Below are 57,671 nucleotides of genomic sequence, written 5' to 3'. Positions count from 1 at the left end.
CGGATAATCGCCGCGCGGTGCACTTCAACGGTCCGCACCGTGATCCCGGTGCGCTCACTGATCTGGCGGTTTGTGAGCTTCTTCCCGATCAGTTCCGCGATCTCGCGCTCGCGCTCCGTCAGTTCCTGAACTTTCGCCCGGATCGCGCCTTCGGTTTCAACCGCCCCGGTCTCACTCACGCTGCGGGTCACGGCCCTCGCTATCGCGGTGAGAAGCCTCTCCTGCCGCACGGGTTTCTGAACGAAATCCACCGCGCCGTCCCGCATGGCGCCAACCGCCATATCGATGTCGCCGTTCCCGGTGAGGAAAATGATCGGAAGCGCGTACCCACGGACATTCATTTCCTGCTGCAGCTCAAGCCCGCTCATCCCCGGCATCCGGACGTCGAGAATCGCGCAGCCCGGGGTAGAGGGCGTGTCATCCGTGAGAAACGAGCGCCCGTTTTCGTACGTCTTCACGCGCCACCCTTCCGCGGTCAGCATGAATTCGAGCGCTTCCCGCATCGCGGGATCATCGTCCACCGTCCGAATGAGGCACTTCGCCTTGATGTCATCCGAGATTTCCGGGATCTCCGTATTCGTCATTTTTTCTCTCTCCTTATTTCTTTCTGACCTCAGGCGCCGCCCCCTCCCCAAGGGCCGCCGCCCGGCGTATTTTTTCAGTTCAGGTCGCCCGTCCCCTGGGAGCCCGTTTCTTTCTTTGAGTCCGCGGCGGTTTCGGCTTTCACAAAGTCCTCTGCCGGACCCGCCGGATCTTTTTCATTTCCTTGAGCGGATTCATCCGCGGGGGTCTTATCGCCCCCGTCCGCGGTCGGGAGATGCACGTAAATCGTGACACCCCGGACACTCCCGTTCTCAATCGAGAGGCGCCCGCCATTCCGCTCCACGATCGCCTTCACAATGAGGAGCCCAAGGCCAATCCCCTCATGCTTTGAGCTCTTCAGGGTTCCCGACGGATTCTCGATTTCGGCGAGCTGCTCCGGGGTCAGCGCCGGCCCGTTATCCGAGACCGCAAGCAATGCTTTACCGGGGTTCGACGCGATGATAATCTCAACCACCCCGTCCGGCTGATCTTTGACGGCTTCCGCCGCGTTTTTGATGAGGTTATAGGAGACGAGCTCCATTTCGAGCTGATCCGCGAAAAGCGTCACCTGGTTCGCGTCGGTGCGCTTAAACCGCACCCGGCTTCCGGACGCGGAGCGGTAGCCGGCAAGCGACCGGGTGACGACGTCGTTAAGCGAAATCGGTTTCCGATCGATATCCTTCGCCCGGGCGTAGGCTCTCACGCGTTCCACGATGTCGCTCGCGCGCTCGGCCTGGGTTTCGAGCTTCCCGAGCGCCATCTCCATTTGAGATTCAGAGGCTTTGCCGCGTTTGATAAGGGACTTCATCCCCTGGGCATAGAGCGAGATCGCGCCAAGCGGCTGCCGCATCTCGTGCGCGAACACCGAGCAGAGCTGCCCGATGATCCCCATCTTCTCCATAAAGCTGATCTTCGCCGCGTCTTCGCGCGACTTCTCCTCGTACTCCTTCTGGATCCGGAGTGACTCCTGGAGCTGCGCCGTACGGCGCTTCACGAGCACCTCGGTTCGGACACTGTGAAGGATGAGACCGAGGACGAGGAGGATCCCGATCAGGATCGCGCTCCAGTAGGTCATGATGAAGCGACTGAGCGACCACTCTCTTAAGTAGCGATAGGGACCGATTTTGAGTCCCTTGAAAAGGGCGTCCACGGACCGGAAGTCGGTCGCGATGCTCCAGTAGAAGCCGTCCTTCGTCGGCGGCATCTCGAGCACCGCGGATGTCACAATCTTCGAGATCTCAGGAGGCGTATTCGCGCTCGTGCCGATCGTCCACGTGGGATAGAGATCGGTTGACCGCTGGCAGGGCTCGTTCTCGTCCCGCTGATCGATCACGCGGAAGAGCCCCTTATCCTCCGGATGCTTCTTCAGCCACCCCTCAAGCCAGCAGATGCGAAGCGTGATGATGTCGACATCCTTCCGCCTCAGGGCGTCAAGGATCGAGACGGCCCCGGGGCCCCCGCCATAAAAATTCGTTTTCTTGAAAAACGATTCCGGGTCAAACCCCTGCCGCAGCACTTCGCCGAGCGCCAATTGATAACCCGTGAACGCGGTGGGGGACGAGGCCCCAAGGACCGAGCCCTTCGCGTCATAAAGCGTCCGGATTCCGGAGTCATTCCGCACAATCAGCGCGGCGCCGTCACTGTGATTCGGGTCCGGGTAGTTTTTGGAAGCGACCGTCGCGAGCGAACTCGCGCCGTACTGCACCATGCGGCGGTAGAAGCCGCTTGACGCGAGGAACACATCCACGTCCCCGCTCTTAATCGCGTCCCGCAGCTGCTCAAGGGTGTACTCCTTCACCCGCAGGTGACGCTTTCCGATCCGCTTCTCAAGCGCCCGGATCGTGTCCGGAATGATTTCCTCGTTGGGCGACGGACTCGTGTAGTAGACGATCCCGAGCGTCACGTCCGGGATTTTTTCTCCGGCCACAGCGGCGCCCGCCGTTCCGGCCGCGAGGACCTGAAAAGCCGCTGAAATAAGGATCGCAGCGAAGGCTGTCCTGAGTGTGTGGGAACGTTTCATGGCATCAGTGTCAGATTGCTTACCCAGAAAGGACAACCGCCGAATAGTCTTTTGACTGAAAACACACTACGTAGTGGTAGGTCGGCGGAACAATGTTCACCGTACTGAAGAGGTCTCAGAAACTTCTTCGGGCCTAGAAAACCAGAATCAAACCTGAAACCAACGTCCGGAGTCCGAACTGCCATTCGAATTCCGGCCGAGGAGAGAACAACATGGAATCTCAGAATAAATTCCAGGTGTCCCGCCGTACCCTGCTCAAGGATACCGCGATCGGCGCCGCCGGTGTGTCAACGATGGGCATTGCGGATATCGCTTCCGCTGCCTCGAAGAAGCCTGCCAAGAAGGCTCATAAGGCGCCGACCGCCCAGATCCGTAACTTCGACATGATCGAAGCGTTCTATGCGAACTATCCGAAGAAGCTCGCCGCGGTCCGCACGAAGCTGAACCGCCCGCTCACGCTCTCGGAAAAGATCCTCTTCACCCACCTCTATGATCCGGAAGCGGTGAAGGAATATAAGCGCGGCGCCTCTTACGCCGAATTCCGTCCGGACCGCGCAGGCACCCATGATATCGGCGGCCCGATGGCGATCCTGCAGTTCATGGTCTCCGGCAAAAAGCGAATCGCGCTCCCCGCCGCGATGGTCTGCGACCACCTCGTCACCGCGAACGCCGGCGCCCGTAAGGACATCGCTTTCGCGGACCACTACAACAAGGAAACGTACGACTTCCTCCGCACCGTGTCCCGCCGCTACGGCTTTGACTTCTGGCCCGCGGGTTCCGGCATCTGCCATCAGGTGTTCCTTGAGAACTACGACTTCCCGGGCGGCATGATGCTCGTCACCGACTCCCACACCCCGACCGCCTGCGGTCTCGGCATGCTCGCGATCGGTGTCGGCGGCGCTGACCTTGTGGACGCTCTGATGGGTTCCGAGTGGGAACTCAAGATGCCGAAGCTGATCGGCGTGAAGCTCACCGGCAAGCTCCAGGGCTGGGCGTCTCCTAAGGACGTCATCCTCCGCGTCGCTCAGATCCTCACGACGAAGGGCGGCACGAACTGCATTATTGAATACTTCGGCGACGGCGCGAACACCATCTCCGCGACCGGCAAGGCGACGATCGGCAACATGGGCGCTGAAGTCGGCTCCACGACCTCCGTCTTCCCGTATGACTCCCACATGAAGGCTTACCTGAAGGCCACGAACCGCGAAGCGGTGGCGGATCTCGCGGACGGTGTCGCGAAGGACCTCCAGGCAGACCCCGAGGTTTATGCTCACCCGGAGAAGTACTTCGACCGCGTGATTGAGCTGAACCTCTCCGAACTGAAGCCCCTCATCAACGGCCCGCTTTCTCCTGACGCCGCGATGGAACTCGATAAGGTCGGTGACACGCTCGCGAAGAAGAATCTTCCGGAAAATATTGAGGTCGCGCTTGTCGGTTCCTGCACGAACTCTTCCTACGAAGACTTCACCCGCGCAGCCTCAATCGTGAAGCAGTGCCTCGATAAGGGCGTGAAGATCAAGACCCCGCTCATCGTCGTTCCGGGCTCTGTCCGTATTCGTGAAACCCTGAAGCGTGACGGCATTCTGCAGCAGTTTGAGAAGCTGAACGCCACCGTGATGACGACCGCCTGCGGCCCCTGCATCGGCCAGTGGGATCGCCACATCGGTGATAAGACGAAGGTGAACACGATTATCGAGTCCTTCAACCGCAACTTCGCCGGCCGCAACGACGGCAGCAAGAAGACCCAGGCTTTCCTCGCGTCTCCTGAAATCGTGGTCGCGATGGCGATTAACGGCGATATGCGCTTCAACCCGCTTACGAGCACGGTGACGGGCGCGAACGGCGTTTCCTTCAAGCTCGCGACCCCGGTCGGTGAAGAACTCCCGGCTAAGGGCTTCGCCACGAACGTCGGCGGCTGCATCATCCCGGACTTCAAGCAGGTCCCGGTTGTGGTGGCTCCGAACGCCGAGCGTATCCGCCTCCTCACCCCGTTCCCGGCCTGGAACGGGAAGGACTACGTCGATCTCCCGCTGCTGATTAAGGCGAAGGGCAAGTGCACGACGGACCACATCTCCCCCGGGGGCAAGTGGCTTCCGTACCGCGGCAACATCGACCGGATTTCCGATAACCTGCTCGAGCGCGCGACGAACGCCTTCAACGGCAAGAGCCAGAGCGTCTGGAACGTGGTGAACAAGGACTACGAGTCCCCCGCGAAGACCGCCCGTCTCTATAAGAACAAGGGCATCCAGTCGATCATCGTCGGCGACGATAACTACGGTGAAGGTTCTTCCCGTGAACACGCCGCTATGGAACCGCGTTACCTCGGCGTCGTGGTGGTGCTCGCGAAGAGCCTCGCCCGAATCCACGAGTCCAACCTGAAGAAGCAGGGTGTCCTCGCTCTCACGTTCGTGGACCCGAAGGATTACGACAAGATCCGCGAGAAGGACCGCATCTCGGTGCTCGGCCTCTCCCAGATCGCTCCGGGGAAGACCGTGACGATCGTCTGCAAGCATGAGGACGGCACTGAGGACCGCTTCCAGGCCCAGCATTCGTATAACGCGAAGCAGCTCACCTGGTTCCGCGCCGGTTCCGCGATGAACGCTCTCGGCAAGGCCTAAGCCGCCCGCCGAAAGCCGCTTGAGGCCGCCCCTCCTTCTCTCCCTCTGAGAGGCGGTCTCCTAAATCTCCCATAACGGCTTGTTGGATGGATCCGAGGAGTTCTCTCCTCTCCTGGATCCATCCATTTTTTTGCTTTGGGAACTCCGATTGGGTCCCCGTATAAAGCAAAAGGCCCGCGGTATGAATCGCGAGCCTTCTTTTTGCCGGATGGGTGTCTAGCCCCCGTCCCTTGCCTTCACGGATGGGTGAACCCCCGTCCGTTCCTTTAAGTTACTGAACCAATCGCGCGAAGTCAATCCGAGCCAGCCGCCCCTCGGGGTTTCAGACCGCGCGGGCAAAAAAAAGGAGCTTATCGAAACGGCTCTGATAAGACTCCTTCGGACGGTGCCTGGAAGGCTGTAGGAGGAGACCTCCGGGACACCGGTCGTTCCCTAACTTTTGATCCGGGCTGCTGCCGGATCGGAATGCTTTACACGCCGTAGATGCGGGTTTCTTCCGTCACCGTTTCGATGACGGGTTCCGGGGTCCCCGGTTTCACCACACGCTCACTGATCTGCTCTTCCGTAATAATGAGACGGCGACGGTCGCAGATCACGCGGGCTTCTTCTCGAAGGAGGGAAATGAGGTGCTTCATTTCGCCTTCACTCCGGGCGCGGGCCTCAATCTTCACTTCGACGCGGGACGGACCGCAGCTAAGCGGCACCCCGGTGTCACCAAGCGACACCACGTGCGCTTCAGCCCCCCAGATCGCCTGGGCCGCGGTTTCAACCCGGAGGATGAGCTCGGCCGCGCCGCTGATCGCGGCACCCGCCTCGGGCGCTTTCCCCTCAGTCTTGGTATTCGGTTCAATCACAAAAGCCACCCGGCGCGTCACGGGGGCGTCCGACCGGGGGTCGAACATGAGAGCGGACTTCACGCGCGATAGCACTTTCTGTCCAAATGCCATTTCAGTTCTCCTCCAGAATTCAGCTTTTTCGTTGCTGGATAAGGCTCTTAAGTGCTTTATCCAGCGCTATTTTCGATTCTAACTGCCGGAATCTTTTTGCCAATAAGGCATTGTGATTAAAAGGAATTGCTTAGAAAATGAGAGCATTTCCGCGTACCGTGAGCGACAGAAACACTCCCCCTGTGGATCATCTCCGGCGCAATGAAAAATGATTTCTTCCAGCGCTTTGGGAATCTTCCTCCCTATTGCTGTCAAAACCGCGCGGAAGCCCAACCGCTTTTTTTCCTCTTTTCCCCTGTTCTACAATTAAAAACGAACAGCGAATCTGACACAAAAGTAATCAAACGCATATCGACAGGAGAACCACACCGGGATGATCCGACTGGCGAACGCGGTATCCGAATCAAAGGACTGATCCTCAATGAGAGCAATGAAACTGGTTGGAAAGGACTGGGTATTTCCGGAGTTTGTCCTCTGGCAGAGTCAGCTTCTGAAGATCCGGCGTGATTTCCACGCGCGCCCTGAACTCGGTTTCCAGACGCATCGGACAGCGAAGCGGATCGCGGACATCCTTCTCCGGTTCGGTGTCCATCACATTGATCTGAAATCCGTCCCAGGGGGTGTCATCGCGGTTATCAAGCGCCGCCGGCCTGTCATGTTCCCCGACGACAAGTGGGAAAACATGCAGCCCGTAATCGCGCTTCGAGCCCGGATTGACGCGTCTCCGGTGACGGAACGAAGCGACATCTTTTACCGCAGCCGGAATCCTCGTGCCGCTCACACCCAGGGGCACGACGGCGAAATCGCCTGGCTTCTCGGGGTCGCCCGGGATTTCGCTCACGACATAAAGCTCGGCAATTCGACCCTCGTTCTGATTTTCGAACCCGGTTCTGAAACCGGGCGCGGGGCGGATGCGGTAATCAATTCGGGAATTTTTGAGAAATACGGAATTGAGACGATTTTCGGAGTCTGCGCGGATCCGACGCTCCCGATGGGAACCTATGGTTTTACGGCCCCGGAACCGGGTGCCGTGCCCGGGGCAGCTTCCGGCGGGAACGACCCGGAACGGGTCGGATACGCGCGCGATCTGATTAACGATCTATTCACCGATGCCGCAAGAACAGATCTTCCGCCGCTCCCCGTGCCGGACGATTTCTCCCGGTATCAGAGTATCGTGCCCGGCATCATGCTTCGGTTCGGTGTCCGCGGCCCCAAACATCAGGCATCGCTCGGGAGCCCGGAATTCGACTTCAATGATTCCGTGCTTCCGATTGTCTGTTCACTCACCGGCGGCTACGTCATGACCCTCCGGCAGGGCTGGTACGAAAGTCCGGCGTTGTATGAAATTTACTATACGGTGGTGTGGTACGACTGCCGGCAGTTTTACCCATCCGAAGGATAGAAAGCCCGGAGAAAAAGGCACGGTTCATCACGAGCCGTGCCTTTTCCTTCTGATCTATCAGAAAACGAGAATTTCGCCGTCCGCCGGGATCAGCGCGCGGCGCGGGTCCATCCCGAGACGCTGCGTGAGGAGCCGAAGCTCCGGGCGATGGAGTACGCAGTGGTTAAAACCATCCATATGAACCGCGACGATCGCGGCGTCCGGCGCTTCACGGTAGGCACGGATAAAGTCGGGACCGCCCATGATGATCGAGCTGCTCCACTCAGCCATCATCGCGTTTCCGGTGTTGAGCACGATGACACCGGGCTTAAATTTCTTAATGCGCTCAGACACCTCAGGAATCCAGACCGTGTCCCCCACCACGTAAACCGTCTTGCAGCCTTCGCGCTCAAAAATCACGCCCATCGGATGACCGAGGAAATCTCCCATGGCGCTATTCAGGATCTCCTCCGACCCGTGGTTGCCATTCGCGCGGAAAAGCGTGACGCCCTTAAACACCTCACCATCCCGCATAACACGGACATTCGTAAAGCCATCCGCCTCAACCTGGCAGCGCTCCTCTTCGTTATTCACGAAGATCAGGTGGTCCTTCGGCACCACACGGCGGGCTTCATCATCCCAGTGGTCAACGTGCGTGTGCGTGAGGATGATCGCGTCGCACTTCAGCACTTCCTCAACCGGGAACGGGAGCTCAACCATCGAATTCCGCTGAGACATGTTCATCGATTCCGGAAAACCGGAAAAGGCCCCCTTCTCAGCCAGCATCGGGTCGATCAGGAACGTTGTGCCGCCAAGCGACACCTTGATCGTCGCACTGCGGATCAGCTGGACTGTGCTGCATTCATGGATGGCTTTCATTGTCGTTAATCTCCTTTGATGGTTTTTTGAATTCCCGCGGGGCGGTTTTCTCCGCCTCCGCTTTTCATGAAAACCATCCTACGGACGCACGGCTGTGACCGTGATAAGGTAAATTGACAGCTAACGATGGATTTCTGCCATTTTGGATTTCTGACTCATGACGCCTTATGACCTTCCGCTTCCGAATGTGGATCCGCTGCCGCCCGCTCACCCCGCGCGGCGCGCCGCGGTCATCGTGACCCCCGGAACCATCACGTATCTGCTGTCGATCCCGTGGCTCGTCATGCAGACGCTGCCGCCTGAGAAGCACCGGTGGCTTGTCACGCTCTGCGCTGAGGAACCCGGGAACATCCGGGCGCTTGGCGGCTTTGATGTGCCGGTGTCCGCAGGTCTTGAAGCGCTGGACGACGCGGATACCGTCCTGATGCCGCACTGGACAGATCCCGGGAAGGTTCCCTCCCCCGCGCTGATCGGGGCGCTTCAGAAAGCGGCGGATGACGGAAAGGAAGTGGCAGGACTATGCCTCGGCGCGTACCCGCTCGCCTACGCCGGCATTCTCGACGGCCACCGGGCCGTCACCCACTGGCGGTTCGCGCGGGACTTCCGGGCACGGTTCCCCCGCGTGGAGCTTGATCCCAAAGCGCTTTATATCGATGACCGGAACCGGATAACGTCTGGCGGCATCGCGGCCGGCAACGACTGCTGTCTTTACCTCTTCCGAAAGCATGAAGGCGCGGCCGCGGCGAACGACGTTGCCCGCAATATGCTGATCCCTCCGGTGCGGGATGGAGGCCAGGCGCAGTATATCGATGAGCCGCTTGCCCGCACGACACCGTCCGCGCGCCTCAACCTCGCGATGCGCTACGCCGAGGAACATCTGAGAGAGGAAATCACCGTGGAGAGTCTCGCGCGTGTCGCCTCGATGTCCCCGCGGAATTTCGCCCGGAGCTTCAGAAAGTTCGCGGGCGAAACCCCCGCCGCCTGGCTCCGGATCCTGAAACTCCGGAAAGCGGAAGAGCTCCTTGAAACCACCGACCTTCCGATCGCCGTGATCGCGGAGGACACCGGGTTTCAGTCACCGGTCACTTTCCGGCAGGCGTTTCAGGCAGCGAAGACCGTATCGCCTCAAAGCTACCGGAACACCTTCCGGACCGAGGAGACGCGGTCCGGTATCGGAAAGTAATGGCACAGATCGCGGTCTGAGAGCCGTCTGAATCCGGCTCGATCAGCCCCGGGCCGCTCTTGCCGCGGTGAAGAACCTCACCGCCTCCGCCGCGGTACGGCGGAGGTTATCTTTCGCGGCGTCGGGATCCATCGCGGCGGCTTCGGTTGCGGGACCGCCGATAATCGGGAAAAAGGCGTCGATTCCAAGCGCGTGAATCGTCTCAGGGCGCTCTCCAATCGAGCCGCAGAGTTCCACAGCGACACACTTCGGATTCAGCCGCTTCAGGAACCGGGCAGCTCCCGCGGGCGCTTTACCCCGCGCGGTCTGGGAGTCAAGCCGCCCCTCTCCCGTGATAAAGAGATCGGCGTCTGAGAGGTTTTTCGACGCGCCGATCGTCTGCAGGACGAGGTCGGTGCCGGACACGAGTTCCGCCCCGAGCGCCGTCCGGAACGCGAACCCGAGACCGCCCGCCGCGCCGGCACCCGGCGCATCAGCCGCGTTCTCCGTCCCCATCTGGGTCTCAATCAATCGAGAAAACCGGCCGATCGCCTCATCCATTTCGGCGAGCATATCGGGGGTCCCGCCTTTCTGCGGACCGAACACAAAGGAGCATCCATTCTCTCCGCAGAGCGGATTCGTGACATCGCAGGCGACGCGGAAACGGCACCCGCGGGTGAGCTTCAGAAGGTCACCGAGATCCGCTTCCGCGACCCGCTTCACATCGTCCCCTGTGCCGCCGACCAGTTCCCCGTTCGCGTCAAAAAACCGGGCGCCGAGCGACTCCATCATCCCAAGCCCGCAGTCGTTTGTCGCGCTCCCGCCAATCCCAATCACGAAGTCTTTGATACCGCGCGTCACCGCGTGACGGATCAGATCCCCGAGCCCGGCGGTCGTGGTTTTCCGAGGATTGCGGAGAGAAGACGGCACCTTTGTGAGACCCGCGGCATCCGCGGCCTCAATCAGCGCGGTAACGCGGGGCGTACCCGAGGCGTCCTCAACGCAGACCATGCCGTACGAGCTTTCAACGAGGGTGCCTAGCGGTCCCCGGACCACCACAGGCACCATTTCGCCTCCGAGCGCGTTCACGATAGCGGATACCGTACCTTCGCCGCCGTCCGCGAGCGGCATCAGGATAATGTCGGCGTCAGGCAGCGCGTCCGTCACACCTTTCGCCGCAGCCTCTCCCGCCTCAAGAGAAGTGAGAGACCCTTTAAACGAATCCATCGCGATCACGATTTTCATAATCCAGTAACTCCTTCTCTTATTTTTCTGCGGGGATCAGGCTTTGGTGCCGGATGATCCTTTGCGGCTCGGGGACTGAAGCGGCCGGTCAAAGAACCGCACCGCCGTTTTATGCGCGATCTCCCGGAGAATCATCGCGGTCTCGGGGGTGAGATCGCAGTCTTCATTCACGCGCCGCACGTTGATCCCGAAAACGGATTCGAGAATGACGGCCGCGAGGAGATAGCTCCCTTCAGGCGTCGGGTGACGCTTATCCTCGATCCGAAGCGGGATCGTCGGCGCGAACTTCTCCGCCTCCGCGAACGCAAGCCCGGCCGGAACCGCCATCGCGTGATTCGCGTTCGCGACCGCAAGCACCGCGTCCGCGAGCTCTTCAGTCATCTCTGGGCGGTCCGCGTAAGCCCAGGTGATCATGAAGATCGGTTCCGTTCCGTGAGAGCGCGCGATCGCGGCGTCCCGCGCCGCGGTTTCGATAAACCGGTCCCGGAGATCCGGGTGGATCGGTCCCTGGGTGCTGTCACAGAGAATCACGGCGTCCCAGAGTTTCTTCTGCGGCTCACGCCAGACAAGGCGGTTTGTGCCGTCGTTCTTGATCGCGTAGGACGCGATCGCGTCCGGACGGAAATAGCTTTCGAGATCGTGCCAGTAGAGGCTCGCCCCGCCGATCGCGATGAGGTTCGTGCGGCAGGAGGCCTTCGGGTCCGCCCCGGCAAGGAGCTTCCGCACGAAACGGTGAACGCCATTATTGAAGAAGAAAAGGGAGTTCCCGACAAAAAGCAGTGACTCAGGCGCCGGGATCTTCGTGATCTCAGGCTGCACGTGATGCGGCAGACCGGTTTCGGGGTTCCGGTACGGGACGAAAGTGGTTGTCATCTTGGGGTCTCGGCCTCGGGGGCGCGGCGCTGTTCTGTTTTTTCCAATATACCGCCGGGACTCTTTTCAATACCCTGATATCTCTAGGTAAAAAGACAGACTTGAAGCGGGGTCAGCGCAAAAGATGAGCGATTTTTGTCTGGTTTTTGTCTTTGGCTCACGCAAAGACCCGGATAGGCAAGACCTAATGCTTCAGTCAATAAAAAAACCGCGCCGATGGTTTGACCCAGCGGCACGGCCGACTCTTCAGAGAATCCGCGGTGCACTCACGCCGCGGATTCTTCCCTTCTGAATTACATCTCGAACTTCGGAGCGATCAGATTCTGGAAGGAGAACACTTCGTTCCACTTCTCTTCCGTCATCAGCTTGCGTTCTTCAACGACGATCTGATGGAGAGACTTGCCTTCGGTGTAGCCTTCCTTCGCCATTTCAGCGCAGAGCATGTAGCCGAAGTGGGGCTTGAGCAGCGTGACAATGCCGAGGGAGTTCATCACGAGGTCCTTCGTGTGTTCGGCGTTCGCGGTGATGCCGTCAACGCACTTCTCACGGAGGGCGATCATGGCGTTCGTCAGAACCTTCATCTGGGTGAAGACAGCGAACGAAATCACCGGTTCCATCACGTTCAGTTCAAGCTGGCCAGCGGAGGCAGCGAGCATCACGGTGGTGTCGAGACCGATCGCGAGGAAGGAAGCCTGGTTCGTCACTTCCGGGATCACCGGATTCACCTTGCCCGGCATGATGGAAGAGCCCGGCTGGCGCATCGGCAGGTTGATTTCGGAAAGACCCGTACGGGGACCGGAGGCGAGCAGACGCATATCGTTGCAGACCTTCGTGAGCTTCACGGCGAGGCTCTTCGCGGCGGACGAGATCGCGACATAGGCGCCGCAGTCGCTCGTCGCGGCGATCAGGTCGTCGCTGTTATGGAAGTCGATGCCGGTCTGTTCAGCGAGGTACTTCACAGCCTTCGCCGGATAATCCGGGTGGCAGGTCACGGTCGTGCCGATGGCGGTGCCGCCGAGGTTGATCACGCGGAGGTGCTTCTGCGCGTCCTTGATCACTTCGATTTCGTCTTCAATCGTGCGGCCCCAGCCGTGGAATTCCTGGCCCATGGTCATCGGGACAGCGTCCTGGAGGTGGGTGCGGCCCATCTTCAGAACATTCTTGAATTCGTCAGCCTTCTTGTAGTAGGCCTGAACGAGCTGCTGCAGGGCCTTGAGGAGGTCCTCAGAACGGTAGTACATCGCGAGGTGCAGAGCGGTCGGGTACGTATCGTTCGTGGACTGACCGAAGTTCGCGTGATCGTTCGGCGAAACCTGCTTCTGGGAGCCCTTCGGGAGACCCAACTTTTCGCAGGCAATGCTGCAGATCACTTCGTTCGTGTTCATGTTGGTCGAAGTGCCGGCACCGCCCTGGAGCCAGTCGGTAACGAACTGGTCGCGGTACTTGCCTTCGAGCAGCTGATCGCAGGCGTAGATCAGGGCGTCAGCGACGTTCGCCGGAATCGTGCCGAGTTCCTTGTTCGTCCGGGCGGCAGCCTTCTTCACCTGAGCGAAAGCCTTGATGAAGTACTCATCTTCATTCATCGAGTGCTCAGTGATGTGGAAGTTTTCCTTGCCGCGCAGGGACTGAACGCCGTAGTACACGTCATCAGGAATCTCGAGGTCGCCAAGGAAATCATGCTCAATACGGGACATTGATCTAACACTCCTAAAAAGTTCCGCGTCTGTTTATATGGAAGCGCGGATTAAGGAAAGATGTAACAAGATAATTCAGATTGTGTAAGCACTTAGTGCCTGTCCACCTGAAACATCCTAGGCAAAATTATCTATATCAAATTCGATTCCGTAAAGGTTTATTATGGTCATTAATGAATCAAAATTGATCACAACATGAAGAAAACGCAGAATCTTGAAAACCTTCACGTATTCTGTGAGATCGTCCGCACGGGAAGCGTGAAAGCGGCGAGCGACGCACTGAATACAGAGACGAGCAACGCGTTCCGCACCGTGAGGCAGCTTGAGGACGAGCTCGGGGTCGCGCTCTTTGACCGCGAGAAGCGCCCGATGCAGCTGACATCCTACGGGACGCAGTTCTACCGCTACTCCTCAAAAATCCTGAAGCTCCATCACCAGATGCTTGAAGAGCTGAAGGATGACACGGACGCGATGGCGGGCCGCATCACGGTCTGCTCCACCGCCGGTTTCAGGCAGCAGTTCCTCACGCCCTCTCTTGTTGAATTTCAGATGGATCACCCGAATATCGTGATTGATCTTCGGGAAATGAATTCCGGTGTGTCAGATGTCCTGAACAGCGCGACAGAGAGCGGGAATGACGTCGTCCTCATGTATAAACCGCAGGAAGCGCTCCCGCCCGGAATGGAAGTGCGGGAATGCGGCGTTATGCCCTTTATTGCCTGCGCGTCGCCGCTTTATATCAAGCGTTTCGGGGAGCCCGCGCGCCCCGCGGAATGCAAAAACCACCGCGGCATTCTTCTTAACCTCCCGAACCGGAAGACCGTCACCTACCTCACGAAAGATGGCGTGCAGGAACGGATCTCGTGGCGCCGCACGATGACCTTTAACAGCCAGATCAACGGGCGCGACGCGATGCTGATGGGTGCGGGGATCATCCCGGATCTCGCGTTCTACTTCGCGATCCAGGGGATCAAAGAGGGGCAGATCGTCCCGGTGATGCCGGGCTGGACCCGGCCGCCCCGGATCAGCTGCCTCTTCGCGACCGAAGACGCTTACCGGAAGAAGCGGGTCCGGTATTTCCTTGACTGGCTTGAGGTGCGGTTTCGGAAGATGCTTGAGCACACGAACCGCGAGTATCAGTGGGTCGCGTGAATCCAGGAGAAAAAAAGAGCCCGGAAGGGTATCGGTCTTCCGGGCGGAGCAGAGTAGAAGAGATTCTGCGCACTAAAAAACAGAGAGAAGCAGAGACCTGAACGCCTTACATAGAGAGAGTTCAAGCGGTCCCGCACGATCCAGTCTACGGATCGAGCGGCTTTCCGCCCCCTGCTATCAGTAAAACTAATATCTGAGACATGGCAGGGCTTAAAAAACAGGGACCGGATTCTTCGAATATTCCTGTTTTTCACGTCTTTTAAAGGTCGATGCCTCAAACTTCGCGCTTTTCCGCGCGGCAGAGCAGAAGCGCGAGGAGGAGCGCGGCGATCGCCGCCGCGATTTTCCCCGCCATCATGGGAACGGTTCCTTCCGGATAAGCTGCCGTGATAAACCCGAGATAGTCACCGAAGAGGCAGAGGATCGGCGCGGAAAACGCGGAGCAGATCACTTTTCCGCGCTCAGTCATCCGATCGAGCATCAGGTACATCGGGATCGGGTTCGCGAGTGACACCGCCATCCCGAGCGCCGCGTGACCGTCAATCGAGAAGAGACGCGCGAGCCGCGTGAGCGCCCCGCCGAAATGCCTCTCCGCGAACTTCACCATCGGGAAGGCGCCGGAAAGCATCACCGCCATTTCGCCCACGATCTCCAGCTGCTTCCCGATCGGATCCATCCCGGGGATGAGTGTTAGGGCGAACCAATGCTCAATCGCCGCGGCGGCGAGAAGGAGGACAAAGGCCGCCATCATGAGTTTTCCGAAGAGCACGCAGCCCCGGACCGCAGCGTCCTGGCGCGTGATCAGAAGAAAAGCCATGAGGCCGCCGATTAGAAACGCGGGGATCCCGGTGATAAAAGCGCCTGAAAGGCTGTAACCCGACACCGCGGCGACGCCAAAGAGACTCACGGGAGCCGCGGCGATCCCGGCCGCAAGGCCCTTCGCCACCGCCGGACGGCTTCGAGGCGCGCACATCGAGAGCGACACGGGAAGAGCGTACGTGATGACGCAGCCCATCGAGGCGGCGAGCCCAAGCCCCGACAGCATCGCGGCCTCATGAGTCGCGGCGAGCGCGATGGAAAGCGTGAGACCGCCCGAGTCAATGCCGAAAATCATGCCGGCCGCGACCGATGGGTCTGACCCGATCGCCGTGAATAAAGGACCTAACGCCGGGGCTGCCGCCCGGCCGATCGCAGGCGCCGCGCACATGACGCCGACAAGGCACATCGCGAGAGGACCCATCGCGGAGAGTCCCCGTTCAAACTCCTCTCCGTACCCGAAGCGATTATTGAAGAGCGCTTTGTCGGCCGCCCCGATCACCATGAAGACCGCCATGCAGGCGACCACGATTTCGCTGATCATTTCTGACCTCTGAGACTTTTCGTAGCGTCCCGGCGGACAGAAATGGGGATCAGGGGAAAGCACCCCTCCATCACCCGTGCCTACCGATCCGCGGCCGGAGTCTCATCCGGAACCGGGGATCTGAGCGTCATTTTATAAAAATCAGAGCTTCCGATCGGAAGGCGCCGGAGGCTCTGATGGATTTCCCTGCAGCGCGTTTCTGATAGAACCTGATAGTTTCTATGCGTATCTATCAGTTCCTATCAGAAACTATGAGTTTTTATTGAACCTGGAAAGCGAGGTGTTATTCGGTAAGACGCTTAAGCCATCTTTGCCGCGGCCTGTTTGCCGCGCCCGGCGCGGACAAGGAGGAGCGCGATCATGAGCGCGAGAACCGCAGAAAGGATTTTCCCTGCCAGCATCGGAATCGTGCCTGCGGGGTACGCCGCGGTGATGAACCCAAGGTGATCGCCAAGGAGGCAGAGCACGGGTCCTGAAAACGCCGAACACACCACGCGGCCTTCCGGCGTCATACGGTTCAGCGTCACATACATCGGAAGCGGATTGGCGATCGAAACGATCATGCCGAGCGACGCCGTACTGTCGATCCGGAGAAGCCGCGCGAGCCCTCGGATCGCGCCCCCGAAGTGCCTCTCCGCGAACTTCACCATCGGGAAGGCTCCTGAAAGCATCACGCCGATTTCCCCCACAATCTCAAGCTGCCGCCCGATCGGCGCCATCCCCGGGATCAGCGTGACGCTGAACCAGTGCTCGATCGCGGCCGAGGCGAGAAGCACCACAAAGGCCGCCATCATGAGCCGCCCGACAAGCAGACATCCCCGGACCGCCGCGTCGCGGCAGAACGTGAGAAGAAGCGCGAGGATCGCGGCGACCGCAAACGCCGGGAGCCCGAGCCTCAGCACGTCCCCGAACCCGTACCCCATCACGGCCGCGACCGTAAAGAGACTGAAGGGAGCGGCAATGATGCCGGCGACAAGGCCCCGCGCCACATCCGGGCGGCTTTCCTCAGAGCAGATGGAGAGTGAGATCGGAAGCGCGAATGTCATGATGCAGCCAAACGACCCCCCGAGCCCGAGCCCCGAAAGCATCGCGGCTTCGTGAGTTTTCGCGAACGCGAGAGCGAGCGGCAGACCGCCCGAATCCACTCCGAGCACCATGCAGGCGGCGACGGATGGATCGGACCCGATTGCGGTGAAAAAGGGTGTCAGCGCTGGGCCGAGAAAAGCGCCGATTGAAGGTGCGGCGCACATAATCCCCACCATGCTCATCGAGAGCGGCCCCATCGCCCCAAGCCCCTTCTCAAACTCCTCGCCGTAACCTAAGCGCCCCGAGAAGAGCGCCTTATCAGCGGCTCCAAGCACCATGAAGCACGCCATGACGGCAACCACGATTTCACTCATCCCGCACTGCCCCGCCGGTCACCACGCGATTCCGTCCGTGCCGGCTCTCATCCGAAAAAAAGTCCCAAGGGAAAAATTTCCCCCTTGGGACGGTCAGAGAAAATCCGTGAAGGCGGACTCTCCATATCAGCTTCTGCAGCAGAACTGCCGCGTCTTTTAATTTACGGACACGCCGTCCGCGGTTCACGCTCTATTAGCGGATTTAATAACCTGACCGCGGCTCCGCTAATATTCCTGGCGCGTGAACCCGGCGTTCCCGCCCGAAGCGCCTACCCAATCACCTCATGGACTTCGCGCTCAAGCTTTGCCTTCGCGTCCGCGACCCGCCCGATCCGGTGCGCGAGTTCCGCATCATCAGACTCGATGGCGCGGAGCCGGCTTTCAAGCTGCCGCGCGACTTCGTCAGGCGCCGTACCCCCCGTGACGCGCTTCGCCATCGCGATCCGCTTCGGATCAAGACCTGATCGGACATCATCCTCTGTCATTGTTGTTTCCCGCCCCACCACGTCGCGGAACACCGGCGCGATGACAGAGAGCCCCGTTTCATCCGCCTTCAGATTCCCCGCGATCATCCGGTTCACGACTTCAGCGACAATCTCATGCGCCGTGCGGAAGGAAATATGGTCGTGACGCACGATCGTGTTCGCGAGTTCAGCCGCCGTGCAGAAATTTCCGCGCGCGGTCTCAAGCGCCCGCTCCTTATTGAATTTCAGCCCCGAGACCGTGTCTGTCATCATCTCAAGACACGCCTCCATCTCCCGCATCGCGGGCCAGAGCCAGTGAAGCGCCTCCCCATTCACGTCCTGGCAGTGTGTGTAAGGCGTGTTCTTCATCGCGCTGAAGACAGAAATCCAGGCGGCCTCGAGGTGCGCCGCCTTCCCCTTGATGTGCTCGAGAGTCCAGGGGTTTTTCTTCTGCGGCATGATGGAAGAGCAGACCGCGTCCGAGTCATCTACCTCAACGTAGCCGTAGTCCGGCGTCGCCCAGATATAGAGGTCAAAGCAGAAGCGGGAAAGGGTGTTTCCGGCCGCCGCCATGCCTGACGCGATATCAAGCCCGTAGTCGCGGCTCGCGACACAGTCGATCGAGTTATCGATCACCTCGGAGAACCCAAGGAGGTCCGCCGTCATCCCGCGGTCGATATTCCACGTGGTGGAACCCATGGAGCCGCCTCCGAGCGGCGACCGGTCAAGCGTCCGGTAGGCGTCAGAAAACCTCCGGTAATCGCGCTCAAAGGACGCGAGAATCGCGGATAGGTAATGCGCGAACGTGATCGGTTCCGAAGGCTGCAGGTGCGTGTAGCCCGAGAACACCGCGTCCTTATTTTTCTCAGCGAGCGCGTGAATCGCCTTCCGCATCGCGATAAAGCGGCCGGCGATCGCGAAATAGTACCGGCGGTACGCCATGCGGGCGGAGGTCGCGAAGAGATCGTTCCGGGAGCGCGCCGTATGCTGCTGCCCCCCGATCTCGAGACTCGTCATCTCGATCAGATGGCGCTCCAGATTGAAATACATGTCTTCAAGCTTAGGGTCGAGCGGAAAATCCGGTTCCGGTCCCATCGCGGCCATTCGGTCAGTCGCCGTGAGGATCGCTTTTTCGACCTCTTCCGAGATGATCCCCTGGCGCGCGAGCATCAGGACATGCGCCTTATTGATGTCAAGGTAATCCTGGAACGATCCGTGAGCGCGGTCTTCCTCAATCGCCGGACTGATGATGTTCCGGATCACGCTCTCGCGCGGGGGTTTGCGGATCTTCCCGCGATGGTCCTCTGAAAAGCCCGCTTCCAATGGATTTGCCATGTTTTATCTCCTCAGGCGGTGCCCCCGCCCCGAAAAAACGCGAAAAGAGGACTCTGAAGAAAACTTCTCCAGAATCCCCCTGTTTTTAATCTGACTCCCGCATTCCGGCGTCAAGCGGCAGCCGCTTTTCAGCCGGAAGGCTTTACTTCATCAGAGCCCGAGCTGGGTGAGCAGCATCGCGACCACAACCGACACCACCACCATCACGATTCCCGGAATCTGGAAGGAATGGTTCAGGATGTACTTCCCGATCTTCGTGGTACCCGAACGGTCAAAGCTCACGGCAGAAAGCGCCGGGCCCGTGATCGGGAGGAAGAAGAGACCGTTCACAGCCGAGAACATCGCGATCATCAGCGGAACCGGGATGCCGAGCGTGAGGCCGAGCGGCATGATGGCGCGGGTCGTCGCGCCCTGGCTCGTGAGCAGCGCGCTCATGAAGAAAAGCACGAAGGCGAAGAGCCACGGAGCCTGAGCGGCGAGATCACCGGCGAGTTCCATGAAGAAGCCCTTATTCGCGCCGATAAAGGAGTCAGCGAGCCAGGCAATACCGAAAATGGCGCCGACCGACACGACACCCGCACGGAGCGTGGGGCTCTTAGACGCGACATCGAGATTCACGTGGCAGAAGGCAACCATCAGGGCGGCACCCGCGAGCATCACCATCTCGATCACGAGCGACATGCTGACAGGCTTTCCGTGGATCGTGCGGAGTTCCGGGAAGAAGCCCGTAAGGACGATGAGGAACACGCCGAGGAGGAAGATCCCGACGGAGAGCTTGGCACCCTTCGGGAGCGGCTGATCAGAAATCGCTTCCGGCGGCTCAACGAGGCCAGCCTTCAGGCGGCGCTGATACTCAGGATCGTCCTTCAGTTCCTTGCCCCAGAACATGTAGATGAAGCTGGCGGCGAGAACGCCGATCAGGCAGGCGGGGAACGTCACCATCAGGATCGAGGAAAGCGTCACCTCAGCGTGGCCGTAGGCCGCGAAAAGGCCGAGCAGAGCCGCGGTAGCCGCTGAAATCGGGCACGCCGTGATGCCGATCTGGGCCGCCACGGTGGCGGACGCCATCGGACGCTCCGGACGGACGCCGGCGGAATACGCGACCTCATAGATCACGGGGTGGATAGCGAAAATCAGGTTCCCGGTACCCGAGAAGAACGTGAGGAAGAAGCCGACGAGCGGCGCGATGATCGACACGTATTTCGGATTCGAGCGGATGATGCGCGCGGCAATCCGGACGAGGAACTCGAGACCGCCCGCCGCGTCCATGGCGGCCGCTGACATGCAGACCGCCATAATGATCAGCATCACGTCGACCGGAGGCGCGGTCGGAGTGACGCCGAATATCACGGCGAGGAGCACAAGCCCCAGACCGCCCCAATAGCCAATCGCGAGGCCGCCCTGTCGGGCGCCAAGCAGAATAGCCGCCAGCACGATTACAAATTCAAGTATGGTTGCTGTCATAGTGATTCCCGGAAATCCGGTCCGTCTGGCTCCAGCTCACCTGAGCCTCAGGACCTGACCCCCTCTCCTGTTGTTTCTGACAAGGGGAAGACGCTTAGGAAGCGCCTCCCGACCGGTTGCCCGTTAGATACTTCTTATGGAGTACTTATTGGGCGGCTGGATCTAATCCTTTCTCCAGCCTTCGTAGGTATTTTTTCCTAATCCGGTCAGTTTTCCGAGAATTATTAGCAGAATTAATACTTCTTTTAGGTGTTTGGCTTAACTTTGAATTCTGATTATTTTTCAGATAGTTGTATCACAAATTCAGACTACGGCTGACGGATCGCGTCGGAAAGTATCGGGTTAAGCGCCGAGAATCTCGGGCGGATTTCCTTTTCGAGAATTTCCGTGAATTGCGACGCGAGATCTTCGGCTAGCCGGCTGTAAATCCCCTCTTTCGCGATCACGTACTGAGGCCTCACGATCGGAGCGCCCGGGATGCGGTGAAGCCAAAGCTCCGGCACGTAGTCCCTGCCCTGCCAGATATTGCCTGGCGGCACCACAGTCCACCCTTCGCCGAGGCTCGCGAGTCCCATCATCGTGCGGCTGGACTCCACCGCGTAGCGCTCAAAGGCCGGGAAGGGAAGAGAATCCGTGAACTTCAGGATCATCTCGCGGTCAGCGGACTGGCCGTTATAGATCAGCACGGGGAGGCGGGACGCCGCGCGCCGCCGCGCCTCCTCCCCCTCCCCTTCCTCATTCCCCGGGAGCACGAGAAGGAACTCCTCCTCATAGACCTTCTGCCGCCAGAGGCCATCGGTGTCGAGAAGCGGATCCGGGACGATCAGGATATCGATATCGTCATTCAGGAACGCCTCAATCAGTTCCGCGGTCATCCCGGTCTGAACCACCACTTTGTCAGACCGTGTCTCTAGGTACGACGTGAGCCACGGGGCGGATGTCGCGCTGACTGACTCCGAATACCCCGCGGTGACAAGCGGGTAGCGCCCCGCCCCCGGCCTGATTGCGCCGATCAGCCCATCGAGATCCGCGACAAGCGGCGCCGCGTACTGAATGAGGTTCCTCCCATAGACTGTGAGAGAAAGCGGGCGTGAGTGCCGGTCGAGGAGCTCCGCCCCCACGGCGGCCTCCAGCCGATGCACGGCCTGAGAGACCGCGGACTGCGTGAGCCCGAGCGACACCGCCGCGCGGCTCATGTTGCAGTCACGGCTGATTTCAAGAAAGATCCTGAGAGTCTGCAGATCAAGGCTGCTGCGATGCATAGCGGGAGGTCCTTTGGGTTTCGGTTCAAGCGGCTGTCCTATCAACAATAGCGGATCCGGAGGCCGCCGTCTCTACGGAGACCGCGGTTCGCTTTCAGAAACAAAAACGGGCGGTTCCTTTTTTCAAAGGAACCGCCTGAACCAAAAATAGCAGTCGCAGCTAAAAAGAAAACTAAAGCGGCCAAGAGGAAGAACAGACGGGATCGAAGCATCTATGCGACGAAAGACAAGAGCATCTGCAAGAAAACGCCCTAACCATCCCCCCAAAAGAACTATCAAAAAAATACTTGTACTATAAATGTACCTTTAGTTGTTTGAACGTAAGAAGAGTCATTCTCGTATAAGGTAAATGACCTAGTTTCTTCTTTATAGGTGAATTATCAAATCAAGTGCAAAGTTACTGAATAAAAGACTTCAGCCGGACACTTCCAATTGAGACGTTTTCTGGGTCTGAAATTCAGAGCATTGAACCGTTTCTGAACTTCTGCCTGAGAAATTTTATCGATACTCATTCCTTTTGGGAAAAAGTCTCTAAGAAGTCCGTTTGTATTTTCATTACTTCCTTTCTCCCATGGATGATGAGGCAAGCAGAAATACACTTTGGTTCTGAGATCTTTCTCCAGTTTTTCAGCCCAGGAAAATTCTTTTCCGCGATCTACGGTAATCGTACGCAGATCCTTATCTGACAGAGATTTCTCAATTACGGCAGACACATCGGCCGCAGTCTTGGAAGCGGTTTTCCCGCCACAGAGAAAGCCGGACTTCCTATCGACCAGAGTCGTGAGGCAGGCTCCGCCCTTTTTTCCGATGACGGTATCGCCTTCCCAATCCCCCAGGCGAGATCTGTTCTGAGCTTCCAGGGGTCGCTCTTCAATGCTGTGAGTGATCTGGATCTTTCCTCGCCTCTCGGTCATGCCTTTACGGTGACGCGTTTTACCGTGGTGTCGCAGGTGTCGGGACATCTTTCGGCCATCCACAAAGCGATCCAGAAAGCCAGAATTGATTCCTCGGTAGATTGTCGTGGCGCTGATCCTTAGATTCGGCAGCTCCTTTCTGAGACGGTATTGAATCTGCTCCGGAGACCAGAATTTCTTAACCAGCAGATTTGAGACAATCCTTGTCAGCAACGAGTCAGACTTCAGAATGTTTCTCTTTCCGCAATGCTTTCTCTGTCTCTGATATCGGGCCTGCGCGGCACAGGGATCATAGGCAGCTGAAGCCCCATCCTGGGCCGATACAGCCTTGTTTCGCTTCAGTTCGCGGGAGATCGTAGAAACATTTTTCCCAATCGCACATGCAATTTCAGACAGGGATTTGCCTGAAATCGTTAAAGCCGAAATAAATACTCTGTCCCGAAGAGTAAGATGATGATAGTGGCTCATGAGCTCCCTCTATAGTTATCTTGACAATCTCTATTATGGAAGCTTTATGGGCCACTATTCTTTTCTCAGGCTTTGCACTTGAAGTGATAATTCGCCTAACAATGAAATGAAAAAGGTTACAGTAAGACATGAATGAAAAAACAGGGGAAGTTTTCTCCATCGCAAAAGATAATCAGCCGGTAGCCGGATGCACGATCTCCAAGGCGATCAGCAGTGGCAGAAATCCCATTATTTATTTCTCCTTTGCCGCAGGTACAGACATCAGCGCTGAGATTTTTCCTTATCACAAGCTGATCCTTGTAGCTGAGGGAAGTATTGAGGTATACGGCGACAACAATTACGTTAGAACCCTGGCTGCGGGTGACTGCATTTTCACACTCACAGACAGGCCAATGGGAATGCGCACAAGTAGTGGCGCTGTTTATACGGAAATTGAAATTTCTAAGGAGGACACTATGAATAACGCAGTGAAGGCAGGAGAAGTATTTAAGTTAGCAGAACTCGTCCCTTATCAGGATGGCAAGATTGTCAACATGGATGTGGTGCATAACGACAAAATGAAGTTCGTTGTGATGGCTTTTGACAAGGGAACTGGGCTTTCAGAACACGCCGCCCCCGGCGAAGCCATTGTTTTCGCGCTAGATGGAGAAGGCGTTATCGGATATGAAGGACAGGAACACGTCATCAAGGCCGGAGAGAACTTCCATTTTGCTAAGGGAGGCCGTCACTGGGTAAAGGCAACTGAGAAGTTCAAGATGGCACTTCTCCTTACTCTCTAAGAGTAAAGAAGCTTTGAAATAAGCTTGGAGCAAGCAGACTGAAGGTTATCCTGGCCTGCTTGTTTTTTTGTAAGCTTGCGCAGGCTCATTCCGGTCTGAACCACCAATTTGTCAGACCGTGTCTCTAGGTACGACGTGAGCCACGGGGCGGATGTCGCGCTGACTGACTCCGAATACCCCGCGGTGACAAGCGGGTAGCGGCCGGTCCCAGGCCTGATCGCTCCGATCAGCCCATCGAGATCCACGACAAGCGGCACCGCGTACTGGATGAGGTTCCCCCCATAGACCGTGAGAGAAAGCGGGCGCGAATGCCGGTCGAGGAGCTCCGCCCCCATGGCGGCCTCCAGCCGATGCACGGCCTGAGAGTCTGCAGATCAGGGCTGCCGTCTCACGGAGACCGCGGTTCGCTGTCAGAAACAAAAACGGGCGGTTCCTTTTTTCAAAGGAACCGCCCTTCGCTTACGTCTTTGGAGAGATGTAACTGTTTGACGTCTGTATTAAGCGGCGTGCTTCTTCTTAAACTCAGCCGCGGCATCAGCGATCTTCTCGGGTTCCGTCATCAGAATCGGATCCACGAGCCAATCGGCTTCTTCCTTCGTCATCAGGCCCATTTCCTGAACGGCCTGGTGCACGTCGCAGCCATGCTGTTCACAGTAGTGAGCGACCTTGACGCCGGTCGGGTAGCCAAAGCACGTCGCCACGATCGTGGAGAGCGCGATGGAGCCCCGGGCTTCCTTCATGCAGCGCTCGCGGTTCGCCTTGATCCCTTCCACGCAGTCGCGGCAGAAGATCTTCGTTTCTTCCTCTACGAGCGTGAAGGACTCGAAGAGGCACTTGTAGAAGGTGGAATCCCAGACGTTGAGGTCGAGCTCACCGTCGTAGAGCGCGACAGACACCGCGACGTCGTTCCCAATCACCTGATGCGCGATCTGGATCACCATCTCAGGCACCGTCGGGTTGATCTTCCCCGGCATGATGGAGGATCCAGGGGAGAGAGCCGGAAGCTCAAGCTCCATCCAGCCGGCGCGGGGGCCGGAGCTCATCAGGCGGAGGTCCTTAGCGAATTTGGAAAGCGTGCAGGCCACTTCCTTCACGATGCCGGAAACCGTCACCACGGTGTCGCTGTTCTGGAAACCGTCGAAGAGGTTATCCATCGGGGTAACCGTTTCGCCGAGATCCTCGGAAATGAACTTGTAGAAAGCGTCCTTGTAGCCCGGGGCGCCGGAGAGACCGGTTCCGACGGCTGACCCGCCCATCACGATTTCAAGGCAGTCCGGGCGCACGCGCTCGAGCTTCTTGATGAGACGGTTGACGACAGAGGCGTAGCCCGAGAATTCCTGACCGACGGTCAGCGGCAGAGCGTCCTGCCAGCAGGTGCGGCCGACCTTCACGACATCCGCGAACTCAGCGGACTTCTTCTCAAAAGCCTTCGCGAGGGTGCGGAGCTCACCGATCAGGGCGTCGATCCGGGGAACGATCGCGAGGTGGGTGGCGGAAGGAATCGTGTCGTTCGTCGACTGGCCCATGTTCACGTGGGTGTTCGGGTGAACCTTATCCTGACCCTTGTGGCCGGTGAGGATCTCGTTCGCCATGTTGCCGAGCACTTCATTCACGTTCATGTTAAGGCAGGTGTAACCGCCGCCCTGCCAGAAATCGAGCGGGAACTCCTTATCGTAAGAACCGTCAAGCGTCTTATCGGCGGCTTCAGCGATCGCTTCCGCGATCTCAGGATCGAGAGCGCCGACCGAGGCGTTAGCGCGGGCGGCAGCCTTCTTGATATGAGCCATCGCGCGGAAAATGTCCGGATAGAAAACGATCGGCAGGTGAGCGGCGCCCGACACCTTCTTCATGCGGGTCGTCTGAATGCCGTAGTAACGGTCATTCGGGATTTCCATTTCACCGAGGCAGTCACGCTCAATGCGGGTATCAGCCATTCTTTTCTCCTTAGGAATTTGGTTGCTGCATCTCCAATGACTCCCATTTTGGAGACAGACTCCCAATCCATACATCGTCTTCACTAATACTTTCGGATAAGTTTAGTGATTACTTAACTTAGGCTCGGTTCCTAAAGAGAAAAGCTCGCTAGGGGGTATGAGGGGGAAGGAATACCGCCTCATCAAGTTTTGAAGAAAGCGCCTTCAGCCGGGGCTTCACGGTGGAGAGACAGAGTTCCCGGCACCAGCCGGCGATGCGGCCGGCGAGCGGAATATATTCATCCGTCCTCGCGAGCACCTTCTGCGTTCGCTTGAGTCCGGGGGATGGAAGCGACGCGAACCGCACGCCTGAGAGAAAGAGCCCGCCCCGGTAAATGTTGGTCGGGGCCATCACGGCCCATCCTTTCCCCTCGGACACGAGTTCCACCATCGAGTAGCTCGACTCCACGCGCGGTCCCGCGATAATCGGAACCCCTTTCGCGCGAAGGAGCCGCCGCACGAGACTCTTGTCATCAGACTGATCGTTATAGGTGATGAAGGGAAGATCCCGCGCGAGCGAGTCAAGCGTATTTTCTTCCGTGACCGGCCGGCCCCAGGACTCCGGGAAGAGGAGCAGGAACTCCTCCGTGAAAATCGTTCCCCGCCAGAGATCGGCTTCATTCACGAATGTGCGGCCTGAAATCAGAATATCGATTTCGCCGTTCTGGAAGTTTTTCGCCAGCGTGTTCGTGAACCCCGTGCTCACCGTAATGCGGTTGGAAACCGTTCGGATTTTCTGAAGAAGACAGGGGGACAGCGTCCCGCTCACTGACTCCGAGAGCCCGAGGCGCACCTCCGGGTAAAACCCCGGCGCGGGTTTCAGTTCCCGCACGGTTCTTTCAAGCTCATTCAGAATCGGACCGCTCTTCCGGTAAAGACGATCACCCGCGCAAGTCAATTCAATCGGCCGGTGAGCCCGGTTCACGAGTGTCGCGTCAAGACTCTTCTCGAGATGCGTGACTGACTGCGAAACGGATGACGTCGTTACCCCGAGCCGCAGCGCGGCCTGGGAAAAGCTCCTCTGCTTCGCGACCTCAAGAAAAATCGCGAGTTCCTGCGGATCCGGGAAACGGCGTTTGTCTGTCATGGAAGGCTCTCTCTATTTCATCCTCTGTCCGGCTAGAACCCGAACGCTCTTTTTCTTTTGTACATCGAACCGGCGGTTTCCGCTACCGCGAAGCGCGCAGAATTGATCCGGCCCCGGAGGAATGCGGTTCTGCCTTTCCTTATTAATATTTCCTGATATTTTCTGATACTTTCTAATAGTATCTATCAGGATCTATCAGAATTTAAAAAAAGCCGTCTTTGTCCTCCCCAAAAAAACGCCGCCGTGAGAATTCCCCCAGGCGGCGGACTTTTAGGACGGCGGACTGTTTCAGGCTTTCTTCACGTTCGCGTGGCGGCGTTTGAATTCCGCCGCTGCCGCGTCAATCCTTTCCGGATCCGTCATCAGGATCGGGTTCACAAGCGTATCGGCCTCTTCCTTTGTCATCAGCCCAAGCTCCACGACCGCGTCCTGCACCTTGCAGCCGCGGTCCGCCGCGTACTGGGCGACTTTCACCCCGGTGGGGTACCCGTAGCAGGTCGCGACAATCGTGGAGAGCGCGATCGAGGCCGCAGCCTCCTCCATGCAGCGGGAGCGGTTCGCCGTGATGCTTTCCACACAGTCGCGGCGGAAGATCGTCACTTCCCGTTCGACCAGTGAGAAAGACTCAAAGAGGCACTTATAGAATGTCGCGTCCCAGACATTGAGGTCGAGCTCTCCGTCGTAAAGCGCGACTGAAATCGCGACATCATTCCCGATCACCTGATGCGCGATCTGAACGACCATCTCAGGGACCGTGGGATTGATCTTCCCGGGCATGATGGAGGATCCCGGAGAGAGCGCGGGAAGCTCGATCTCCATAAACCCGGCTCGGGGGCCGGAACTCATGATCCGCAGATCTTTCGCGAATTTCGCGAGCGTGCAGGCGATTTCCTTCACGACGCCTGACACCGTCACCACGGTGTCGCTGTTCTGGAACCCGTCGAAGAGATTCTCCATCGGCTGGATCTCTTCTCCGTAATCCTCGGAAATAAACCGATAGAACGCCTCCTGGTAACCCGGCGCGGTGGAGAGCCCGGTTCCGACCGCGGTGCCGCCCATCACGATCTGAAGACACTCGGGGCGGACATGCTCAAGCTTCCGAATGAGACGCCGGAGCGCTGAGGCGTAGCCTGAAAATTCCTGCCCGAGGGTAAGAGGCAGCGCGTCCTGCCAGCAGGTGCGCCCCACCTTCACGACTTCCTTAAACTGCTCCGCCTTCTTCTCAAACGCGGCTTCGAGGTCGCAGAGCTCGCTTCTCAGAGCGTCAATCCTCGGGATCATCGCGAGGTGCGTCGCGGACGGGATCGTGTCGTTCGTCGACTGCCCCATGTTCACGTGCGTATTCGGATGAACACGGTCCTGGCCCTTGTGACCCGTGAGAATCTCATTCGCGAGATTCCCAATCACCTCATTCACATTCATGTTGAGGCAGGTGTAGCCGCCGCCCTGCCAGAAGTCGAGCGGGAACTCCTTATCAAACGAGCCGTCGAGCGTCCGGTCAGCGGCCTTCACGATCGCGTCCGCGATCTCGGGATCGAGCGCTCCGGCCTCGGCGTTCGCACGGGCCGCGGCCTTCTTGATCCGCGCCATCGCGCGGAAGATATCCGGATAGAAAACGATCGGCAATCCCGCGGCGCCTGACACCCCTAGCATCCGCGTGGTCTGAATGCCGTAATAGCGGTCATTCGGAATTTCCATTTCACCAAGACAGTCACGCTCAACACGAGTATCCGCCATCGTTTTCTCCTAAGTGAACGGTTTTTTATTCGTAACAGCTCTATTCTCACGCAGAGAAAGAAAAGCGGCGAAAGAAAACGCGCGGTTCTTAGGGATTGATCGGAGAAGGTTGGATACCGGGACGGTTTTGCCTGACGCGGCACACCGCAGGGAAAGGAGAAAAAGAAATCTCACCAGCCGTTATTCTCGGCCATCCAGCCCCTTGCTATGCAGCCAGTCAAGCGCCAGTTTCATGATTTCCTTGTTGTTCTTTTCCTGCATGAGGAAATGAGAGTTCCCTTTGATCCCGATTTCAGGCAAATGCACAAGAACCGCGTCGCCGCCGTGACGGTTAATGGCTTCGACAAACTGCTTCGCCATGGCAAGCTCCGTTCCCCATTTATCTTCCCCAACATTCGCTGAGCCGACCTGAATATGATCTCCGTAATAGAGAACAATCGGCATCCGGGTGAGTTTCAGAAAATCCTTCAGAGGAACACCTTTCGCTGAGGCGGAGAGCGCCTTGAACCTCGCCTCCGTAATCCTCGGCATTTCCGTTTTCGGGAAAATGAATGGCGTTCCGCCCGGCTCATACGCGATGATGCCCTTCACCTTGTCACTCAGAATCGCGGCGCGCCACCCGATCGTTCCTCCCATGGAATGGGTCACCAGAATGCCACCGTCCTTAAGCTGATCAACGAGCTTAGCGAGTACCTTCGCGTTGAGATCATTGTCCAAGGGACCTGAGCCTGCGGTCCAGCTCTGCTGGAAAGCCTGGTAGTTCGATTCGCCTGCCGGAAACTGCTCGTTTGGCACCGGCTCCCCCTTTTCATTGAAGTGCCCGATGCGTGAAAGAACGTAAAGCGTTTTATCCCCATACATGGGATTGCTCACCCAGGGCGTATCCGGCGTAATCGCCTGAGTCGTCAGATTCGATTCGCCGCTTCGCGGCTGATCCAGCAGATAAACCGAGTACCCCGCCCGTAAGAAGAGCGTGCTGAAGCCTTCGCGGCCGTCAGGTGAGGATTCCCAGGTGCGCTTTGACTGCGCGCCTCCATGCTGAAAAATCAAAGGCAGCTTCCTCGCTTGATGCGGAATTTGGTACTGAACATAGGCGAAGTCACCGTAAGCCCGCTGACCATCCGGAGCGACAAAGTTCTCCTGAGAGAACGTCCCTTCGTGCTGAACATACCGTCCGCCAACGGTGAACGACCCCTGAGACTCAATGACAATCGGCGCCGCCATAGCCGCGCCGGCTAAAAGCGCTGCCAGACCCGCAGTCAGAATTTTGTTCAATACCATTTCCGCCCCACTCGCTGCTTATGCCAGTGCCTGCTTCTTCGTGATAACGAAATGCTGAATACGCTCCGCAATCCGCCACTCTCCGTTCTGACGGACCAGCGTGTCCCGGTAACGGATATAGTTGTCTGACACGATATCGCGGCCCCCCTCTTCCATAACGAGCGCGGCGCGGCAATAGTGTTCGTCTACCGCGGTGTCACCCGTTACCGTGATGACTTGCTGCCCATTCATATGATGGGAAGACTTGATCCCCGAGGTAAAACCGCTGAACGTCTTTTCCAATTCCTCCCGCCCGTGGATATCCATAGCGAGATTGCCGCCCATATAGACCACGACATGCGTGTCTTCTGTAAAGAAAGGCATCTGAGCATGAACATCGCATTCCAGATTGGCAAAGCGGTCAATGACTTCGCGAATGGCTTCTTTAGCTTCCAAAATTTCGAGTGACATTTCTTGTTCCTGCAACAGGATTTTTAAAGATTAACAAGCGGATCCGCCGCTTTTTCATAGAGAAAATTCTATGATTTCGCAGTCATTAAAATCCAATCGATTATTTATATAATTAATTTAATTTTTAAATCGATTAAAAAGACTGAATTTGAATACCAAGCAGATTGAATTCATCCTTGAGCTCGCGAAAACACGGAATTTCAATAAGGCCGCTGAAAATCTCTGCGTTTCCCAGCCAACCATGACTTACCAGATCAAGTCCGCGGAAAAAGAGATCGGATTCGAGATTTTTGACCGTTCCGGCAAAGGCGCCGTATTGACCCCGGCCGGCTCGCAATTCGCGGGGCAGCTTAAAAGCATTTACGCGTCGCTTCGCTCTGCTATCGAACAGGGGCAGAATTTCAGCCGAAGCGTTAAGAACGACATACGGATCGCCATGCCGATCCGTTCAGCCGTTTATTTTCTGCCCGAAGCAATCCGCCGATTTTCCTCACGCTACCCGGATATCTCCATCACCCCCTCCTTTGATTGGTATGGATGCAAGGAGTCGTTCCTCAAGGGCGAACAGGACATTCTCTTCGCGATGGATTTCGAAATGAAACGGGTGCCCGACATCACCCGACACCATCTTTTTGACAGCCGTTTCTTCCTCATCACTGACCGGAATGACCCTCTGTCCAGGCAGGCGAAGGTAACCTCAGCAGATCTCGCGGGACGCACTCTGATGGTAGGCGGGGGGTCACCGCCCGTGCTGCGAGCCATTCAAAACCGCGTTGTGAGTGAGGGGAAAGTGACGTACTTCAATAGCCGCGATCACGACACCACACTCACGAACGTCGCGGCCGGGCGCGGTGTCTGCATCGCTCCCGACTTTTTGAACGATCACTGCGAAGAGTTTTGCTGGACACCGTTTGATACGGCAGAGACGATTCCCTGTTCGCTTTATACCCATAAGAACGAAAAGCGGAAAGCTGTGAAGGACTTCATAAAAATCCTGCAGGACTTTTATCGCTAGAAAAACTCCGTTATGGCCTTCTCGCCCGGGTCACGATCCAGGCCCCGCTGATGACCAGAGCGGCCGCGAGGGGCTTATCCCAGCTGAACGAGTCCTGCCCCGCCGAGATGGCGGAGACCGACGCCACAATGGGCTGCAGGTTGTAGTACACGCTTACCGTCGTCGCCTGAAGCTTTCTGAGCGCCACAGGCAGAAGGAAATAGCCGATCGCGGTAGAGAAAATGACGATGTAGGCAAAGAGAAGCGCGCCCTGCGTAAAGAACCCGCCGTTCAGCAGCGGTTCTTCCGGAATGGCCTTAAAGCCGAACGGCAGGAGCATGAGCGACGTAAAGAGAAAGAGCCACTTCATGATGGTTGCCGCGCGATACTTCTGCGCGACAGCGCCCGAAATCATGAGATAAACGGCGTACCCCGCCACGCTTAAAAAGGCGTAGAGAAGACCGAGCAGATTATTCCGTCCGCCCGTGCCGAAACCAGCGCCCAGCACCACCACGAGAGCCCCGGCCACACCCAGCGTCACGCCGAGCCCTTTTTGTGCCGTGATTTTTTCACGGTGAAGCGCGGCCGACATCAAAAGCACGATCACCGGGCTCAGCGCGACCACCATCGCGTAGTTAACGGGCGAAGTCTCCTCCATACTCAAGGCAAAGAGGAACTGGCTCGCGATAAAGCCGAGAAACGCACCCGCCGCGATAATGGCAAGATCGCGGCCCGCCACTTTTTCACGCGGAAGAAAGAAACTGGCTGTCCAGAAAATCACCGCGGCCGACAAAGCTCTGAGGAGCGTATATCCAATGGGATCAAGCCAGGAGCTCAGGAGTTCCTTCGTAACCGGGATGCTCAGTCCGAAAAAGAGATTGGAGAGAAAGGCCGCGATATGACCGATAAGAGCACTCATGACGCCTCCCGACCTCAGAGCCTGAGAGACCTGGCCCAGCGGACAATTTCATCCGTTGACCTGTCAACAGCCGTGCCGCGCACAGCAAGCCCCGCGGTAACTGATGCCCTGGGCTGGGCACGAGCGCAGTCCTCCGCGCTGGTCCCCAGGCCGCTTCCGCCGTGCGTCGCGAACATCACGACCTTTTTGCCGGCAAGGTCAGCCTGCTCGATGAAATTCATCACGGCACGGGGCATCTTTCCCCACCAGATCGGATGGCCGATCAGAACCGCGCGGTAAGCCGAGAAGTCCGGCAGCGGTTTTTTGATCGCGGGACGAGCCTCCTTCGCGAGCTCATCCCGAGCCACTTTCGTGGTTTCGCGGTAGTCAGCCGGGTACGGCTTCACGGTTTCTATTTCGTAGAGATCGCCGCCGATGGTCCTTTGGATCACGCGGGCCATCCTCGCCGTGTTCCCCGTCTGAAGCACACGGGTCGTGCCGTCCCACCAGTTTTCGCCCTTGCGGGAGTAATAAACAATCAGAATTTTTCCCTTGGGCGCCTCCTTCGCCTTTACCGCGGAGATGGCTGCAAGCGAAGAAAGCGAAAGGATCAGTTGACGGCGCTGCATGGAAAATTCCCCCTGTGAATGAATGCAGGGGAAATCTTACGAAGCGACCGTGTACGCTCCAATCTCAATAATCAGTCATTCGAATAAGCAAATCTTATTAATCGCTCTTTACGTCTTTAGAAAACAGGTCAACCAAAATAGCGGAAAAATCCGTGATGACTTGGCTCGTATTGTTCTTCAGCCAAAACGCGCAGAAATTACGCTTCACCGGCCTGTCGTCCTTAAAAAACGGGATCCGTTTCAAAAACGAGGCCGCTACAGGCTCCGGTTCTCCTTCCGCGGGGAAAAAGCCCTGCCCGGCCGCCGCCATCAGGCGGGCTTCCTCCGCGTTATCCGCGAAGAGGAAACTCCCCGAGAAACCGAGCAGCTCCCGGTAAAAGCTCTTTTCCGAGTCGCGCTGGCCGACACCGGCAATCAGGATGCAGGGCTTATCGGGCAGCGTCGCCGCGCGGAAGCTCGACGCTGCCCCGGGACTGTATTGCGGCGCGCACTCGATATGCACCGCGGGGGAAGAAAGCACGAGGTTCTCATACTCGTCAGAAAAGGCTCTGCGCTGATCGCTCAAGGCAAAGTCGATCTTGCCCGACTTCAGCATCTCGTAGATTTCCTCGTGGCTCCCGCTCGCGATATCAAACTCAACCCCCGGGTTCATTTTCGCGTATCGGGTAATCGCTTCATAGAGTTCGCTCCCCCGGTAGGAAAGGAGGAACCCCAAACGGATCACGCGCTTTTTACTATGGGAGATACGAACGGTTTCCCGCCGCAGGGCCTCGGTCTCCGTGATGAGCTGCCTCGCCCGCACGGCCAGATACTCTCCCGCGCGGGTTAAGGTGAAGGTACGGTTATTGCGGATGATGAGCTGAACCGAGAGGTCTTCTTCCAGCGCCTTGATCTGCTGCGATACAGCCGACTGCGAAATGCCGAGCGCGTAGGCCGCTTCGGTAAAGCTTCCGAGTTCAGCCACTGTCGCGAAATAATTGAGCTGCTTCAGCAGCATAAACGTTCCTCCAGGTTCTATAAGAATTTCTTATTCGAAAAATAATAAATAAAATTGTTCCTGCCGTGCAGGCTTTTTAAAATTCTTCCTATCGATACAGGCGCTTTACGCGCCGCTATTAGGAAGAGAAAATGGCTAAAACCTGGATGATTACCGGTGTTTCGAGCGGCTTTGGCCGTGAAATGACGGAACAGCTTCTTTCGGCAGGTGACCGTGTCATCGGCACCGTCCGCTCCACGGCGAAGGTCGCCGATCTGATTAAAAAGTACCCGGACACGTTTGACTGTGTGATTCTGGATGTCACGGACGCCGCCAAGGTGACTGAAACAGTGAACGAAGCCGCCGCGAAGCACGGCCGCATCGATGTCTATGTGAGCAACGCCGGCTACGGCCTCTTTGGGGCAGCTGAAGAACTGTCCCTTGAAGAAATCGACCGCATCCTCAACACGAATCTGCGCGGTTCGATCGCCTTCATCCGCGCCGCGATCCCGCATCTGCGCAAACAGGGCGGCGGACGAATCATTCAGATATCGTCCTACGGCGGACAGGTCGCCTACCCCGGAAATTCTCTCTACCACGCCACCAAGTTCGGCATTGAAGGTTTCTGTGAATCCGTTGCTCAGGAGGTCGCGCCCTTCGGGATTGACGTTACCATCGTCGAACCGGGCGGAGCGCGCACGGAATTCCGTTACGGTTCGGCCCGCGTCGCCAAACTGATGCCGGAGTATGACGGCTCCGCGACGCACGCGTTCCTGAAGATGCTGGATCCGAAAAACGGGCTCGCTCCGGGAGACCCCGCCAAGATGGCCGCGCGCATCATTGAATCCGCGGATACTGAGAAGCCCCTTCTGCACATGGTGCTCGGATCTCAGGCTCTGAAGGCTACGATCGCTACGCTTCAAAAGCGCCTTGCCGAATACGAAACGGAGACGGAACTCGCGGCTTCTACGGACATTGTCGAATAGTCCGGATATCAAATCGCCAAAGAAACCGGCTCTGATCTCTGCGGGGCCTTAATAGCGGAACTTCTTTCCGCTGACCCCGCCTCGGTTCATAGCTCCTCATAGGAAATAGGGATTTTCTGATAGCTGCTATCAGAATCTATTAAGAGCCGATCCGGCATAGCGAAAAAAGAAGCGCGCCTGCGAGGCGCGCTTCTTTTTCTGTTTCTGAAGGAAGGTCAAAGGGTGAGAATGCCTTCCTTCAGAAAGAGTTTCAGCTGAAACCCAATCCAGCTGAAGAGAGAGCCTTACTTCGTCTCCGGACGCTTGTGACCGAAGTAGCTCACGTAGGCGCTGCCTGTCCCCTTCCCCGTCATGTGTTCCGGCGTCAGCTCGTAGACGTTCGTCAGCATCTCAATCTTCTTCACACGATCCGCGATCGCCTTATCGACATTGATGCTCGGAGTATGACGGGCGAGCATCAGGCGCATGAGTTCCACCTTTTCCTTCGGATCCTGGACGATACGGATGGGGCCCGAAACGATCACCGACACGTAGTCGACATCGAGTTCCGGCTCGTTCGTATCTCCCTTCGCGATCCAGCACATGGAGGCACGGGGATTCTGCGTGAGGTTCGCCGTACGGCGGCCGATACCGGCTCCGACACCGTGGAAATAAATCTTCCCGTTATACATAAAGGGCGTGACCGGAACGCCGTAGGGGTCACCCGTGCTGTCCGCGGTGGAAAGCACCGCGTGATCGGTGTGCTCGATCACCTTCAGGCATTCGGCGCGGGTGAGCGCGTACTTTTGATTCCGCATCGGCATGTCTTTCGTGCCTTTCTTTTCCGCGGTTTCAGCAAAAGCGGAAGAAGCAGCGGGAGCAAGCGCCGCAGCGGCGGCGAGCGTCAGGGCCTTACGGCGGGACAGATTGATCATGGTTTCTCTCCATCGGCGTTCGAATGAACGTTTTTATGACATTTGACAGTGAGAATCCTAGGTCTCAGCCTCTTATTTCCCAACCAATCCGGATAAGATTCGAAGCAGGATTAGGCAATTTTCACTTCCTTCTCAGTCAAACCGGAGGCGTCTTCTTTTGGCCATTTCTGCTGCCCGCATGGATCGGCTTATTTCGGAAACGAGGAAAAGCGACCCGCGGATTTCGATCGACGACAACTTCAGAAACTTCCTCTCGTTCCTCGCGGAGCCCTTCTACGACGTGGACTCGCGCTCCTGCCGGGTCAAAAAAGGAGTCCGCTCGTACGGGTTCAGAACGACGCTCATCCGGAACGGCATGGTCCGGATGCTCGCCTTTGAAACGGACGCGATGACGCTCCGTTACTCCATCAAGAAGAATCCGTACCACAGTTTTGTGAAATTTCTGATGGTGACTGAGGGCTCCCTTTCCGTCACGGTGAACGGTGTCCGGACGCTGAAACCTGAAGTGAACCAAGTGCTGATCGTCGATCCGACAGATGACATCACTTACGCCACAGCCCGCGGTACGAAGGGCGTCTCGATTCTTCTCGCGAGCAACTACTTCCACGCCCGAAGCAGCCACCTCGCCGCGCTCTTCAAGGAACTTCTGATCAGCGGGAAGACGCCGCGCGAATCGTGCTTTATCGGGGCGCTCGAAGCCGTGCGCCGGCATATCCCCTCGATGGCGCCAGACGAAGCCGAGGACTACTGCGACGGCCTCTGCGCGTTCCTCCGCCCGGTGCTTTCGGAATGCTTCAAGGATAAGGAGAAGGCGTTCTCGACTCACCAGGATTTCCTTCGCGCCTGCGCGGTGGACGCGATGTTCAAGCATATCGGTGACGCGTCAGTGAAGGCTGACACCATCGCGCGTGAGGTCGGCGTCTCCACCCGATACCTGTCGGACCTCTTTAAGAAGACCGGAAAGACCGTGATGAACCGGTTCCTTGAGCTGCGGCTTGAGCGCGCCTCCACTGAGCTTCGGGACGAAGCTTTTAATGAATTCTCGATTGAGGAGATCGCGAAGAAGAACGGTTTTGTGAGTCCGGCTCACTTCGCCCGCGTCTTTAAGAAGTTCTATGGGAAGACGCCGCGCGAGTGGCGGACCGCGATCTGAGTCAACCGGCACCGCCGAAAAAGTCAAAAGGCGCGCTGCCATTGCAGCGCGCCTTTTTTGGGGGGGCTCTGTCTGAAGGCGGTTCAAAGGGAGAGAAATGAGAACCTTCAGACCTGGGACCTGCCGGAATCTGATCCGGTTCCTCGCGCGGCCTGGATCACCAGACTCAAGAGGGTGCCGCGTGAGGAACCGGGAGAGAGATCTGACAAGAGGTTCTGGGAGTCTTTATGCCCTGTCAGCGATCAGATCCTGGCTGAAGACCGTCTTACTTCTGAGCGGGACGGTTGTGGCCGAAGAAGCGGAGGTAGCCGAGATCCTTCGCCTTGCCCGTCAGGTGCTCGATCTTCATTTCGAACACGTTCGTGTACTTATCGATCTTCTCGAGACGGGCGTTCATTTCCTTATTGATGTCAACGCTCGGGGTGTGGCGTTCGAGGATCTTACGCATGATCGCGGTCTTCTCAGCCTTGTCCTTGATGATGCGGATGGGGCCTGAAGCGATGGCGGACACGAAGTCAACGGAAAGCTTCGGCTGATTCGTACGGTCCTGAGCGATCCAGCAGATCGAGCCGCGGGGATTCTGCTGAATGTCGGCGTTCCGGCGGCCGTCGCCCATGCCAGCGCCGTGGAAGTAGATCTTCCCGTCCAGCAGGATCGGGGTGATCGGCACACCGTAGGGTTCACCGGTGCCGTCAGCGAGCGACAGCACAGCGTGATCGGTGCGGCGGATGACGTCGAGCGTCTCTTCACGGGTCAGCGCGAACTTCTGATTCCGCATCGGCATATCTTTCGTGTTCTTCGCGGGATCCAGGGCGAAAGCGGAGTTCGCGGCAGGAGCGAGAGCAGCGAGAGCGGCAACGCTCATCAGGGTGCGGCGGGAAAGATTGGTCATTTTTATTCTCTCCAAATGGTTTCAGGTATTTAGCGGAGGAGTGTTCTCCTTCCGCCTGAGTCCAATGTAGGAAAAACGCTTCCGTTCCTCAAACCTGAGGCTTATGATGGAGTGCTGAAAAGATCGATATCAGTTCCTCTTTTATCGATAGGAGAAGAGTGCCATGGCAGAGGACCGCAGACGCCCGCCGAAATTCAGCACAGAGACCCGGAAGAGTGACCCGAGACGGACAAACGACGAGAATTTCGCGTCTTTCATGGGTTTTCTCGATGAGCGGTTTTATGACGTCGACCGGCACGCCTGCCGCGTGAAGAAGGGCGTCCGCTCGTACACGTACTCGCTTCACCTCGTGCGGTGCGGAGTGGCGCGTCTTGCGGCGTTTGAAACCGACGCGATGACACTTCGCTACAGCATCCGAAAGAACCGCTACCACAGCTTCATTAAGCTCATGATGCCGACATCCGGTACCTTCACGATTACGGTGAATGGCGTCCGGACCGTGAGGCTTGCGCCAGGCGAAGCGCTGCTCTTCGACCCCACGGAAGACATCACATACGCCGCGGTGAAGGACACGAAAGGCATTTCGCTTCTCGTCGCGAGCAACTACTTTCACGCGCGGACCCGCTTTCAGGCGGCGCTTTTCAAGGTGCTCCCGATCCTCGGGAAAACGGCGCGTGAACGCTGTTTCCTCGCGGTGCTCCGGGCCGTGCACGATTACCTCGGAGACATGACACCGGAAGAGGCCGAGGACTACTGCGATACGCTCTCCGCTGCCCTCCGCCCCGTGCTCTCAGAAAGCTTCTCGGGGAACGACAAATCTTTCGCGTCGCATCAGGATTTCCTCCGCGCCTGCGCGGTTGACGCGATGTATAAGCACATCGCGGATCCAGAAATCCGCGCGGACGACATCGCGCGCGAGGTCGGGGTTTCCTCCCGCTATCTCTCGGACCTCTTCCGGAAGACGGGAAGCTCCGTCATGAACCGGCTTCTCGCGCTGCGGCTGGAACGCGCCTCAACGCAGCTCCGGGACGCCGCTTCACGGGCCTTCACGATCGAAGAAATCGCGAAAAATAATGGCTTCGCGAGCCTCACGCACTTCGGGCGGGTCTTCAAAAAGACGTACGGCGCGACGCCGAGCGAATGGCGGAATGCCGAAACCGTCGATACCAGCTTCTCAAAAGATCGAAAGGACGGGGAGGCCTGAAACTGACACGCTTCTGGTGCAGCGGAAACCGTACCTGGAACGATCGCTTTCCCCTCTGATTTTTCGGTACGCTTTCCGTCATATCGGGACAGATCTCACAAAGACCCCCATATCTTGCGGTTTTCGGTGGATTTCCGTGATTTTTCGGATTCCGATTCTTCTTTCCTGCAGCATCTGAGAGATAAAACCACCCTCAGTTTCATGAAGATCCCCGGTTTCCGGGAATCTTCAGGAGTTTCCTGCCACTTTCCCCTGTTATAACGTTTACCGTACCCAAAGAGGCGAAATCGTCTTTTTCATCTCCTTTTTCTGATAGATGCTGATAGTTCCTCATAGAAACTCATAGGAACTATCAGAAACTCATAGAAAAAGGGGAATTTCAATGATTTGAAGAGCATTGGTTGCGGGATCGGCGGGGTTCCTGCGGTTCCGCCTCTCGGATTTCCGCTTTCTAGATATAACGGATACCGTACCCACAGCACTTCAATCCCAGAGGAGATCCCCGCCGGCCGGGCATCTCCATGGGGTCACCTAATCGTCCAGCCTTCGTTCAGACGCGGGACCTCAGGAAGCGGAGACTCCCTCAGGTCAGGAGAGTCCCCCTTCTCTACCCTCCTCCACTTTTCCCGAGGCAATAAAAAAGCGATCCGCTTTTTACACGGATCGCTTTTCTCAGTTCTTCCCCGGCCTCCCCTTCAGGCCGGGATCGGGCAGCGTTTAGAGGCTGCCGTTATTGATCACCTTATTCGGGCGGAAGAGATACTGAATCGGGGTCGCCACCATATGCATGAGCATCGTGAACGGGAACACGATCACGATCAGGAAGCCAAGCAGGATATGGATCTTGTGGATCAGCGAGGTGTCGAGCAGGTGAATCCAGCTATCCGGCTTGAAGATGAAGAGACCCTGAGCCCAGTGGTCAATCGTCATGTAGGCTTCAAGCGGGCTCTGGCTCGTCACGTAGGTGCCAAGCAGCCCCGTAAGGATCTGAACGAAGATCAGCACGACGATCGCCTTATCCGCGAAGCTGCTGCGGACAGAGACGCGCTCGTTCGAGAAACGGCGGATCATCATCAGGGTGATGCCGGCAAACGCGACGATACCAGCGGCGCCGCCCATGATGATGGCGAGAAGCCGCTTCGTCTCGTTGCTCATGAGCCAGATGTAAAGGGGCTCAGGAGCGAGCAGACCGAAGATGTGGCCGAAGAACACGCCGATCACGGCAAAGTGAAAGAGCGGGCTCCCCCACTTGATCATCTTGTCGTTCGACAGAAACTGAGTAGAAAGCGCCTGGATCGTCGGGTTCGCGTGGCGGATACGCCAGATGAGACCCGCGATGAAGATGCCGAACGCGACGTACGGCAGGTAAGCGAACAAGACGCTGTAGATCCACGCGGTGGTGGCTGAAATTTGCTGTTCCATTTCAATTGTCCTCTGCTCGGATGGCAATCTTTTCCGTGGTCACCAGTCGGGGTGCCGCACCGGAAAGCGTCCGGAGAATAGTAATGAGCGGTGCGTAAGGGTGCTTCCGGTCGATGAAGCGGCGTTCCATCATGCGAAGGACACCGCCCACCTCGGCGAGAACCCGCTTGGCGTCCTCTTCGGTCGGCTGCGCCGACACGAATTCGAGGAAGAGCGGGACGTAGTCCGGAAGCTCAGAGGCGCTGCAGTCCATGCCGCTTGCAGCGTAGCTCTCGCGAAGGTCCACCATCGCCTGACCCCGGTCACGGTTCGTGCCGTAGACGAAGTCAAAGAGATAGAGGCTCTCGGCGGAATTCGAGTCAAAGAGACTCGAATACTCCGCCTGCCATTCGCGAAGCGACTTAAAACCCCTGGCCCAGGAGAGGAAGGTGCCGAGCGGCGACTCAGGACCCGTTTCCGTGATCCCGTCGGCCGCCACGAGCGGCTCCACTTCTCCCAGGTTTTCCCACAGCTCCTGCTCGGGATAATCGAGAAGAGATGAGAGAATTCGGTAGGTTTTGATCATACGATCGCCTCTTTAGAGGCCTCCGAAGAGACCGTTTTCCTTATCTTCACCTTCAAAACCGAGACCGGTGCGGAGAGCGAAGAGTTCCGCTTCCTCACGGACCGCGGGAGCCGTCGGGATCACGAAGCGATCCTTGAAGTCGGCGATCGCGAGGAGCTTATACATCGCGGTGAGTTCCTCAGGCGTGACACCGGCCTTTTCGAGGATATCGGGCGAAATCTCGTCACCGAGCGTCTTCCCGCGCATGTAGATACGGAGCGCGACGAGCTTCCCGAGAGCCTCACGGATCACCTTCTGATCACCAGCGGTGAGGAGGCGCGCGAGGTACTCAAGCGGAATACGCATGTCGTCGATGCCGGCGAAGAACTGCTCCGGCACGTCCTGGTGGCCGAGCGGAGAGAGCGGCGGAACGTACCACACCATCGGGAGCGTCCGGTATTCCGGATGCAGCGGGAAGGCGATCTTCCACTCCTTCATGAGCTTATAGGTCGGCGAGTTCTGGGCCGCGTCGATGAAGTTCTGCGAGATACCGTCGCGGAGGGCGGCGCGCTGCACTTCAGGATCGAACGGGTCAAGAATCAGGTCGAGCTGACGCTCATAAAGCTCGTTCTCGGGAGCCGCGGAGTAATCCTCGATCTTCTCAGCGTCGAACAGCACGACACCGAGGTAGCGGACACGGCCGACGCAGGATTCGCTGCAGATCGTCGGTTCGCCGGACTCGATACGCGGGTAGCAGAAGATGCACTTCTCGGACTTGTTGCGGGCCGGGTTGAAGTAGATCTTCTTATAGGGGCACGCGGAGATGCACTGACGCCAGCCGCGGCACTTATCCTGATCGATCAGCACCACGCCGTCTTCGCTGCGCTTATAAATCGCGCCGCTCGGGCAGGACGCCGCGCAGGACGGATGCAGGCAGTGCTCGCAGAGACGCGGCAGATAGAACATGAAGGAGGCTTCGAACTCTTCGTAGCCCACGGTGTCCGTGCCCTTCAGGTTCGGGTCAGCGGAACGGGCGGCGAAGGGGCCGGCGAGGTTATCTTCCCAGTTCGGGCCGTCTTCCACCTTGTCCATGCGCTTGCCGGTCGCGATCGAGTACGGACGCGCGGTCGGAGCGGTCTTGCGGCGAAGGCTCTGCTTCAGGGTGTCGAAGTCGAACGTGAAGGGTTCGTAGTAATCCTTCACTTCCGGCTGACGCGGGGAGCTGAAGAGCTTGCCAAGGATCGTCGGGCGGTTGCCGTGACGCAGCACCGCCTTCCCGTCCTTCACTTCCCAGCCGCCCTGCCACTTCTCCTGGTCTTCCCACTTCTTCGGGTAACCAATGCCGGGCTTCGTTTCGACGTTATTGAACCAGGCGTATTCCATACCCTTGCGGCTGGTCCAGACGTTCTTGCAAGTGACCGAGCAGGTGTGGCAGCCGATGCACTTGTCAAGGTTGATCACCATGCAGATCTGTGCTTGTACTTTCATGGTTTGTCCTTATTCTCTAAATGGTTCTCAGGTATCGGCTTACCACTCGACATGGTCGAGACGGCGCAGCAGCACAAACTCGTCGCGGTTCGCGCCGATCGTGCCCATGTAGTTCAGCGCGAAGGAGAACTGGGCATAGCCGCCGGCCATATGGGTCGGCTTCGGGCAGATGCGCGAGATCGAGTTGTGGAGACCGCCGCGCTTACCCGTCGTCGGGGAGAGCGGGACGTTCACAGTACGGCCCTGGTTGTGATACATGTAGACCGCGCCTTCCGGGATACGCTGCGAAACGCAGGCACGGGCGATCGTCGAGCCATTCATGTTCACGGCTTCAATCCAGTCGTTATCCTTCAGGTCGAGCTTCGCCGCGTCCGTTTCGCTGATCCAGATCACCGGGCCGCCTCGGCCGAGCGTCAGCATCACGAGGTTATCGGACCAGGTGGAGTGCGTCGTCCACTTGTTATGCGGGGTGAGGAGGTTCAGCGCGAGCGTCTTATCCTTGATGCCGAGCTTTTCCTTCATGCCGTCGATCTCGTGCTTCGCGAGCGGCGGCTTGTACCCCACAAAGCCTTCACCGAAGTCAAGCATCCAGGTGTGGTCGAGGTAGAAGCTCTGGCGGCCCGTAATGGTGCGCCACGGCATCAGGTTGTGGACATTCACGTAGTTCGCCGTGTAAGCGACACCGCGGTCCGAAATACCCGTCCAGATCGGGGTATTGAGCGAACGGCGGGGCTGCTGCACGAGGTCGTCATACGTGTAGCGGGTGGAGCCCGTGCCCTTCATCATTTCTTCTTCGAACGGTATGCCGGTGAGCTTCTCAAGGCCCTTCCAGGCACGGCGTCCGGCGGCGCCATTGCCGGCCGGGTCGAACGTGAGAATCATGTTGACCGCGTTGATGTCGGTATCAAGCTTCGGAGCGCCCTTCGCGTAACCCTCTTCCACGCGGCCGTTCAGGTCGCCGAGGGTCTCGTAGTCTTCGCCCGTCTTCCAGGCGATCTGGTGCGGCGCGACGCCCTTATCGCGGAGCAGCGGGCCGACAGCCGTGAACATGTCGTAGAGGTGCGGGTAGTCGCGCTTCACGAGAACAAGGTTACCCATGGTGACACCTGGGATCGGGGTCTTGCCTTCGGTTCTCCAGTCAACCGGCTCCATCGGAGCGGCGGTCTCAGCAGGCGAATCGTGGGCGAGCGGGGTCATCATGATGTCCTCTTCAACGCCGAGGTGACCCACGCAGAGCTTCGAGAACGTGCGGGCGAGATCCTTGAAGATGCGCCAGTCGGTGCGGGCTTCCCACGCCGGATCCACAGCCTTCGAGAACGGGTGGAGGAAGCAGTGCATATCGGTGGAGCTCATGTCCGCCTTTTCGTACCAGGTGGCGGCCGGGAGCACGATATCCGAGTAGAGACCGGAGGTCGTCATGCGGAAGTCGATCGTCGCGACGAGATCAAGCTTCCCGACCGTGTCTTCGCTCTTCCACTTCGTGAAGAGCGGCAGCTCCTCACCCATCTGCTCAATGTTGTCACCGAGAACGCCGTTCTCGCTGCCGAGCAGATGCTTCATGAAGTATTCCATGCCCTTCGCGGAGCAGCCGATCAGGTTGGCGCGCCAGATGAAGAGGCACTTCGGGGAATTGCCTTCACCGTCGATGTCTTCGCTCGCGAGGTGGAGGTTGCCGGAACCGAGCTGGTTCGCGATATAGTCACGCGGGGCGACGCCGGCCGCGTTCGCTTCGCGGACGAGGTCAAGCGGGTTGCGCTCGAATTCCGGCTCCGTCGGCAGCCATCCCATACGCTGAGCGCGGATGTTGCAGTCGACGAGCGACATCTTGTTCCAGTCTTCCTTATGCTTCGCGAGCGGCGAGACGAGGTCCCCCGTCTTCACGCGTTCGTAACGCCACTGGTCGGCGTGCATATAGATGAAGCTCGTGGTGTTCATCTGACGGGACGGACGGATCCAGTCGAGACCGAAGGTGAGCTGAGCCCAGCCAACCTGCGGACGGACCTTTTCCTGACCCACGTAGTGAGACCAGCCGCCGCCATTCACGCCGATCGTGCCGCAGAGCATGAGGAGGTTGATCGCGGCGCGGTACGTCATGTCGGTGTTGAACCACTGGTTCACACCGGCACCGATAATGATCATCGACTTGCCGCGGGTCTTCTCAGCGGTCTTCGCGAATTCGCGCGCGACGTGCACGACGCGTTCAGAAGGAACACCCGTGATGATTTCCTGCCACTTCGGGGTGCAGGGGAGATCGTCCGCGTAGCTGCGGGCGCAGTTCGGATCGTCGTAGCCGTTCTCAACGCCGTAGTTCGCGAGGAGCAGGTCAAAGGTCGTCGCGACGAGGACCGACTTGCCGTTCCCGAGGTCGATGCGGCGGACCGGAACCTTGTGCGAGATCAGGGAGTCGTGAGCCGTGGCAGCGAAGTTCGGGTTCTTGTACTCAGCGCCGCCGAAGTACGGGAAGAGGACTTCCACCACTTCGTCGTGGTGATCCTTCTGCGAGAGCTCAGGCGTGAACTTGCGGCCGGTGCGGCAGTCTTCGTTCTTCAGGTTCCACTGACCCTTGCCCGCGTAACGGGTGGTCATCGTGCCGTTCGGGATCACGAGCTGGTCTTCGGTATCACGGAGAACCGGAGCGAAGTTCGGGCGCTCTTTGTCGTCGAGACCGAGGTTATCGGCGAAGTCACCGGCGCGCAGCAGACGGCCCGCGGAGTACTGACCGTTCGGCTGTTCCTCGAGCTTCACGAGGAACGGGAGGTCCGTGTACTTGCGGACGTACTCGTCAAAGTACGGGGTCGTCCGATCCACGAAGAATTCCTTCAGGATCACGTGGCCCATCGCCATGCCGAGCGCGGAGTCCGTGCCCTGCTTCGGAGCGAGCCACACGTCAGCGAACTTCGACGCGTCGGAATAGTCAGGAGAAATGACGACAACCGGGGTGCCCTTATAGCGCACCTGGGTCATGAAGGGAGAGTCAGGGGTACGCGTCACCGGGACGTTGGAGCCCCAGAGCATCAGGAACGCGCTGTTAAACCAGTCCTGGCTTTCAGGCACGTCAGTCTGCTCGCCCCAGGTCTGGGGAGAGGCAGGCGGAAGATCGCAGTAGAAATCGTAGAAGGAGAGCGACGTGCCGCCGAGCAGCGACAGGTAGCGGATACCGGCGGCGTAAGAAACCTGCGAGAACGCGGGAATCGGGGTGAAACCGGCGTTGCGGTCCGGACCGTACTTTTTCGTGGTCCAGATGTTCGCGGCGGCCATGATTTCGTAGGCCGTATTCCAGTCCATGCGGACAAAGCCGCCCAGACCGCGGACCTTCTTATAGGACTTTGCCTTTTCCTTATCGGAGACGATAGAACCCCAGGCCTTCACCGGGTCCTTTTCCTTCTCCTTCGCCTTCTCCCAGAGCTCGAGCAGCTCGCGGCGGATCATCGGGTGCTTCACGCGGCCCGAGTTATAGAGGTACCAGGAATAAGAAGCGCCACGCGGGCAGCCGCGCGGCTCGTGATTCGGCATATCCGGACCATTATCCGGGTAGTCGGTCGCCTGGATTTCCCAGGTCACGATTCCCTTCTTAACGAAGATCTTCCAGGAGCACGAACCGGTACAGTTCACGCCATGCGTGGAACGGACCACTTTATCGTGCTGCCAGCGATTGCGATAAAACTTTTCCCAGGCACGCGCGGCGTGATCCTGGGCGCTGAAGTAGCGAAGATTAGAAAAGGCATCAGTCATTTTTTTGTTCTCCTGAAGGTTCCGGCACTGCGGGCTGCGACGTCCCGTTTGACACGTGCCGGAACCGATGGGGGTGGTTTTCAGGCTATTAGTTGGCCTTACGCATCATGCCGAGCCAGTTAAGCACGATGTTTGCAATTGCAAAGAGAGTGAAGACAAGGAAGCCGAGACCGTAGCCGGCGTTGCCGTAAGCGGTAACGACAGCGGCGAGGATGATCGGGAAGACGAAGCCGCCGAAGGCACCGAGACCGCCGACCCAGCCGGAGGCACCGCCGACCGACTTGGCCACATAGACCGGGACGAGCTTCATCACAGCGGCGTTATTGAAGCCGAAAGCGACAGCGATCACGATCGTGATGAGGAAGGTGCCGAACCACGGGAGGTTGAGGTTCATCAGGGCGCAGGAGATAGCGACGACGACGAGAGCGCCGATGCAGACCTTCTGACCGCCGACCTTGTCAGCGAACTTGCCGCCCGGGACGCGCATCAGAGCCGCGAGAATCGAGAAGATAGCGGTAAGAGCGCCGGCCGTGATCGGCTCAAGACCCTGGGCACGGGTCCAGTAGGTGGGGAACCAGGCGGTAAGAGCCATGAATCCACCGAATGTTGTGAAGTAGGTGAGAACGAGGAGCCAGGTCTGCGGAATGCCGGCAGAGATCTTGAGAGACTCAACAATGTTCCCGGTCGGGAAAAGTTCCTCGCCGTGCTCAACCGCGGCTTCCTTCGCTTCCTCGTGGGAAACGCCGTGGTTACGGAGCTGGAAGTACGGGGCGTTGCAGGAGATCACCGCGTAGAGAATGCCGCCGATGATGAGAACCGCCGTGAGGACGTGGTACGCGTTCACGAAGCCGATGCCCTTAAGGAGCAGCGGCAGACAGAAGGCGAGGACGCCGGCAGAGGCCGTACCGAGACCGCCGAAGACGCCGAGGGCGAAGCCCTGGTCCTTCTTGCGGAACCAGTAAGAGATCTGGCTCACGCCGACAGAGAACGTCGCGATACCGCAGCCCGCGAGGCAGCCGAGGAGCAGGATCACCGGGTAGAGACCGGCCATGTTCTCAGGGAAGCGCGTGGAGAAGAGGATCGAAAGACCGATCAGGCCAATCGCGGAGCAAAGCATGAGGAAGTTGAAAGACTTCCGGCCGCCGTTCACGTCAACAGACGCGCCGAACGGAATACGAAGGAGAGAGCCCGAAAGCGACGGGACGGCAACGAGAAGACCCACTTCCGCCGGGGTAAGACCCATGACATCCGTCAGGGCCTTAGCGGTCGGCCCGAAAAGGGAAATCGACATTGCGCCAAAGAAGAAGCCAAGGGTTGCTGCGAGAAGGGCCCGGTTGGGAGACCCGATCAGCTGAAAGTTTTCTTTGCTCATATCTGATTGGTTTTTATAGCGAAGCGCCCGGAGCGGAACCGCGAGGAGTTCCAGATTCAGCCGAGATCAGACGCTTCATGTGTGTTTTTGGGGAAATCGCCCTCTCTTTACTCAAAGCCCCTGTTTTCAAGGGTTTCGCGCAAAGAGTAAAAAACCCCTAAATCCCCTGATTTATTTGGGAATTAGGGCACTTCATGGAACGCCTGCATTCTAAGTAACGGCTATTGGCTACGAAATATGGAGAACGGGCTAATCCGTCCCCACCCTCTCACAGCCGGATGACTAGTCCCCTACACGAAAGGGTGTACCCATTTCATACAGGTATACGCTCATTATTTCTTTAAATACAATTATTTGATAAAACTGACCCCTCGGCCCCGGATAACGCCGTTACTACCTACTTTTTAAAGTTGTAGGGCAAATGCATCTTTTTATTCAGTCTTAGACCTGAGCCCGAAAGACTCATATCAAAGATGCCCAATCATCCGAAGTGACTATCTGACAGAGTCCACTTCGGAGTAGCTTAGGGAAACCCATAACTACCTAGCCCGTTTTTTGCATCCCATGGACATGGGGGTGCCGCTTCACGGGACAAAAAATAGTGGTAAAGAGCACCATCTTTATCTGTCCCTCGCGAAGCCCCGATTCTGCAGGGTTCCGGAAGGTCTCCGGTTTCAGCGCCCGTCTTCAGATCATTCGGGCGGCTGACCCCTTAGCCATTCCGGTGTCACCTTTATCAGCTACAGCCATGGGCTGACGGACGTTGTTTTTCTGCGTATCTGTGTGTCGGAAATTTCTGCCTCAGCCTGCCATTTCGTATGGCAAAGCTTAAGATTCATTATTTGATTTCCTCAAAACCTCGGAAACACGGAGGATCCTTCCCTTGGCTTCCTACTTCATCATCCTGATCGGCATCGGTCTGATTGCGGGAACTTACATCGCGAATAAAGCGAGCGGTAAGAAAACGAAGACCCCGGCTGACACCAGCGGAATCCACGCAGTCAAAGGCTGCAGCACGACGCTTCTTCTCGCGGGAAGCGTGGTTGTGCTCGGTCTCGTGCTTCTGGCACTTATATTTCTCGCATAAGTATATGAAGTGATTCTTAATTAGATTCGCTTTGAGAGGCTCTTCAAAAAAATTTTATGAGTTCCTGATAGCGGTTCAGAAAGATCTATCAGAAACTCATAGCTGCTAATAGAAATTAGTGAGGCTCTATTAGCGGATCACTACCTGTTCTTCGGGGCTGCTTTGCTGGAACACCTTTCCGGCCTCCCTCTTCATATATAAGAAGAGCTCTGCGGCCTCTTCTACTCTCTCCTCCTGCTCAGCTCATCAGAGGATTCGGCCTGAGATGCAGGTTCACCCGGTTTGATCAAAGGCCGCGCCCCGTCAATCCCTGCTCCCCCTCTCACACGCTCTCTATATAAGTTCTATTAGCTCCTGATAGTTCCTATCAAAAACTATGAGAGCTTATGGAGCTGCTATCAGTTTTTATAGATCCTCTAATAAAGAAAGAGACAACGAAAAAGCCCCGGACCGGCAATACCGGAATCCAGGGCTATTAATCGCGAAGCGATCCGCTGTACGTCAGAGGCGGTCGCGATACGGGAGCGTCAGGAATTCAAAGCCGGAACCAAACTTTCTCACGCGTCCGATTCCCGGGAACGGGAGATGACCGCCCGCGAGGAGATGCGTTGATTCCGCGAGTTCCGTGAAGAGATCGATACGTTCGGCCGCGGCGCGCTTCGGGTCCATGTCGTAGCGAGCGGAAATCGTGGGATCCGCGAACTGAACCGCGGCCACGTGAGCAACGTCACCGGCGAATACGATCTCACCCTGCTCCGTATCGAGCACGAAGAACGCGTGCCCCGGGGTGTGTCCCGGATGGAATTCAGCGGAGAAGTCACCGAAAAGCGTTTCAGCCTTATCGATCAGCTTCAGATGACCGGCTTCCTCGTACGGGGCGAAGAACTCAGCCGTAGCTTTCCGGGTTTCCTCAGGAACGCTCTCACCCGTAAAAAACTCATAGTCCGTCTTCGGGACCCAGACCTTTGCTTTCGGGAAAGCGGCCTCTCCGTTATGCGTGAGACCTGAAATGTGATCCGGGTGGCAGTGAGTGATCAGGACGTCCGTGATCGTAGTGGGCTTCACTTCTGAGAAAAGCCGCGTAAGTGCGAGACCCTTTCCGATTCCGTACCCCGTATCAATCACAACCGAACGGCGGCCGCTCTTGATATGGAAGACGTTGACGTAATGCTCGAGCGTATCCGGGGTCTGGCAGCTCTGACGGACCAGCTCCTCGATACGTTCTTTAGACGCGAGAGAAAGCCCCGGATCCTGAGCACGCGTGCCGTCAGAAATTGAGGTAACAGTCACATTACCGAACTCGTAATGCCTGATACCTTCCATGTCCTTTTTATCCATAGTCGTACTTTCCTTCGATTCCGCTCCGAACGGCAGACTGATAGCCGCACCGGCAGCCGCGGCGGCTGACAGCAGCACACGGCGTGAAAAGGCAGGCTGGCTCATAACACGCTCACTTCAGAGTCTCTGATACGGTGATATTAGACCGGAGAGTGGGAACCGTGAAACCTTGCCTGAAAAAAGAGTCCTCACAGTACTCTGGTCGTCTTCGGATGAATTATCAGCTTCTATTATTTGCTATTAGTTTCTGATAGTTTTTGATAGGAAATATTAGGTTCTATCAGAAGCTATCAAAAAATATCGAATAAACGATGAATGAAAAAAACTGTCATGAACCGGCCCTGAATCCACCCGGCATCAGCAGTCATTTCTGTCACGGTTCCGCCATCAGGCGCTTTACAGTACTGACGGAAAACCTATTAGCTTCTAATAGGAACTGATAGGAACGCATAGTTTCTATGAAAAAACTATCAGAAGGTCTTATTAAAGCTCTGACGCCAGGTCAGACCGGGGAACAGCAGAGGATTCAGAGAAGGCAGAAAAACTTTCCCCGCGATCAGATCCCAAGAAAAAACGATCAGATCCCTGGAGGAGGTATCTGATCGTCTTCATACTGCTTTATTAGATCCTATTAGGATTTATTAGGATCTATCAGAAACACATAGGATCTCAATAAAAACTATTCGTCGTTTTATTCGGCGTCATCCACATCGTTCTCGATGTTCTTAAGAATACGAGCCGGCACGCCGCCGACAACACAGTTATCCGGGACGTCCTTCGTGACGACAGCGCCAGCCGCCACAACGACGTTATTCCCAATCGTGATGCCAGGAAGAATCGTCACGTTGCCGCCGATCCAGACGTCGTTCCCTATCTTGACGGGCTTCGCAATGCCCATGTGCTTACGACGGGCAGCGGGAGACAAAGGATGACCGACCGACGTGATCAGCGTGTGCGGTCCGATCATCACGTTGTTCCCCATCGTGACCGGAGCTATATCGAGGATCGTGACGTTGTAGTTCGCGAGGAACTCATCACCCACATGAATATTGAGACCGTTGTCGCAATTAAAGACCGGTAGCACGGTCGGATGCTTGCCGCAGGAACCAAAGAGCTCACGGACAGCCGCTTCGCGTTCCGCAGCGTTCTGCATCGGAATGGCATTCAGCTTCTGGGCGCAGGAAAGCGCATGCAGCTTTCTCCCATCCACTTCCGGATCCATAAAGTCATAAGGAAGACCCGCGTCGAGCTTCTCAAGTTCAGTCATTGCCATTGAAATTTCTCTCCGATTTTCTGTAACCAACCAACAGCCCTTGATTATAGGAAGAGTCGATGTTAGAACTGAGACCCCCCAGATTTCTATGATTTCCTAATAGGTACTAATAGATGCTGTTAGAAACTCATAGCAACTATCATTTTTCTATGAACACAGCAGAGCACCTACACTTTTTCGCTCACTTTCCAGATCACAAGAATGGTCGCTGTTTTCTCTTCATCACACTTCATAAATCGTTTGAAACAGGTACGGTTTCCGTTATATCTGACTTTAAATGTGCGGTTATATGAGCGGCCTGAGAGAATTTTCCGCAGATAGTACGCCAGACTTGAATAAATCTCCGTAACATTGAAGTGATTTTTGGATGTTAAAGAATCGTTTATCTATAGGCAATTATGCAGATTTAAGAATACAGTTTGTGAATAATTTGTTAATCTTGAGATGATTAATTAGAAGAATCGAGGGTGAGGAAAATTTTGTGGGTGACTCTGAGATAATTGCTCTTGGAGGAGCCTCAAATGAAACGAAAGACAGACCCCTTGGATAGTGTTGCAGGACAGATTTTAGAAAACGCCAAGAAATCCGGGCTTGAGATTAATACCGCAGAGGATGCGGAAAATCTTATGGCCCATATGCTCGGTCGGCTGCTGACTCAAATGCTTGACGGTGAAATGACCAATCATCTCGGTTACGAAAGAGGCGGTAAACGTGTCACCGAAAATGAGCGTAACGGGCATAGTTCGAAAACCCTCAAATCGTCCAGCCTTGGAAATATCCGTATTGACGTACCCAGAGACCGCAAGGGAGAGTTTGAGCCGAGGGTCGTTCCTAAGCATAAACGCCAGCTGGCGGGGTTTGAGGACAAGGTTCTGGCCTTGTACGCCAGAGGGCTCTCAACCCGGGAAATTCAAGGCTTTCTCTATGATGAATACGGTATGGAGACCAGTGCCGAATTTATCAGCGATGTTACGGACGCCATCCTTCCTGAGGTTGAAAAATGGCAGAACCGTCCTCTGGATCCGTTTTATACAACTGTTTTCTTTGACTCTATTCGAGTCAAAATCCGAGGTGATAATGGCATTGTTACCCCGAAAGCGGTCCATCTTGCCTTGGGCGTAAACGCCCAGGGCCGCAAGGAAGTTTTGGGGATGTGGGTCGCTGATAACGAAAGCGCAAAATATTGGCTTAAGGTCTTCACTGAACTCAAAAACAGGGGGGTGTCTGATATTCTGATTGCTGTCACAGACGGACTCAAGGGAATGAAGGAGGCGCTTGAAGCTGCCTTTCCCAACACTCTGCTGCAGACCTGCATTGTTCACCTGATCAGGAACAGTCTGAAATTCGTCGGATATAAGGATTACAAGGCCGTAGCCGGCGCGCTGAAGCCCATTTACCGGGCCGTAAACGCGGCTGATGCGCGGAAGGAACTGGACGCTTTTGCACAGTCGGAACTGGGGCTCAGATACCCTTACATCGCCAAACAGTGGATCGATTCCTGGGATAAGGTGATCCCCTTCTTTGATTTTTCCCCAAATATCCGCAGACTTATTTATACAACCAATGCCATAGAGAGCCTTAATCGGGATCTAAGAAAAGTAATTAAGACCCGAGCTGCTTTCCCTACTGAAACGGCTGCTTTGAAACTTCTCTTTCTGGCAATCCGGAAAGTAGAGAAAAGATGGGTGCGGCCTTCTCCATACTGGAGTGCCGCTATGAGAGAATTGGTTGTGCTATTTGGTGACCGAATCACCCCCTACATCGATTAACCTTGAACGAGCCGCCCACAAAAAATTACACACCCTCGAAGAATCGAAAATCCTTGATAATCGCTCTCTTTGCCTCTGGTGGAACCGACTTTCTGAGTCCTTCGGTTTTGTCTCTCACAAACTCTTTCCAAGGTACATTTTTTTCAATATTATCTTTAGGTAATTATGTTTAGGTAAATTCTTGTAGACCCATACAGACGTAAACAGCACAGGGACCGTCCGCAGGTACGGTAAACGTTATAACTGGCTGACGCCTGACTTCCTCATTAAGGCCAAAACCTATGTACCACTATTCTTTGGTGGACCTGCTGCTTTTCTCCGCTGTCGCTGAAGAGTCCTGTCTCACACGCGGAGCCAGAAAGGCACATCTCTCGCTTCCATCCGCCTCTCTCAGAATGAAATCGCTTGAGGAGGCGCTCCACGTGACGCTCTTTAACCGGAAGCCGCGTGGCATTGAATTGACTCCGGCGGGCGAGATCCTGAATCAGCATGTGAATGAGATCAAGCAGACACTCGCCCGGATGGAGAACGAAATCGCACCGTATGCCCGTCTGAGAAGCGGCGTCATCCGGATCGCGGCGAACTATGGCGCGATGCTTGATTTCCTCCCAGTCGATATCCCGTCGTTCCTCAAAGCGAATCCTGGCGTACAGGCGCATCTTGAACAGAAGACATCGCCTGAAGTCGTGGAAGAGATCGCCCGTGGGCGTGCTGACATCGGCGTGACCGCCTTTGAAGGCCCCTACGAGGGCGTGAAGTTCAGGGATTACCGGAAGGATGAGCTGATCCTCGCGGTGCCAGCGGATCACCCGCTGAAGGATTGTGAGACAGTCGACTTCTCTGAGGCGCTTGAATTCGAATTCGTGACGTTCGATCGGGACTTCGCGATGCAGAAGTTTCTCTATGAGAAAGCAGACGAAATCGGCCGCGTTCTGAAGTCCCGTCTTGAGGTTGAGGATCCGCTGATCCTGCTGCGTCTTGTGAGTGAGGGCCTTGGTATCGGTGTTCTCAGTCGCAAAGCCTTTACATCGCTCTCAGCGTACGCGAAGGCGGTTCCGGTACGTCTTTCCAACTCCTGGGCTCAGAGAGAGCTCAGAATCGCCGTCAATGAGGATCCCGCGCTCCGAGGTCCCTGGACATCTGCTCTTATCAGTCATCTGACCCGGGACTCGTCCGATAACGTTTACCGTACCCAGCTTCTTTGATTTACTCTATTAATTTCTAATAGATGCTAATAGCTCCTGATAGTTTCTTCATAAAACCTATCAGGAGATATTTTTATTTCCGTCTCAAGCGAAAAATCCTCTTCCGGATCTTTCGCACGATGCAGCAAGATTGATCTCTCAGAATTCAGAGCCAGTAAATCCTATTATTTTCTAATAGCTTCTAATAAATTCTATTAGGAACTATCAGAAACCAATAGAACTTATGTGGGTTCTATGAGAAACGATTGTTGGTTTTACAGCTAGGAAAGAAACCTAAGATCAGACGGCGGTGAAACGTGAGAGAAAGAGAAGAGCCCTGGCGGGAAAGAGGAGAGAGGTCAGAAAGAATCGAAAGGAGGGGAACGCCCCTGCTATCAGAAACTCATAGAAGCTAATAGCATCTAATAAAAAATATTAAATCCTGATAGAAACTCATAGCTTCTATCAGGATTCATGGGCCGAAGGATGAAACAACAGAATCAGAGTCCGTCTTCGAGGATCTTCACGATCGCGAGATTGATGATGCCGGAGCGGGTCTGCGCTTTCTTTTCGCAGAAACGATCCAGTTCTTCAAGCAGGGGAACCGGGATCATGAAGGAGCACATCTTTCTCTGAACCGGGGCGTGCTTCTTACGGGCACGTTCCGCCTTCTGAGGGGCAGCCTTCTGAACGAAATCGCGGATCTGTTCGCGGTTATCAGGCTCTTCTTCAGCCTTCTTCTGTACAGCCGGTTTATTCGTAACGCTAAGATCGATAGACATTGCCGTCTCCTTTGGCTCGTATTTTACTTGGCTAAGACCGTCTGATTCACAAGATGGCGGACTTCAGCGCACGCCTTCTCATTTCTCGGCTTCATCTCGTAGACAGAGAGACCGTGATTTCCAGCCTCCTCAAACACGACACGCGAGGTGAGCTTTGCGTCCACGTATTTGATGTCATCAAGGCTCCGCAGGAACTGCACCACCTCATGGTCGTTCTTCGTCATGCGGGTATGCGCCTGGGAGATGAAGACGAAGGCCTTGAACTTTGCGCCAGCCTCTTCACGAGCCTTCTGAATGACATCGCGGATATTAAGCGTGAAAGCGAGCAGGTCGAGCCCAGTCGGACGGCACGGAATGAGGAGCGTGTCGCAGATCGCCATGGAAGCGCGGAGAGCATCCGTCTCTCGGCCGCCGACATCAATCACCACATACTCGTACTTCTCATTCAGTTTCGGAACGCGGGTCAGGATCTCACCGCCATCCGTGATGACCTCAGTCCTCAGCTTCGGCGAAACGAGGTTCTTTTCCCGCGACTGAATCGCGAGATTGGAGGAACCCTGCACGTCCGCGTCAACCAGGCAGACTTTCGCTTTTTTCTGCACCAGCAGGTAAAGCGCTACCTGCAGAGCGGCCGTGGTTTTCCCCGTTCCGCCCTTAGTGGATGCAACCGCAATGATCATTCGAGCCCCCAGAAAAATGTTTTTTACGATCTGTGCTGTAGATGTCAATTTCTAATAGATGCTAATAGCATCTATTAGAATTTATAGATGTTATTCATAAATATTAATATTTATTGAATAAATCAGATTGTATGCAAAATCCAAAAGCAGCGCAAACAGAGGGAAAAAAACCTACTTAAACGGACACTTCCTGAGGCCATCCTGAGGTCCCTTCATTGGCCGAGGAGACTTCGCGAATTTATTAAAAACGATCAAATCCTGGTACGGTAAACGTTATCGGACGACAAAATGACGCATGGTCGGCTCTTATGTTCTATCCCGATCTTTTCTCGCATGGACTCAGAGAGTTGGACACTGCTTTTCAATCATTCCTTCAGCTTCGGTAAAAAACGCCCTGAAAGGCCTCCAACGGGTTCCGCTATACCGTTTACCGTACCCAAATTCGATCTCTTTCAGGATCACTTTGGATAGAGAAGGAGACCCTTGTTATAACGTTTGCCGTACCTGTTTTCTGGCGGAATCCAGATATAACAGCAAAGCCTCGCCGCAGCCTCTGAATCAGGTTCAGATATAACGGAAACCGTACCTGACTGCTTGGATGAAGAGTTTCTGTTTTTTATCTAGTTAAAACAATGTGTTGTGATTGATGTTTATTGAAGATAGGCCATCAATCGATAACAGATTCCGTACTTTAATCGCGGTGTTTTTTGGGGCAGATATAACACTTACCGTACCTTGTTACCGCAAAAGAGACATATACCAGTCAAAAGCTGAAAAAATGATGGCAAAGCCCCCCAGTTATACCGTTTACCGTACCAGAGGAAAGCGCGGAATCCGGTTGAGTCGCTTGGCTCTCTTCTTTTATCGGTAACACTTTCCGTACTTCAGACAATTGATTTTTTCTAATCAATTTTTGTTTAAAATAAACAGAGAGTTAAGGAACGCATCTTCAGGTAATGGACAATCTTCACGATAACGTTTACCGTACCCTGATGGCTCTGTCGGTATAACGTTTGCCGTACCGGTTTTTCGCTTTCTTCTGATCAAAAAACGGTGCATTTAAATCCGATAGATCGATCGAGAGGACATATAGAAAAATTTAAAGCCTCTTAAATGAACGTTTTTCGGGGGTCTGAAAGACACTGATATAACGGAAACCGTACCCTGGATCTTCTGGAACCGGTTATAACGTTTACCGTACCCGAAAAGAAGGTCTCAAAAACGGACGGTGTTTTTCTCTCAGAGTGAATTCTTTTGCATAAAGTCGGATACAGTTCAGGATCTTGCATTGATCTTTGCTACACGATTTATCTTTTGCTAGCAGCGTTTGCTCAACGTTAGCCGGAGGAAGACTGAACGCCGTTCAATGGATCGGTTTTTGACTCACCAGGATCCGGATTTCTTAGTGTCTTTGGTCTTTTGATTTGTTAGATACCTGTTTTTTCAATTCTTTTTAGTCACTGATAACGGATACCGTACCCATAAAGTGAAGGGATAAAGGCAGCCGTTTCGAGGGTGTGTAATTTTTTGTGGGCGGCTCGTTCAAGGTTAATCGATGTAGGGGGTGATTCGGTCACCAAATAGCACAACCAATTCTCTCATAGCGGCACTCCAGTATGGAGAAGGCCGCACCCATCTTTTCTCTACTTTCCGGATTGCCAGAAAGAGAAGTTTCAAAGCAGCCGTTTCAGTAGGGAAAGCAGCTCGGGTCTTAATTACTTTTCTTAGATCCCGATTAAGGCTCTCTATGGCATTGGTTGTATAAATAAGTCTGCGGATATTTGGGGAAAAATCAAAGAAGGGGATCACCTTATCCCAGGAATCGAT

At 56.4% G+C, this 57,671-nt stretch carries 46 protein-coding genes and 2 pseudogenes (2 of these 48 running past the window's edge); 13 read left to right on the top strand and 35 right to left on the bottom strand.

The window, feature by feature from the left end:
- Both M4NBBH2_RS09465 and M4NBBH2_RS09460 read right to left on the bottom strand, forming a co-directional pair.
- Positions 1–584, bottom strand: the 5' portion of a protein-coding gene (locus M4NBBH2_RS09465) for a response regulator transcription factor (RefSeq protein ID WP_116270748.1). It extends 52 nt beyond the left edge of the window; only the first 584 of its 636 coding nucleotides appear in the window; its start codon is at positions 582–584; its stop codon lies beyond the left edge, outside the window.
- Positions 585–658: 74 nt separating this feature from the next.
- Positions 659–2,602, bottom strand: coding sequence for a sensor histidine kinase (locus tag M4NBBH2_RS09460; RefSeq protein ID WP_116270747.1), 1,944 nt, complete (start codon positions 2,600–2,602; stop codon positions 659–661).
- Between the two features lie 212 nt (positions 2,603–2,814).
- On the opposite strand from M4NBBH2_RS09460, the gene M4NBBH2_RS09455 reads away from it, so the two are divergent.
- Entirely contained in the window at positions 2,815–5,220 is a 2,406-nt protein-coding gene (locus tag M4NBBH2_RS09455; protein WP_116270746.1) for an aconitate hydratase, read from the top strand.
- Positions 5,221–5,690: 470 nt separating this feature from the next.
- Here M4NBBH2_RS09455 and M4NBBH2_RS09450 read toward each other — a convergent pair whose 3' ends face one another.
- A complete protein-coding gene (locus M4NBBH2_RS09450) occupies positions 5,691–6,167 on the bottom strand; it encodes a zinc-binding metallopeptidase family protein (RefSeq protein ID WP_116270745.1) in 477 nt (158 codons plus the stop codon).
- 201 nt (positions 6,168–6,368) lie between these two features.
- Here M4NBBH2_RS09450 and M4NBBH2_RS11815 point away from each other — a divergent pair, with 201 nt between their 5' ends.
- Both M4NBBH2_RS11815 and M4NBBH2_RS09445 read left to right on the top strand, forming a co-directional pair.
- On the top strand, positions 6,369–6,674 hold the full coding sequence (locus M4NBBH2_RS11815) for a hypothetical protein (protein WP_170135143.1): 306 nt from the start codon (positions 6,369–6,371) through the stop codon (positions 6,672–6,674).
- Positions 6,589–7,569, top strand: a complete 981-nt coding sequence (locus M4NBBH2_RS09445; RefSeq protein ID WP_116270744.1) for a M20/M25/M40 family metallo-hydrolase — start codon at positions 6,589–6,591, stop codon at positions 7,567–7,569. The genes M4NBBH2_RS11815 and M4NBBH2_RS09445 overlap by 86 nt, the downstream gene beginning before the upstream one ends.
- Positions 7,570–7,626: 57 nt before the next feature.
- Here M4NBBH2_RS09445 and M4NBBH2_RS09440 read toward each other — a convergent pair whose 3' ends face one another.
- Positions 7,627–8,427 carry an MBL fold metallo-hydrolase gene (locus M4NBBH2_RS09440; protein WP_116270743.1) on the bottom strand — a complete coding sequence of 267 codons (801 nt, stop codon included), beginning with the start codon at positions 8,425–8,427 and terminating at the stop codon, positions 7,627–7,629.
- Between the two features lie 157 nt (positions 8,428–8,584).
- Here M4NBBH2_RS09440 and M4NBBH2_RS09435 point away from each other — a divergent pair, with 157 nt between their 5' ends.
- Entirely contained in the window at positions 8,585–9,610 is a 1,026-nt protein-coding gene (locus tag M4NBBH2_RS09435) for a GlxA family transcriptional regulator (protein WP_116270742.1), read from the top strand.
- Between the two features lie 42 nt (positions 9,611–9,652).
- Here M4NBBH2_RS09435 and M4NBBH2_RS09430 read toward each other — a convergent pair whose 3' ends face one another.
- The 3 genes from M4NBBH2_RS09430 to M4NBBH2_RS09420 form a co-directional block, all read right to left on the bottom strand.
- Positions 9,653–10,834: a glycerate kinase gene (locus tag M4NBBH2_RS09430; protein WP_116270741.1), complete on the bottom strand. Its 1,182-nt coding sequence runs from the start codon at positions 10,832–10,834 to the stop codon at positions 9,653–9,655.
- A gap of 36 nt (positions 10,835–10,870) precedes the next feature.
- Positions 10,871–11,707 carry an SGNH/GDSL hydrolase family protein gene (locus tag M4NBBH2_RS09425; RefSeq protein WP_116270740.1) on the bottom strand — a complete coding sequence of 279 codons (837 nt, stop codon included), beginning with the start codon at positions 11,705–11,707 and terminating at the stop codon, positions 10,871–10,873.
- 293 nt (positions 11,708–12,000) lie between these two features.
- Complete coding sequence (locus tag M4NBBH2_RS09420) at positions 12,001–13,401, bottom strand: aspartate ammonia-lyase (RefSeq protein WP_116270025.1); 1,401 nt, start codon at positions 13,399–13,401, stop codon at positions 12,001–12,003.
- Between the two features lie 195 nt (positions 13,402–13,596).
- On the opposite strand from M4NBBH2_RS09420, the gene M4NBBH2_RS09415 reads away from it, so the two are divergent.
- Positions 13,597–14,553: a LysR family transcriptional regulator gene (locus M4NBBH2_RS09415; RefSeq protein ID WP_116270739.1), complete on the top strand. Its 957-nt coding sequence runs from the start codon at positions 13,597–13,599 to the stop codon at positions 14,551–14,553.
- A gap of 274 nt (positions 14,554–14,827) precedes the next feature.
- Here the strand turns inward: M4NBBH2_RS09415 and eutH (M4NBBH2_RS09410) are convergent, their stop codons facing one another.
- The 6 genes from eutH (M4NBBH2_RS09410) to M4NBBH2_RS09385 all read right to left on the bottom strand — a co-directional run bounded on the left by eutH (M4NBBH2_RS09410) (position 14,828) and on the right by M4NBBH2_RS09385 (position 23,220).
- Positions 14,828–15,913: an ethanolamine utilization protein EutH gene (eutH, locus tag M4NBBH2_RS09410; protein WP_116270738.1), complete on the bottom strand. Its 1,086-nt coding sequence runs from the start codon at positions 15,911–15,913 to the stop codon at positions 14,828–14,830.
- A gap of 299 nt (positions 15,914–16,212) precedes the next feature.
- Positions 16,213–17,313, bottom strand: coding sequence for an ethanolamine utilization protein EutH (eutH, locus tag M4NBBH2_RS09405; protein ID WP_116270737.1), 1,101 nt, complete (start codon positions 17,311–17,313; stop codon positions 16,213–16,215).
- Positions 17,314–17,582: 269 nt separating this feature from the next.
- Positions 17,583–19,112 (bottom strand): argininosuccinate lyase, encoded by a 1,530-nt coding sequence (gene argH / locus M4NBBH2_RS09400; protein WP_116270736.1) that lies wholly within the window; start codon positions 19,110–19,112, stop codon positions 17,583–17,585.
- A gap of 150 nt (positions 19,113–19,262) precedes the next feature.
- A complete protein-coding gene (locus M4NBBH2_RS09395) occupies positions 19,263–20,576 on the bottom strand; it encodes an anaerobic C4-dicarboxylate transporter family protein (RefSeq protein WP_116270735.1) in 1,314 nt (437 codons plus the stop codon).
- A 308-nt stretch (positions 20,577–20,884) separates the two neighbouring features.
- The gene (locus tag M4NBBH2_RS09390) at positions 20,885–21,838 is read right to left on the bottom strand and encodes a LysR family transcriptional regulator (protein ID WP_116270734.1); all 954 of its coding nucleotides are present in this window, start codon (positions 21,836–21,838) and stop codon (positions 20,885–20,887) included.
- A 380-nt stretch (positions 21,839–22,218) separates the two neighbouring features.
- Complete coding sequence (locus M4NBBH2_RS09385; protein WP_116269340.1) at positions 22,219–23,220, bottom strand: IS30 family transposase; 1,002 nt, start codon at positions 23,218–23,220, stop codon at positions 22,219–22,221.
- Between the two features lie 128 nt (positions 23,221–23,348).
- Between M4NBBH2_RS09385 and M4NBBH2_RS09380 the strand changes: the two genes are divergently transcribed.
- A complete protein-coding gene (locus tag M4NBBH2_RS09380; protein WP_116270733.1) occupies positions 23,349–23,999 on the top strand; it encodes a cupin domain-containing protein in 651 nt (216 codons plus the stop codon).
- Here the strand turns inward: M4NBBH2_RS09380 and M4NBBH2_RS09375 are convergent.
- The 6 genes from M4NBBH2_RS09375 to M4NBBH2_RS09350 all read right to left on the bottom strand — a co-directional run bounded on the left by M4NBBH2_RS09375 (position 23,996) and on the right by M4NBBH2_RS09350 (position 30,527).
- Positions 23,996–24,355 (bottom strand): LysR family transcriptional regulator, encoded by a 360-nt coding sequence (locus M4NBBH2_RS09375; RefSeq protein ID WP_124944309.1) that lies wholly within the window; start codon positions 24,353–24,355, stop codon positions 23,996–23,998. The two genes, M4NBBH2_RS09380 and M4NBBH2_RS09375, sit on opposite strands and share 4 nt — an antisense overlap.
- A 141-nt stretch (positions 24,356–24,496) precedes the next feature.
- Positions 24,497–25,933, bottom strand: a complete 1,437-nt coding sequence (locus M4NBBH2_RS09370) for a lyase family protein (protein ID WP_116270731.1) — start codon at positions 25,931–25,933, stop codon at positions 24,497–24,499.
- Positions 25,934–26,081: 148 nt separating this feature from the next.
- Positions 26,082–27,059 carry a LysR family transcriptional regulator gene (locus M4NBBH2_RS09365; protein WP_116270730.1) on the bottom strand — a complete coding sequence of 326 codons (978 nt, stop codon included), beginning with the start codon at positions 27,057–27,059 and terminating at the stop codon, positions 26,082–26,084.
- Positions 27,060–27,347: 288 nt separating this feature from the next.
- On the bottom strand, positions 27,348–28,796 hold the full coding sequence (locus M4NBBH2_RS09360; protein WP_116270729.1) for an aspartate ammonia-lyase: 1,449 nt from the start codon (positions 28,794–28,796) through the stop codon (positions 27,348–27,350).
- A gap of 180 nt (positions 28,797–28,976) precedes the next feature.
- On the bottom strand, positions 28,977–30,077 hold the full coding sequence (locus M4NBBH2_RS09355) for an alpha/beta hydrolase (protein WP_116270728.1): 1,101 nt from the start codon (positions 30,075–30,077) through the stop codon (positions 28,977–28,979).
- A gap of 18 nt (positions 30,078–30,095) precedes the next feature.
- Entirely contained in the window at positions 30,096–30,527 is a 432-nt protein-coding gene (locus M4NBBH2_RS09350) for a nuclear transport factor 2 family protein (protein ID WP_116270727.1), read from the bottom strand.
- A gap of 148 nt (positions 30,528–30,675) precedes the next feature.
- On the opposite strand from M4NBBH2_RS09350, the gene M4NBBH2_RS09345 reads away from it, so the two are divergent.
- Positions 30,676–31,542 (top strand): LysR family transcriptional regulator, encoded by an 867-nt coding sequence (locus M4NBBH2_RS09345; RefSeq protein ID WP_116270726.1) that lies wholly within the window; start codon positions 30,676–30,678, stop codon positions 31,540–31,542.
- 10 nt (positions 31,543–31,552) lie between these two features.
- Here the strand turns inward: M4NBBH2_RS09345 and M4NBBH2_RS09340 are convergent, their stop codons facing one another.
- The 3 genes from M4NBBH2_RS09340 to M4NBBH2_RS09330 form a co-directional block, all read right to left on the bottom strand.
- Positions 31,553–32,440 (bottom strand): DMT family transporter, encoded by an 888-nt coding sequence (locus tag M4NBBH2_RS09340; protein WP_116270725.1) that lies wholly within the window; start codon positions 32,438–32,440, stop codon positions 31,553–31,555.
- A gap of 14 nt (positions 32,441–32,454) precedes the next feature.
- On the bottom strand, positions 32,455–33,048 hold the full coding sequence (locus tag M4NBBH2_RS09335; RefSeq protein WP_116270724.1) for a flavodoxin: 594 nt from the start codon (positions 33,046–33,048) through the stop codon (positions 32,455–32,457).
- Between the two features lie 97 nt (positions 33,049–33,145).
- Positions 33,146–34,045 (bottom strand): LysR family transcriptional regulator, encoded by a 900-nt coding sequence (locus tag M4NBBH2_RS09330; protein WP_116270723.1) that lies wholly within the window; start codon positions 34,043–34,045, stop codon positions 33,146–33,148.
- Between the two features lie 131 nt (positions 34,046–34,176).
- On the opposite strand from M4NBBH2_RS09330, the gene M4NBBH2_RS09325 reads away from it, so the two are divergent.
- Entirely contained in the window at positions 34,177–35,010 is an 834-nt protein-coding gene (locus M4NBBH2_RS09325; RefSeq protein ID WP_116270722.1) for an SDR family oxidoreductase, read from the top strand.
- A 284-nt stretch (positions 35,011–35,294) separates the two neighbouring features.
- On the opposite strand, the gene M4NBBH2_RS09320 is transcribed toward M4NBBH2_RS09325, so the two are convergent.
- Positions 35,295–35,924: a pyridoxamine 5'-phosphate oxidase family protein gene (locus M4NBBH2_RS09320; protein WP_116270721.1), complete on the bottom strand. Its 630-nt coding sequence runs from the start codon at positions 35,922–35,924 to the stop codon at positions 35,295–35,297.
- Positions 35,925–36,081: 157 nt separating this feature from the next.
- Here M4NBBH2_RS09320 and M4NBBH2_RS09315 point away from each other — a divergent pair, with 157 nt between their 5' ends.
- Entirely contained in the window at positions 36,082–37,077 is a 996-nt protein-coding gene (locus M4NBBH2_RS09315) for a helix-turn-helix domain-containing protein (RefSeq protein ID WP_125064663.1), read from the top strand.
- A gap of 265 nt (positions 37,078–37,342) precedes the next feature.
- Here the strand turns inward: M4NBBH2_RS09315 and M4NBBH2_RS09310 are convergent, their stop codons facing one another.
- Positions 37,343–37,969 (bottom strand): pyridoxamine 5'-phosphate oxidase family protein, encoded by a 627-nt coding sequence (locus M4NBBH2_RS09310; protein ID WP_116270719.1) that lies wholly within the window; start codon positions 37,967–37,969, stop codon positions 37,343–37,345.
- 163 nt (positions 37,970–38,132) lie between these two features.
- On the opposite strand from M4NBBH2_RS09310, the gene M4NBBH2_RS09305 reads away from it, so the two are divergent.
- Positions 38,133–39,173, top strand: coding sequence for a helix-turn-helix domain-containing protein (locus tag M4NBBH2_RS09305; RefSeq protein WP_116270718.1), 1,041 nt, complete (start codon positions 38,133–38,135; stop codon positions 39,171–39,173).
- 717 nt (positions 39,174–39,890) lie between these two features.
- Here the strand turns inward: M4NBBH2_RS09305 and narI are convergent.
- From narI to M4NBBH2_RS09280, 5 genes are all read right to left on the bottom strand, one after another.
- Positions 39,891–40,595, bottom strand: coding sequence for a respiratory nitrate reductase subunit gamma (gene narI, locus M4NBBH2_RS09300; protein ID WP_116270717.1), 705 nt, complete (start codon positions 40,593–40,595; stop codon positions 39,891–39,893).
- 1 nt (position 40,596) lies between these two features.
- Positions 40,597–41,160: a nitrate reductase molybdenum cofactor assembly chaperone gene (gene narJ, locus M4NBBH2_RS09295; RefSeq protein ID WP_116270716.1), complete on the bottom strand. Its 564-nt coding sequence runs from the start codon at positions 41,158–41,160 to the stop codon at positions 40,597–40,599.
- 12 nt (positions 41,161–41,172) lie between these two features.
- Positions 41,173–42,627: a nitrate reductase subunit beta gene (narH, locus tag M4NBBH2_RS09290; RefSeq protein WP_116270715.1), complete on the bottom strand. Its 1,455-nt coding sequence runs from the start codon at positions 42,625–42,627 to the stop codon at positions 41,173–41,175.
- 39 nt (positions 42,628–42,666) lie between these two features.
- Positions 42,667–46,359 carry a nitrate reductase subunit alpha gene (locus M4NBBH2_RS09285; RefSeq protein WP_116270714.1) on the bottom strand — a complete coding sequence of 1,231 codons (3,693 nt, stop codon included), beginning with the start codon at positions 46,357–46,359 and terminating at the stop codon, positions 42,667–42,669.
- A gap of 88 nt (positions 46,360–46,447) precedes the next feature.
- The gene (locus tag M4NBBH2_RS09280; RefSeq protein ID WP_116270713.1) at positions 46,448–47,731 is read right to left on the bottom strand and encodes an MFS transporter; all 1,284 of its coding nucleotides are present in this window, start codon (positions 47,729–47,731) and stop codon (positions 46,448–46,450) included.
- Between the two features lie 883 nt (positions 47,732–48,614).
- On the opposite strand from M4NBBH2_RS09280, the gene M4NBBH2_RS09275 reads away from it, so the two are divergent.
- Positions 48,615–48,818 (top strand): hypothetical protein, encoded by a 204-nt coding sequence (locus tag M4NBBH2_RS09275; protein ID WP_116270712.1) that lies wholly within the window; start codon positions 48,615–48,617, stop codon positions 48,816–48,818.
- Between the two features lie 501 nt (positions 48,819–49,319).
- Here the strand turns inward: M4NBBH2_RS09275 and M4NBBH2_RS09270 are convergent.
- From M4NBBH2_RS09270 to M4NBBH2_RS12370, 3 genes and pseudogenes are all read right to left on the bottom strand, one after another.
- Positions 49,320–50,261, bottom strand: a complete 942-nt coding sequence (locus tag M4NBBH2_RS09270) for an MBL fold metallo-hydrolase (protein ID WP_116270711.1) — start codon at positions 50,259–50,261, stop codon at positions 49,320–49,322.
- Positions 50,262–50,880: 619 nt separating this feature from the next.
- Positions 50,881–51,030: pseudogene (locus M4NBBH2_RS12375) on the bottom strand (DapH/DapD/GlmU-related protein); the annotation flags it as partial.
- Between the two features lie 234 nt (positions 51,031–51,264).
- Positions 51,265–51,423: pseudogene (locus M4NBBH2_RS12370) on the bottom strand (maltose acetyltransferase domain-containing protein); the annotation flags it as partial.
- A 527-nt stretch (positions 51,424–51,950) separates the two neighbouring features.
- On the opposite strand from M4NBBH2_RS12370, the gene M4NBBH2_RS09260 reads away from it, so the two are divergent.
- Positions 51,951–53,198, top strand: coding sequence for an IS256 family transposase (locus M4NBBH2_RS09260; protein ID WP_116269216.1), 1,248 nt, complete (start codon positions 51,951–51,953; stop codon positions 53,196–53,198).
- Between the two features lie 281 nt (positions 53,199–53,479).
- The gene (locus tag M4NBBH2_RS09255; RefSeq protein ID WP_116270709.1) at positions 53,480–54,403 is read left to right on the top strand and encodes a LysR family transcriptional regulator; all 924 of its coding nucleotides are present in this window, start codon (positions 53,480–53,482) and stop codon (positions 54,401–54,403) included.
- 479 nt (positions 54,404–54,882) lie between these two features.
- Here M4NBBH2_RS09255 and M4NBBH2_RS09250 read toward each other — a convergent pair whose 3' ends face one another.
- The 3 genes from M4NBBH2_RS09250 to M4NBBH2_RS09240 all read right to left on the bottom strand — a co-directional run.
- Positions 54,883–55,164, bottom strand: coding sequence for a hypothetical protein (locus M4NBBH2_RS09250; protein WP_022444433.1), 282 nt, complete (start codon positions 55,162–55,164; stop codon positions 54,883–54,885).
- A 23-nt stretch (positions 55,165–55,187) separates the two neighbouring features.
- Positions 55,188–55,844 carry an AAA family ATPase gene (locus M4NBBH2_RS09245; RefSeq protein WP_116270708.1) on the bottom strand — a complete coding sequence of 219 codons (657 nt, stop codon included), beginning with the start codon at positions 55,842–55,844 and terminating at the stop codon, positions 55,188–55,190.
- 1,548 nt (positions 55,845–57,392) lie between these two features.
- Positions 57,393–57,671: the final stretch of an IS256 family transposase gene (locus M4NBBH2_RS09240; RefSeq protein WP_116269219.1), read on the bottom strand. It continues 969 nt past the right edge of the window; 279 of the gene's 1,248 nt are visible here — the last part of the coding sequence; its start codon lies off the right edge, out of view; its stop codon occupies positions 57,393–57,395.

Origin of the sequence: Mesosutterella multiformis (genome assembly GCF_003402575.1) — a bacterium.
Classification (GTDB): Bacteria; Pseudomonadota; Gammaproteobacteria; order Burkholderiales; family Burkholderiaceae_F; genus Mesosutterella; species Mesosutterella multiformis.
Note: the sequence above shows the minus strand (reverse complement) of the source record. Positions and strands in the feature narration are given on the sequence as shown.

Excerpts from the sequence above, each read along its gene's own strand:
- M4NBBH2_RS09425 (WP_116270740.1), bottom strand. The coding sequence starts at position 11,707 with ATGACAACCACTTTCGTCCCGTACCGGAACCCCGAAACCGGTCTGCCG.
- M4NBBH2_RS09395 (WP_116270735.1), bottom strand. The coding sequence starts at position 20,576 with ATGACAGCAACCATACTTGAATTTGTAATCGTGCTGGCGGCTATTCTG.
- M4NBBH2_RS09390 (WP_116270734.1), bottom strand. The coding sequence starts at position 21,838 with ATGCATCGCAGCAGCCTTGATCTGCAGACTCTCAGGATCTTTCTTGAA.
- eutH (WP_116270737.1), bottom strand. The coding sequence starts at position 17,313 with ATGAGTGAAATCGTGGTTGCCGTCATGGCGTGCTTCATGGTGCTTGGA.
- M4NBBH2_RS09245 (WP_116270708.1), bottom strand. The coding sequence starts at position 55,844 with ATGATCATTGCGGTTGCATCCACTAAGGGCGGAACGGGGAAAACCACG.
- M4NBBH2_RS09455 (WP_116270746.1), top strand. The coding sequence starts at position 2,815 with ATGGAATCTCAGAATAAATTCCAGGTGTCCCGCCGTACCCTGCTCAAG.
- narJ (WP_116270716.1), bottom strand. The coding sequence starts at position 41,160 with ATGATCAAAACCTACCGAATTCTCTCATCTCTTCTCGATTATCCCGAG.
- M4NBBH2_RS09330 (WP_116270723.1), bottom strand. The coding sequence starts at position 34,045 with ATGCTGCTGAAGCAGCTCAATTATTTCGCGACAGTGGCTGAACTCGGA.
- narI (WP_116270717.1), bottom strand. The coding sequence starts at position 40,595 with ATGGAACAGCAAATTTCAGCCACCACCGCGTGGATCTACAGCGTCTTG.
- M4NBBH2_RS09445 (WP_116270744.1), top strand. The coding sequence starts at position 6,589 with ATGAGAGCAATGAAACTGGTTGGAAAGGACTGGGTATTTCCGGAGTTT.
- M4NBBH2_RS09260 (WP_116269216.1), top strand. The coding sequence starts at position 51,951 with ATGAAACGAAAGACAGACCCCTTGGATAGTGTTGCAGGACAGATTTTA.
- M4NBBH2_RS09270 (WP_116270711.1), bottom strand. The coding sequence starts at position 50,261 with ATGAGCCAGCCTGCCTTTTCACGCCGTGTGCTGCTGTCAGCCGCCGCG.
- M4NBBH2_RS09305 (WP_116270718.1), top strand. The coding sequence starts at position 38,133 with ATGGCAGAGGACCGCAGACGCCCGCCGAAATTCAGCACAGAGACCCGG.
- M4NBBH2_RS09415 (WP_116270739.1), top strand. The coding sequence starts at position 13,597 with ATGAAGAAAACGCAGAATCTTGAAAACCTTCACGTATTCTGTGAGATC.
- M4NBBH2_RS09255 (WP_116270709.1), top strand. The coding sequence starts at position 53,480 with ATGTACCACTATTCTTTGGTGGACCTGCTGCTTTTCTCCGCTGTCGCT.
- narH (WP_116270715.1), bottom strand. The coding sequence starts at position 42,627 with ATGAAAGTACAAGCACAGATCTGCATGGTGATCAACCTTGACAAGTGC.
- M4NBBH2_RS09435 (WP_116270742.1), top strand. The coding sequence starts at position 8,585 with ATGACGCCTTATGACCTTCCGCTTCCGAATGTGGATCCGCTGCCGCCC.
- M4NBBH2_RS09340 (WP_116270725.1), bottom strand. The coding sequence starts at position 32,440 with ATGAGTGCTCTTATCGGTCATATCGCGGCCTTTCTCTCCAATCTCTTT.
- M4NBBH2_RS09385 (WP_116269340.1), bottom strand. The coding sequence starts at position 23,220 with ATGAGCCACTATCATCATCTTACTCTTCGGGACAGAGTATTTATTTCG.
- M4NBBH2_RS09380 (WP_116270733.1), top strand. The coding sequence starts at position 23,349 with ATGAATGAAAAAACAGGGGAAGTTTTCTCCATCGCAAAAGATAATCAG.
- M4NBBH2_RS09320 (WP_116270721.1), bottom strand. The coding sequence starts at position 35,924 with ATGATCAATCTGTCCCGCCGTAAGGCCCTGACGCTCGCCGCCGCTGCG.
- argH (WP_116270736.1), bottom strand. The coding sequence starts at position 19,112 with ATGGCAAATCCATTGGAAGCGGGCTTTTCAGAGGACCATCGCGGGAAG.
- M4NBBH2_RS09440 (WP_116270743.1), bottom strand. The coding sequence starts at position 8,427 with ATGAAAGCCATCCATGAATGCAGCACAGTCCAGCTGATCCGCAGTGCG.
- M4NBBH2_RS09360 (WP_116270729.1), bottom strand. The coding sequence starts at position 28,796 with ATGGCGGATACTCGTGTTGAGCGTGACTGTCTTGGTGAAATGGAAATT.
- M4NBBH2_RS09280 (WP_116270713.1), bottom strand. The coding sequence starts at position 47,731 with ATGAGCAAAGAAAACTTTCAGCTGATCGGGTCTCCCAACCGGGCCCTT.
- M4NBBH2_RS09350 (WP_116270727.1), bottom strand. The coding sequence starts at position 30,527 with ATGTCACTCGAAATTTTGGAAGCTAAAGAAGCCATTCGCGAAGTCATT.
- M4NBBH2_RS09450 (WP_116270745.1), bottom strand. The coding sequence starts at position 6,167 with ATGGCATTTGGACAGAAAGTGCTATCGCGCGTGAAGTCCGCTCTCATG.
- M4NBBH2_RS09430 (WP_116270741.1), bottom strand. The coding sequence starts at position 10,834 with ATGAAAATCGTGATCGCGATGGATTCGTTTAAAGGGTCTCTCACTTCT.
- M4NBBH2_RS09365 (WP_116270730.1), bottom strand. The coding sequence starts at position 27,059 with ATGACAGACAAACGCCGTTTCCCGGATCCGCAGGAACTCGCGATTTTT.
- M4NBBH2_RS09310 (WP_116270719.1), bottom strand. The coding sequence starts at position 37,969 with ATGACCAATCTTTCCCGCCGCACCCTGATGAGCGTTGCCGCTCTCGCT.
- M4NBBH2_RS09335 (WP_116270724.1), bottom strand. The coding sequence starts at position 33,048 with ATGCAGCGCCGTCAACTGATCCTTTCGCTTTCTTCGCTTGCAGCCATC.
- M4NBBH2_RS09285 (WP_116270714.1), bottom strand. The coding sequence starts at position 46,359 with ATGACTGATGCCTTTTCTAATCTTCGCTACTTCAGCGCCCAGGATCAC.
- M4NBBH2_RS09355 (WP_116270728.1), bottom strand. The coding sequence starts at position 30,077 with ATGGTATTGAACAAAATTCTGACTGCGGGTCTGGCAGCGCTTTTAGCC.
- M4NBBH2_RS09420 (WP_116270025.1), bottom strand. The coding sequence starts at position 13,401 with ATGTCCCGTATTGAGCATGATTTCCTTGGCGACCTCGAGATTCCTGAT.
- M4NBBH2_RS09370 (WP_116270731.1), bottom strand. The coding sequence starts at position 25,933 with ATGGCTGATACCCGCATTGAGCGTGACTGCCTCGGTGAAATGGAAATC.
- M4NBBH2_RS11815 (WP_170135143.1), top strand. The coding sequence starts at position 6,369 with ATGAAAAATGATTTCTTCCAGCGCTTTGGGAATCTTCCTCCCTATTGC.
- eutH (WP_116270738.1), bottom strand. The coding sequence starts at position 15,913 with ATGATCAGCGAAATCGTGGTCGCCTGCATGGCGGTCTTCATGGTGATC.
- M4NBBH2_RS09250 (WP_022444433.1), bottom strand. The coding sequence starts at position 55,164 with ATGTCTATCGATCTTAGCGTTACGAATAAACCGGCTGTACAGAAGAAG.
- M4NBBH2_RS09325 (WP_116270722.1), top strand. The coding sequence starts at position 34,177 with ATGGCTAAAACCTGGATGATTACCGGTGTTTCGAGCGGCTTTGGCCGT.
- M4NBBH2_RS09460 (WP_116270747.1), bottom strand. The coding sequence starts at position 2,602 with ATGAAACGTTCCCACACACTCAGGACAGCCTTCGCTGCGATCCTTATT.